General features: G+C 30.3%; 43 protein-coding genes. 13 read left to right on the top strand and 30 right to left on the bottom strand.

The genetic code is table 11. The features are described from left to right. Nucleotides 1-179: 179 nt before the first annotated feature. Nucleotides 180-1,577: an MATE family efflux transporter gene (locus KQI38_RS05220; RefSeq protein ID WP_246565615.1), complete on the top strand. Its 1,398-nt coding sequence runs from the start codon at nt 180-182 to the stop codon at nt 1,575-1,577. Here KQI38_RS05220 and KQI38_RS05225 read toward each other — a convergent pair. From KQI38_RS05225 to KQI38_RS05235, 3 genes are all read right to left on the bottom strand, one after another. Beyond that, complete coding sequence (locus KQI38_RS05225) at nt 1,574-2,206, bottom strand: NUDIX hydrolase (protein ID WP_216556642.1); 633 nt, start codon at nt 2,204-2,206, stop codon at nt 1,574-1,576. The genes KQI38_RS05220 and KQI38_RS05225 overlap by 4 nt on opposite strands. 99 nt (nt 2,207-2,305) lie before the next feature. Then, complete coding sequence (locus KQI38_RS05230; RefSeq protein WP_094904027.1) at nt 2,306-2,827, bottom strand: peroxiredoxin; 522 nt, start codon at nt 2,825-2,827, stop codon at nt 2,306-2,308. A gap of 144 nt (nt 2,828-2,971) precedes the next feature. Further along, nucleotides 2,972-3,199: a hypothetical protein gene (locus tag KQI38_RS05235; RefSeq protein WP_216556644.1), complete on the bottom strand. Its 228-nt coding sequence runs from the start codon at nt 3,197-3,199 to the stop codon at nt 2,972-2,974. A 224-nt stretch (nt 3,200-3,423) separates the two neighbouring features. On the opposite strand from KQI38_RS05235, the gene KQI38_RS05240 reads away from it, so the two are divergent. The 3 genes from KQI38_RS05240 (at nt 3,424) to KQI38_RS05250 (ending at nt 4,908) form a co-directional block, all read left to right on the top strand. After that, nucleotides 3,424-3,972 carry a sigma-70 family RNA polymerase sigma factor gene (locus KQI38_RS05240; RefSeq protein ID WP_216556646.1) on the top strand — a complete coding sequence of 183 codons (549 nt, stop codon included), beginning with the start codon at nt 3,424-3,426 and terminating at the stop codon, nt 3,970-3,972. Beyond that, entirely contained in the window at nt 3,954-4,175 is a 222-nt protein-coding gene (locus KQI38_RS05245) for a BhlA/UviB family holin-like peptide (protein ID WP_094904504.1), read from the top strand. The genes KQI38_RS05240 and KQI38_RS05245 overlap by 19 nt, the downstream gene beginning before the upstream one ends. A gap of 148 nt (nt 4,176-4,323) precedes the next feature. After that, a complete protein-coding gene (locus tag KQI38_RS05250) occupies nt 4,324-4,908 on the top strand; it encodes an N-acetylmuramoyl-L-alanine amidase family protein (RefSeq protein ID WP_216556647.1) in 585 nt (194 codons plus the stop codon). A 65-nt stretch (nt 4,909-4,973) separates the two neighbouring features. On the opposite strand, the gene KQI38_RS05255 is transcribed toward KQI38_RS05250, so the two are convergent. The 6 genes from KQI38_RS05255 to KQI38_RS05280 form a co-directional block, all read right to left on the bottom strand. Continuing rightward, the gene (locus tag KQI38_RS05255) at nt 4,974-5,471 is read right to left on the bottom strand and encodes a hypothetical protein (protein WP_094904506.1); all 498 of its coding nucleotides are present in this window, start codon (nt 5,469-5,471) and stop codon (nt 4,974-4,976) included. 138 nt (nt 5,472-5,609) lie between these two features. Next, on the bottom strand, nt 5,610-6,815 hold the full coding sequence (locus KQI38_RS05260; RefSeq protein WP_216556649.1) for a patatin-like phospholipase family protein: 1,206 nt from the start codon (nt 6,813-6,815) through the stop codon (nt 5,610-5,612). 19 nt (nt 6,816-6,834) lie between these two features. After that, nucleotides 6,835-7,905 carry a CapA family protein gene (locus tag KQI38_RS05265; RefSeq protein WP_216556651.1) on the bottom strand — a complete coding sequence of 357 codons (1,071 nt, stop codon included), beginning with the start codon at nt 7,903-7,905 and terminating at the stop codon, nt 6,835-6,837. Between the two features lie 308 nt (nt 7,906-8,213). Next, nucleotides 8,214-8,669, bottom strand: coding sequence for a large-conductance mechanosensitive channel protein MscL (mscL, locus tag KQI38_RS05270; protein WP_216556654.1), 456 nt, complete (start codon nt 8,667-8,669; stop codon nt 8,214-8,216). An 84-nt stretch (nt 8,670-8,753) separates the two neighbouring features. Continuing rightward, nucleotides 8,754-10,031 carry an L-cysteine desulfidase family protein gene (locus KQI38_RS05275; RefSeq protein ID WP_216556656.1) on the bottom strand — a complete coding sequence of 426 codons (1,278 nt, stop codon included), beginning with the start codon at nt 10,029-10,031 and terminating at the stop codon, nt 8,754-8,756. 285 nt (nt 10,032-10,316) lie between these two features. Beyond that, nucleotides 10,317-12,086 carry a sigma 54-interacting transcriptional regulator gene (locus KQI38_RS05280; RefSeq protein WP_216556658.1) on the bottom strand — a complete coding sequence of 590 codons (1,770 nt, stop codon included), beginning with the start codon at nt 12,084-12,086 and terminating at the stop codon, nt 10,317-10,319. A 145-nt stretch (nt 12,087-12,231) separates the two neighbouring features. On the opposite strand from KQI38_RS05280, the gene KQI38_RS05285 reads away from it, so the two are divergent. Beyond that, a complete protein-coding gene (locus KQI38_RS05285) occupies nt 12,232-12,660 on the top strand; it encodes a deoxycytidylate deaminase (RefSeq protein WP_094903702.1) in 429 nt (142 codons plus the stop codon). A gap of 41 nt (nt 12,661-12,701) precedes the next feature. Here the strand turns inward: KQI38_RS05285 and KQI38_RS05290 are convergent, their stop codons facing one another. Next, the gene (locus tag KQI38_RS05290) at nt 12,702-13,310 is read right to left on the bottom strand and encodes a ribonuclease H1 domain-containing protein (RefSeq protein ID WP_216556660.1); all 609 of its coding nucleotides are present in this window, start codon (nt 13,308-13,310) and stop codon (nt 12,702-12,704) included. A 172-nt stretch (nt 13,311-13,482) separates the two neighbouring features. Between KQI38_RS05290 and rocF the strand changes: the two genes are divergently transcribed. The 6 genes from rocF to KQI38_RS05320 all read left to right on the top strand — a co-directional run bounded on the left by rocF (nt 13,483) and on the right by KQI38_RS05320 (nt 19,996). After that, a complete protein-coding gene (gene rocF, locus KQI38_RS05295) occupies nt 13,483-14,388 on the top strand; it encodes an arginase (protein ID WP_216556662.1) in 906 nt (301 codons plus the stop codon). 116 nt (nt 14,389-14,504) lie between these two features. Further along, a complete protein-coding gene (locus KQI38_RS05300; RefSeq protein WP_216556664.1) occupies nt 14,505-15,650 on the top strand; it encodes a sensor histidine kinase in 1,146 nt (381 codons plus the stop codon). Nucleotides 15,651-15,879: 229 nt separating this feature from the next. Beyond that, nucleotides 15,880-16,527: a response regulator transcription factor gene (locus KQI38_RS05305; RefSeq protein WP_216556666.1), complete on the top strand. Its 648-nt coding sequence runs from the start codon at nt 15,880-15,882 to the stop codon at nt 16,525-16,527. Between the two features lie 238 nt (nt 16,528-16,765). Continuing rightward, entirely contained in the window at nt 16,766-17,704 is a 939-nt protein-coding gene (locus tag KQI38_RS05310) for an ABC transporter ATP-binding protein (protein WP_216556668.1), read from the top strand. 10 nt (nt 17,705-17,714) lie between these two features. Next, nucleotides 17,715-18,893 carry an ABC transporter permease gene (locus KQI38_RS05315; protein ID WP_216556669.1) on the top strand — a complete coding sequence of 393 codons (1,179 nt, stop codon included), beginning with the start codon at nt 17,715-17,717 and terminating at the stop codon, nt 18,891-18,893. Next, a complete protein-coding gene (locus KQI38_RS05320; protein ID WP_216556671.1) occupies nt 18,890-19,996 on the top strand; it encodes an ABC transporter permease in 1,107 nt (368 codons plus the stop codon). The genes KQI38_RS05315 and KQI38_RS05320 overlap by 4 nt, the downstream gene beginning before the upstream one ends. Nucleotides 19,997-20,038: 42 nt before the next feature. Here KQI38_RS05320 and KQI38_RS05325 read toward each other — a convergent pair whose 3' ends face one another. Continuing rightward, nucleotides 20,039-20,623, bottom strand: coding sequence for a TlpA family protein disulfide reductase (locus tag KQI38_RS05325; protein WP_216556673.1), 585 nt, complete (start codon nt 20,621-20,623; stop codon nt 20,039-20,041). 13 nt (nt 20,624-20,636) lie between these two features. Then, nucleotides 20,637-21,332, bottom strand: a complete 696-nt coding sequence (locus KQI38_RS05330; RefSeq protein WP_216556675.1) for a cytochrome c biogenesis CcdA family protein — start codon at nt 21,330-21,332, stop codon at nt 20,637-20,639. A 195-nt stretch (nt 21,333-21,527) separates the two neighbouring features. On the opposite strand from KQI38_RS05330, the gene KQI38_RS05335 reads away from it, so the two are divergent. Then, complete coding sequence (locus tag KQI38_RS05335; RefSeq protein WP_216556677.1) at nt 21,528-22,655, top strand: M20/M25/M40 family metallo-hydrolase; 1,128 nt, start codon at nt 21,528-21,530, stop codon at nt 22,653-22,655. 34 nt (nt 22,656-22,689) lie between these two features. Then, on the top strand, nt 22,690-23,712 hold the full coding sequence (locus KQI38_RS05340) for an alpha-hydroxy-acid oxidizing protein (protein WP_216556679.1): 1,023 nt from the start codon (nt 22,690-22,692) through the stop codon (nt 23,710-23,712). 37 nt (nt 23,713-23,749) lie between these two features. Here KQI38_RS05340 and KQI38_RS05345 read toward each other — a convergent pair whose 3' ends face one another. The 18 genes from KQI38_RS05345 to KQI38_RS05430 form a co-directional block, all read right to left on the bottom strand. Continuing rightward, complete coding sequence (locus KQI38_RS05345) at nt 23,750-25,495, bottom strand: hypothetical protein (protein ID WP_216556681.1); 1,746 nt, start codon at nt 25,493-25,495, stop codon at nt 23,750-23,752. Between the two features lie 14 nt (nt 25,496-25,509). Beyond that, complete coding sequence (locus tag KQI38_RS05350) at nt 25,510-27,576, bottom strand: efflux RND transporter permease subunit (RefSeq protein ID WP_216556683.1); 2,067 nt, start codon at nt 27,574-27,576, stop codon at nt 25,510-25,512. Nucleotides 27,577-27,667: 91 nt separating this feature from the next. Continuing rightward, the gene (locus KQI38_RS05355; RefSeq protein ID WP_216556685.1) at nt 27,668-28,273 is read right to left on the bottom strand and encodes a TetR/AcrR family transcriptional regulator; all 606 of its coding nucleotides are present in this window, start codon (nt 28,271-28,273) and stop codon (nt 27,668-27,670) included. Nucleotides 28,274-28,503: 230 nt separating this feature from the next. Further along, nucleotides 28,504-28,995, bottom strand: a complete 492-nt coding sequence (locus KQI38_RS05360; RefSeq protein WP_094903672.1) for a phosphatidylglycerophosphatase A — start codon at nt 28,993-28,995, stop codon at nt 28,504-28,506. 46 nt (nt 28,996-29,041) lie between these two features. Then, nucleotides 29,042-29,698, bottom strand: a complete 657-nt coding sequence (locus tag KQI38_RS05365) for a class A sortase (protein ID WP_094903670.1) — start codon at nt 29,696-29,698, stop codon at nt 29,042-29,044. Nucleotides 29,699-29,918: 220 nt separating this feature from the next. Beyond that, nucleotides 29,919-31,007, bottom strand: a complete 1,089-nt coding sequence (gene ychF / locus KQI38_RS05370; RefSeq protein ID WP_216556687.1) for a redox-regulated ATPase YchF — start codon at nt 31,005-31,007, stop codon at nt 29,919-29,921. Nucleotides 31,008-31,060: 53 nt separating this feature from the next. Next, complete coding sequence (locus KQI38_RS05375; RefSeq protein ID WP_216556689.1) at nt 31,061-31,948, bottom strand: cell division protein FtsX; 888 nt, start codon at nt 31,946-31,948, stop codon at nt 31,061-31,063. Next, nucleotides 31,949-32,623 (bottom strand): cell division ATP-binding protein FtsE, encoded by a 675-nt coding sequence (locus KQI38_RS05380; protein WP_216556691.1) that lies wholly within the window; start codon nt 32,621-32,623, stop codon nt 31,949-31,951. It lies immediately after the preceding gene. Between the two features lie 17 nt (nt 32,624-32,640). Beyond that, complete coding sequence (locus KQI38_RS05385; RefSeq protein ID WP_216556693.1) at nt 32,641-33,756, bottom strand: coiled-coil domain-containing protein; 1,116 nt, start codon at nt 33,754-33,756, stop codon at nt 32,641-32,643. Nucleotides 33,757-33,889: 133 nt separating this feature from the next. After that, the gene (locus tag KQI38_RS05390) at nt 33,890-34,303 is read right to left on the bottom strand and encodes a hypothetical protein (RefSeq protein WP_256311305.1); all 414 of its coding nucleotides are present in this window, start codon (nt 34,301-34,303) and stop codon (nt 33,890-33,892) included. A 253-nt stretch (nt 34,304-34,556) separates the two neighbouring features. Next, nucleotides 34,557-36,689, bottom strand: coding sequence for an adenosylcobalamin-dependent ribonucleoside-diphosphate reductase (locus KQI38_RS05395; RefSeq protein ID WP_216556695.1), 2,133 nt, complete (start codon nt 36,687-36,689; stop codon nt 34,557-34,559). 141 nt (nt 36,690-36,830) lie between these two features. After that, nucleotides 36,831-38,297 carry a DUF445 family protein gene (locus tag KQI38_RS05400; RefSeq protein WP_216556697.1) on the bottom strand — a complete coding sequence of 489 codons (1,467 nt, stop codon included), beginning with the start codon at nt 38,295-38,297 and terminating at the stop codon, nt 36,831-36,833. An 81-nt stretch (nt 38,298-38,378) separates the two neighbouring features. Then, nucleotides 38,379-40,256, bottom strand: a complete 1,878-nt coding sequence (htpG, locus tag KQI38_RS05405) for a molecular chaperone HtpG (protein WP_216556699.1) — start codon at nt 40,254-40,256, stop codon at nt 38,379-38,381. 130 nt (nt 40,257-40,386) lie between these two features. Continuing rightward, nucleotides 40,387-41,517, bottom strand: a complete 1,131-nt coding sequence (locus tag KQI38_RS05410) for a zinc-dependent alcohol dehydrogenase (protein WP_216556701.1) — start codon at nt 41,515-41,517, stop codon at nt 40,387-40,389. A 104-nt stretch (nt 41,518-41,621) separates the two neighbouring features. Next, complete coding sequence (locus KQI38_RS05415; RefSeq protein WP_216556703.1) at nt 41,622-42,149, bottom strand: hemerythrin domain-containing protein; 528 nt, start codon at nt 42,147-42,149, stop codon at nt 41,622-41,624. A 140-nt stretch (nt 42,150-42,289) separates the two neighbouring features. Then, nucleotides 42,290-42,967: a hypothetical protein gene (locus tag KQI38_RS05420; RefSeq protein ID WP_216556705.1), complete on the bottom strand. Its 678-nt coding sequence runs from the start codon at nt 42,965-42,967 to the stop codon at nt 42,290-42,292. A 75-nt stretch (nt 42,968-43,042) separates the two neighbouring features. Beyond that, nucleotides 43,043-43,609 carry a TetR/AcrR family transcriptional regulator gene (locus KQI38_RS05425; protein ID WP_216556707.1) on the bottom strand — a complete coding sequence of 189 codons (567 nt, stop codon included), beginning with the start codon at nt 43,607-43,609 and terminating at the stop codon, nt 43,043-43,045. A gap of 104 nt (nt 43,610-43,713) precedes the next feature. Next, the gene (locus KQI38_RS05430; RefSeq protein WP_216556709.1) at nt 43,714-44,505 is read right to left on the bottom strand and encodes a metallophosphoesterase; all 792 of its coding nucleotides are present in this window, start codon (nt 44,503-44,505) and stop codon (nt 43,714-43,716) included. Between the last annotated feature and the right edge of the window lie 309 nt (nt 44,506-44,814).

The raw sequence follows: 44,814 nt of genomic DNA on the forward strand, positions 1-44,814 counted from the left end.
CTCCTTCGATTAAGTTTGGTTGGTCAGACCTAACTTTATTATATCAAAGGAGGTTTCTTATTTTCTGTTCACCGCTGAAAGCTCTTTGGAACCACCCGCTTAGCGGGTGGTATTCATAAACAATAATAGTTAGCCTTCTCAAAAGAGAAGGCTAACTATTTTATTATGTAGGTGAGAAAATGAATAGAGAAAACGAAAGAAGAAAATTATTAGGTGAAGAACCCATTGGAAAATTACTAGTTAAATTTTCCCTACCTGCTATCACAGGAATGATAGTAAATGCATTATACAATATAGTAGATAGAATCTTTATAGGTAAAGGTGTAGGTGAACTTGCTATTGGAGGCTTATTTATTAGCTCACCTATTTCTTTGATTATCATGGCTTTTGGTATGTTAATAGGTATAGGAGGAAATACATTAGTATCTATCAAATTAGGTCAGGATCGTAAGGAAGAAGCCGAAAAAGTTACTGGAAATTCATTTGTTCTTTTGATACTAATATCCTTATGTATATCTGTTTTTGGTCTTATTTTTTTAAAACCTTTATTAAATGTTTTTGGTGCTTCTCCTTCAAACTATCAATATGCTTATGATTATATGAAGATAATATTAATCGGAGCACCACTTCAAGCTATTGGTTTTGGAATGAATAACTTTATTCGTGGTGAAGGCAGTCCAACTATTGCAATGAAAACCATGTTAATAGGTGCCATTTCAAATACTATATTAGATCCCATATTTATCTTTTGGTTTAATATGGGTGTAGAAGGTGCTGCCCTTGCAACTATTATTTCTCAAGGTTTATCAGCTCTATGGGTTATGAGATATTTCTTTGGCGGAAAGAGTATGTTGAACATTAAAAAGGAATATCTAAAATTAAAACTAGAAATTGCAAAAGATATAGTATTAATAGGCCTTGGACCTTTTAGTATGCAAATAGCTGGCAGTATGGTAACTGTTCTATTAAACAATAGCCTAAAGAATTATGGCGGTGATTTGGCTAACTCAAGTATGGCTGTTATAAATAGCGTAGCTATGATGGTAATGATGCCTGTATTTGGTATCAACCAAGGTTCTCAGCCTATTATTGGATTTAACTATGGAGCTCAAAAATATGATAGAGTAAAAGAAACTCTAAAATATGCTACCATAGCTGCAACTGCAATAACTACCATGGGATTCTTATTAACTCAACTATTTCCTGCTCAGTTATATCAACTTTTCATCAGTAAAGAAGGAAATATCACAGAAATATTAAAAATCGGTATTCCAGGAATGAGAATATATCTAGCTATGTTTCCTATAGTAGGCTTTCAAGTTGTAAGCTCCAATTATTTTCAAGCCACAGGCAGACCGAAACACGCCATGCTACTTAGCTTATCAAGACAGGTGTTAGTTCTTATTCCTGCATTGATAATCTTACCTAAAATCTATGGTTTGACAGGTGTTTGGTTAGCTGGACCTATTTCAGATCTTATAGCGTCTATAATCACTGTATATTTTGTAATTAAAAGTGTGAAAAACCTTGTTGATGAAAAGGATCCAAAATTTAACAATATAATAGAAGAAAATTAGGACCTAATAAATTTAGGTCCTTTAATTATATCTATAAGATTTTTAGTCATTCTCGCTGTAAATCCCCAAATAATATAATCCTTATAGTGATAAAACATAACAGAGTGTTTTCCGCTTCTCCAGTTATAATCTCTTCCTTTAGGTATTAAATTATAAGGGAATTCGTCATTTAATACTGTTTTTAGATCTAAATAATAAATATCCGGCTCATTTTCTAAGAAGAAGTCTAAGGGAACTGTGAATATATGATCCACTTCATGAGGATTGGGAACTATATTATCCACAATTAATCCAGAAATAGTGCCTAAAAAGCAATGAATAGTAATATTGGCATAGGAAACTAAATAATCTAATTCTCCAATTATGTTTATATTTTCTTCTTTTATGTTCAATTCTTCAATAGTTTCTCTTATGGCTGCCTCTTTAAAAGTTTCATTATCTTCCACTTCTCCCCCTGGGAAAGATATTTCACCAGGCTGATTATTTAGATTTTTAGATCTTAGTTCATATATTATTTCCAATCTATTATTGTTTTCAACTATTGGTATAAGTACTGAATAATTCCGTTTTATATCTATGGGTCTAGGAGTTCTGTTCCTAATTATTTCTCTAATTTCTTCTATATCCATCCTTTACACCTCTCTATCTAGTAAAATAAGTAACAAAATTGGTGCCTGGCACCAATTTTGTTACTTATTTAAAAAGGAGTCTTATTAGACTCCTTATCTTTAAAGTAAATTTTCCCCTTCTTCCCAATCTACTGGGCAAAGTCCACCAGTTTTTAGAGCTTTAAGTACTCTTAGCGTTTCATCAACTGATCTTCCTACATTTAAATCATGAACTACTGAATATCTAATGATTCCCTCTGGATCTATAATAAACAGCCCTCTTAAAGCAACACCCTCTTCTTCTATCAATATTCCATAATCACTAGCAACTTTCTTTGTCATATCAGAAGCCATAGGGAAGTTTACTTTACCTAAGCTTGAATTAATCCATGCCTTATGTGAATGCTCACTATCTACAGATACAGCTAATACTTCTGCATCTTCTTTTTTGAAGTCATCAATTCTCTTACTATATCCCGTAATCTCTGTAGGGCATACAAAAGTAAAATCTAATGGGTAAAAGAACATGACTAACCATTTTCCTTTATAGTCTGATAGACGAACTTCTCCAAAGTTACATCCATCTCCATCACAAGTGTTCATTCTAAAATCCGGTGCTTGTTTTCCTACTATTCTATCCATTATATACCTCCATATTTTATCTTTTAGTTTTTGATTTATTTATCAATCATTTTATTTATATCCAATTTTATATAAAATAAACATTAAATTGATAATTATTATCATTTAGATGTAAATCTTCTATTTTGAACAAAAAAGAGAGATTTACTCTCTCCTGCTAAACATTATATCTGCTATATCAAGCAAAACTTCATCCTTATTAAGAATTGGAAGTATATCTACTTTTTCTATTAGTTTATCTAGCTTACCTATATCTTCTTTCTCTCTTATTATATTTTTGTCCTCTACCTTAGATAATAGTTCTTCAAAGGTATATATTTTAAACCTTTCTACATTAAGATATTCCGCCTTTTTCTCTAATAGATATACCAAATTCCTAAGTATAACTTTTATTTCTTTCTATACAACAACTATCGTAACACCATAGATGCCATAACTTATATATAAGTCAGAGGAACTCTTTTTCACTCATTTCATTAATTCATATGATTGAATTAATAAGATTAGTTTTTAAAGCGTTTGGCTTTTGAATGTTTTTGGTTTACTTTAGATGTAACAATTCCGTTCCTATTTTTAAGGTTAGGGGGGAAAAGAAAATGAAATTAACTAATCTTTTAATTGAATGCAAACAGGGGGATAAAAATGCATTACTAGACATTATATTAGAATTCATGCCACTCATAAATAAATATAATAGAAAATATTTTAAAGAAGATATTAGTTCAGAACTTATAATTTCAATGATTGAAGGGCTCGAAAAAATGGATATAGCAAATAATATTTCAGATGGTCAATTTGTAAACTACATTTCAACAGTTATAAGAAATAAATATATAGATATTGTACGAAAAAATATACGTTTTAATACTGAGATGCTAACAGATAATATCACTCGTTATCAAACTTTGACCACAAACATTGAATCTATCGAGAGTAAATTGAACTTTTATTACTTAATTAAACCATTAACTAAAAATCAAAAATGGGTTCTTGAACAAATTTTTATTCATCAAAAAACAGAAGTGGAAGTAGCCAAGGATAAAGGTGTAACAAAACAAGCTATTCACAATACAAAGAAACAGGCTTTTAAAAGAATAAAAGAAAACTTGGAAAGGGAAAAAATAAGATGGAATCAGAAGTGTTAAAAATTGCTGCTACTCAAGGAATATGGGCGATGTTAAGTATAAGTTTAATTTTTTATATTTTAAGAAATCAAGAAAAAAGGGATACCGCTCAAGAGTCTAGAGAAATTAAATATCAAGAAATTATATTTGTCTTAACAGACAAGTTAAATGTTATTGATGATATAAAAGACGATATTGTAGAAATTAAGAACAAAATAATTTAAATTCGTAGTTTACTTTAATGAAATCTATTTCGTTTATATATTATGAGAAACATTTAGCTAGTTAAAATTCTCAAAAGTTAAGAAGTAAAATTATGTATTTTATATTCTTTAGCTGCCTGTATTAAAAATAATTTTAGGAGGGAACAAAATGAGTTTAAGAAGAAAAAAAATATTTATCGACCCGGGACATGGTGGAACTAGTGCTGAAGGGAGAAGATTGTGCAATGGCTCTTATAATGTTGGGACAAGTGGTAACTTATCTGGAGATGAAAAAGATTCTGTATTAACAATAGGACTTGAACTTAAAGGATTATTAGAATCTGAAGGTGCAATTGTAGAAATAAGTAGAACTAGAGATATTCCTGTCTGTCTTGGAGAACGTGCTAGATTAGCAAACAGATGGGGAGCAGATGTTTTTATTTCTCTACACCATAATGGAAGTGATAATTCAAGAGCAAATGGAATTTCAGCTCATTGGTATAAAAGAATAGACAAGCCACTAGCCGAAGAAATGGCTAAAAGCATCCCTGAATGGACTGGACTAAATACATGGGGATCTACTGGTGTAAGAGAAGATAATTTTCAGGTATTAAGAGAAACAGAAATGCCTGCTGTATTATTAGAATTAGGATTTATGACAAACCCTGATGATGATGAATTCATTTCCCACTTTGAAGGAAAATTAGACTTTGTAAATGGAATATTTAAAGGTTTAGAGAATTACTTTTATTAAAATTCAAATAAACAAATACAATAATTGAATAAAAATAGTAAATAGAGTTAAAAAGATTTTTAACTCTATTTACTATTTTCAATATATTCAACAACTTCTTGTATTTTTTTATTTGAATTTGTAGCTTCCAAGGAATATTCGCTAGGATAATAAATAATTAATATATCATCTTCTATTGTATACTTATAATAATCATTATTAAATACTTCTTGGATTTGTTCTAATCCTTTATTTAAACTTTTTTCATCTTTAAAACAATATATAAGTAAAGTATCATCTAACAATTCATATATATCAGGCTTTAATTCATTTAGATTAAAGGAATCATCAACTAATTTAGACGATTGCGGTTTTAAAAATAATTCAAATTTATCAAAGGCATAAGTGATATTTTTTAATCTATCTATCTTTTCATAGCCAATATTTTTTTCAACATCTTTAGTGACATGTTGTTTTGAGTTGCCAAAAGAATTAATAAAACTTTCAAAAGTTAAGCGACTTGTTAGCTTTAAACCCAATAAAACTAAAATAATTAACGATACAGTAATAAGCTTTTTTTTCACCCTATTTAACACCTCCTATCTTCTAAAAAATATTACTTATATATTTTTTATTGTGAATTTGTCCATAAGCAGGTTTAGAATTAATAATTTATTTTTTATTTCTTTGCAAACTATAGATTATTAATTGGGGAGAGAGATTTACTCTCTCCTACTAAACATTATATCTGCTATATCAAGCAAAACTTCATCCTTATTAAGAATTGGAAGTATATCTACTTTTTCTATTAGTTTATCTAACTTACCTGTCTCTTCTTTATCTCTTATTATATTTTTATCTTCTACTTCAGATAATAATTCTTCAAAAGTATATATTTTAAATCTTTCTATATTGAAATATTCTGCTTTTTTTTCTAATAGATATACTAGTAACTCCTCGTAACTACAAGATTTACCTACAGAAAGCATGGAACATATTTTAGGTATTATATGTTCTAGTAAAGATCTCCTATATGGAATTTCTGGAAGCTTTAATATTTCTTCCATCTTTCTTACTTCTTCTTCAGGTATACTGAGTAAAAAATTAAGATAATAATCCTTATCTTTTTCTGATACTATATAGTATCTATTCCCTTGAAGACCATTTAATGCCCTTAGTCCATCATAATATCCAAGTTCTATATTTGCCCTAGCCCTGTTGCTATCATATTCAAAGGATTTGCCTATACTATCAGATGGAGATATTACAATAGAGTTTGTGCCTTGTAAATCAAGTTTTTTTGTAAATCCCATGGCATGAGTTCTCACTAAAATTAAGTCCTTATACCCTCTATCTATGAGCATCTTAAAGGGAAGATTATCATAAAATCCTCCATCTAAATATAATTTACCTCCCAGTCTTTCAGATTTGAAAAAAGGCAGATAAGCACTTGCCATTAGATATTCTTTCAAATCTCCCTTCGGTATATCTTCTAAGTATACGTATAAAGGCTTAAATGGACTTAAATTTATGGTAACTATACCAAAATCCATACCAGACTTTCTAATCTTTTCCTCATCTATATACTCATCTAGTAGTTTTCTCAAAGGTGTTATATCAAATCCTTTAGTACTTATTATATTTTTTATTTTTTCTCGTAAAAAAGATAAGTCCTCTTTCACTAATTTTAATTGCATGATTTTATCTATTTCATCATCGTCTACATCAACAACCATAGAATAAGTAATTTCATTCCAAAGATCATAACACCTCTCATAATCATTTTGTACAATCATTGCTCCATTTAAAGCACCAATTGATGTTCCTGCAACTCCTTTTATCTCAATCCCCGATTCCATCAATGCTTTATAAACTCCCATATGATATGAACCTTTAGCTCCTCCGCCTTCTAATACTAGGCCATACATTTCCAATAACACCTCTTTACTACCGTTTTATTTTTATTATTCCATCTTTATCTATATTAGTCTTAAAATCTTTGGAAATTGTATTCATATATTTAATTTTCTCTTTTATCTCAACATCAGGTATAGGTCTTCCGCCTATTATTGTACAAGGTATAATCTGTATGCTATCTAAATCTTTATCTATGAGATTAATCTGACCAATTATAGTGTTTGAAGTTAGTTCATTTTTTGTGCCAAAAACAAAATTGCCTAAACTATAGAATATAGGCTTGCCATTGTAGATTTCAATGCCTTGTAATACATGGGGATGATGACCCATTACAACGTCTACACCTGCATCAACTAGTTTTTTAGCTAGTTCCATTTCTTGTTTTCTTGGGGTAGTACTAAGCTCTACTCCCCAGTGTATAGATAATATTAGAACATCTACATCTTTTTTCATTTCTTCCACTCTAGTCAATACTTCTTTTAAATGAGGATCATATGCACCTACTATGCCTGGTCTTTTATCTGTAGCATACCACTTTACATCAGGTACTACCCTAGTAAAAGATAACACTCCTACATTAATACCATTTCTTTCCACAATAGTACCTTCTATGGCCTCCTTTTTATTCTTGCCACCACCGGCCCTTTTTATTTCTGATTTATCTAAATGATTTAATGTATCTAGAAATCCATCATAACCATAATCTAAAGAATGATTGTTACCTAAGACAACTATATCTATGCCTGCATCTTCCATAGCTTTTAAATTCTTTGGATCAGATCTAAAATTAAATTGTTTATCAGGCCATGGAGTACCTCTAGTAGTAACGCTAGTCTCAAGGTTTCCTATAGTAATATCATCATTTTGAAAATAATCTTTTACCATTTCCCAAGGATACTCTACTCCATTTTTATTTATCCGTGCCCTCATACTGCCATCCATCAACATATCTCCCACTACAGATATAGTTGTTTTCTTTTTAATCTCTACATCTTTCTTTTCTACTATACTTATTTGTGCTCTTGGCCTTTCCTCAATCTTAAAAGGAAGTATATTTGAAAACATAGTCAAAACAAAAAATAGATATAATCCTCTATTCATTCAATCCCCCCATTTATTCAGTTCACAATTAACAATTCACTAGATGAACAAACCCTAAAGGACTACCAAATTATACCCTGCGGGGCAAATATCAGTAACTAAGTGATGAACACAAAATCAAAAACCATGATTTTTGTTCCCTACTTAAGTTAACAATTAAAAACCTTATAATCTTCTCAACATTAATTTGCTCCACAGTAAATAATGCTAGAGTTCATAAGATTATACTCAGTATGAGCAAATATATGTCATTCTGAGTATGATCGAAGAATCTTAATTTTTATCTTTTCATTGTTAGTTGTTCTTTGTTAATCGTTAATCACTAATTGTTCTTCGTTAATTATTGAAGTACAGTTTGGACATCTTGTTGCATCTATATGAATTTCTGTATAGCAGTATGGGCAAGCCTTTGTAGTAGGTACAGTTTCAACGACCTCTTCTTTTCTTTTTAATCTATTTAATTGTCTAATAACAATGAATATAGAAAAAGAAATAATTAAAAACTCAAGAATGGTATTAATAAATATTCCATAGTTTATAGTCGGAGCTCCTTGAGCTGCTGCCAATGATGGATAATAGTTCCCATCTAAGCTTATAAATAAATCTGTGAAATTTACATTTTTAATTAACAATCCAATTACTGGCATTATCATATCATTAACTAAAGATGTAACTATTTTACCAAAAGCTCCGCCTATGATTACCCCAACAGCTAAATCTATTACATTACCTTTTACTGCAAATTCTTTAAACTCTTTTAACATATCTTCTCCTCCTTTTATAATATTTAAATATACCCTTAAATATTATAATAAAAACTCTGATATTGTAAATCAGAGTTTTTATTATTAGATTATATTTATTATTACGTTATCTGTTTGCGAAAGTCCGTCTTTACATAAAACTCCTAATCCTTCTATAGTTTTCTCGATATTTGAACCTATTATACCAATATTTGGCTTGACTATTATATTTTCCAAGGCTAAATACGCAGCTAGTACAGCTTCACCGGCTGAAGTTGACAGTTTAAAAGAACAAGTTTCTTTGGCTCCATCGCATATCATACCCGTTAAATTTGATAGCATATTATTAGCAGCACCACTAATCTCCTGATCGTTTCCTCCTAACATCCAAGTGATACCTACGCTAGCGCCCACCCCTGCAGCTATGGCACATCCACACATGGCTGATAATTTTCCAGTATAAAGTTTTATATATTTGTTTACTACATGAGCAAAAAATACAGCCTTTAATAGCTTTTCTTCTTCAATGTTATTATCCTCGGCTACTGCAACTATCGGTAATACTACTCCCAGACCTTGATTTCCGCTTCCTGCACTTGTCATTATTGGGCAATTGCCACCACCCATTCTCATATCAGCAGATGCAGCCGTAAGAATTCTTGCTTTAGTAAATGCATCAATTTGCATTTTATTCTGCCCCTGTAATTTCTTTAAGGCAGCACCTAACTTTAATCCCTTATCTCCTTTTAATCCATCATAGGCAGCCTCTTTATTCATATTTATTCCATCTTTAATAAATAGAATTTCTTCTATAGAAAAACTTTCTACAATCTTTCTTATTTCTTCAAACGTCATTTCCCTTAAAGCCTCATATGAAAGGGCATCTTTTTCTTGTAAAACTCCTTTATATATTATCTTTCCATCTACTTTTACCATATCTATAAAATTATGACTATCTTTTAATATTACTTCTACTTTCTGTGATTTAGATATAAAGTGAATTTCTACATATACATCTGGACTTTTTTCTAGATATCCTACTGTGATTTTCCCTTCCTCTACTAATTTATGAGCCAAATCAATATAATGTCTATTAACATTTTTAAGTACCATTAATCCATCATCAGCATTTCCCGCAACTATTCCTAGGGCGGCTGCTAATTCTAGTCCCCATTCTTCTGTATTTGGTATTATTACAGATTTGCCATTTTTAAATATGTTTTTACTTACTAAAACTGCTATCTTCTCTATATGTGAATCTATATATTTTTTACCAAAAGAAGCAGCATAGGCTACAGCAACTGGTTCTGTACATCCTATGGCTGGCACTGTCTCTCTTTTTACCATATTCAATAGATATTTTTTCTTTTCTTCATTTATCATAAAATTAGCACCTCTCTTTTAAAGCCCATTTAAAGTCAAGTTTACATCAGGTAAAAATAAGACTTTCCTATGGTTATAGAATAATCATTGCAAACTTTGTGCCAATCCTATGAATCAAATAAAAAACTCCTATAATTAGCTATAGGACCAGGTTTTAGATCTTTTTGTAGTTTATCCAATATATATTTCATTCGCATTGTTGCGAATAATTTTTAGATATATCAACTAAATATAGTGAAATATTCTTGGTTTACATCAATTTGCAATAATGCGAATAAATTTGCATTATTGCAAATTAAATTTTGTTAGTTTTCTATATAAAGTTGACAGATTAATATCTAGTATTTCAGCTATTAACTCCTTATCTTTAGTAGAATAACCATATTCTTCAAGATACCTTGCTAATATTTCTTTTTCATAACTATCAACCATATCCTTCAAAGTTCTTTTATGATTAAATTTTATGTCTTTTTCATTATTACAGAAATATTCTTTTATATTAGCAGGTAAATCATCATATGAAATTTCCTTTTCCTGAACCACATTGACTAAGTATTCTATTGTATTTTCTAGTTCTCTAATATTACCAGGCCAAGGATATTTGTGGAAAGCGTTCTTTATTTCTTGAGAATAATATTTCTTTTCTTTTTCTAGCTTCATACAATTTTTATTAAGTAAACTTTCACTTAATAAATTAAGATCTTCCTGTCTTTCTCTTAATGGAGGTATATTTATAGGTATTACATTTAATCTATAATATAAATCTTCCCTAAATTCTCCGCTTAAAACCATTCCTTCTAAGTTCCTATTGGTAGCTGCTATTAGCCTAAAGCTAATACTTATCAATTCCTTTCCTCCTACCCTAATAAATGCTTGTTCTTGCAATACTCTTAGCAGCTTAGGCTGGAGATGAATAGGTAAATCTCCTATTTCATCTAAAAATAAAGTACCTCCATTGGCTAATTCAAATTTACCCATTTTTCCTTCCCGTTTTGCTCCTGTAAATGCTCCTTCCTCATATCCAAATAATTCAGATTCTAAAAGATTATCTGGAATAGAAGCACAATTTATAGCTATGAAAGGAGCCTTATTTCTATCACTTTCATAATGAATAGCTCTAGCAAAGAGTTCTTTACCTGTACCACTTTCACCCTTTAGTAATACAGAAGATTCACTAGGAGCAATATTCTTTGCTATTGATTTAACCTCCAACATCTTGGGACTATCTCCCAATATATCTTTAAATGTTACTTTTCTTTCCCCTTCTATCAGTCTATAAGCACTTCTTACCATATCAAAAGTCTTCTGAATTTCTAAAATGCTACTAACTTTCTTTCCTTCTACCATCACAGGAATATTTCTTATAATAAAACTCTTTTTCTTATTACCTATTTTGATCTTTTTCTCTATAGAAAAGTCTTCTTCTCCCTTTTCCTTTAAATATGGAAATATCTTATCTATACTACTATCTATTAACTTATTTTTATCTTTCATAAGATAGCTTTCAATACTGGAATTAACAAACTTTATATTTCCGTCCTCATCAGTACATATAAGCCCTTTATCTAAGCTATCTATTATCATTCTTGTTTCTTCATGTTGAATAGTAATATTCTTTATAGTTTCATAATAATTAATATTTCCAACTATTAAATCTGATAGCCTACTTAAGAAAATTAAAAGATTTTCTTTTTGTTCTTGTATCTTCTTTTTTTGCTCATTCTTAAAAGCTATAAGTCCAATTACTCCTATTAACTTATTTTTATTTAATATAGGATATCCAAGGGTTGCCATTTCAGCACAACTCCCTTTTAGACTGCAATTAATACATTGCTTGCTTATATTTGGTTTATTTATTACTTGAGGTTTTTTAGTTTCAGCAACAACTTCAAAGGAACAGCTATTAGGAATTCTACTGCCTATAGAATCTCTATATTTTCCAGTAGCTGCAACTCTATACATATTTTCATCTATTATTGTTACATCTACGTTTAATACTGCTTCTATAGCCTCTGCTACCTCTTGAACAGAACTTTGTATCCTAAACAAACTCATTTTAACCACTCCCTTTCTACTATATACAGTATAATATATTTTTTGCTCTTTGTGGAAAAACAAATTCAATAAATTCTATTTTTATATGGTATAATATTAAATTAGAAAAATTGATGATAATTTATAAGGTTAGGAGGAGTAGAAAATGTCAGATAGAAAATCTTGGAAAGAGTATTTTATGGAGATTACTGAGTTAGTAGCAACTCGTTCTACTTGCGATAGAGCATTTGTAGGTTGTCTTCTAGTCAATGATGACAATAGAATAGTCTCTAGCGGTTACAATGGTTCTGTTTCTGGAAATCCCCACTGTGATGATGTAGGACACACTATGAGAGATGGTCATTGTATAGCAACTATTCATGCAGAAATAAATGCATTATTATATTGTGCTAAAGAGGGTATTTCTGTAAAAGGATGTACTGCTTATGTAACTCATTTCCCTTGTTTAAATTGTACCAAAGCATTGATACAATCTGGAATCAAACATATTTATTATAAGAATGATTATAGAATAGATGAGTATGCTATAGAATTACTTAATAAAAATGGAATTGGATTTGAAAAAATAGAATAAGTATCATTTTTGGTGCCAGGCACCAAAAATGATACTTATTGTTAAATAATTATAGCTTCTTTAGCTAGTTTATCTGCTTCTTCATTATATTCTATTCCTGAATGAGCCTTCACTTTTATAAATACTACATTTAATTTATCCTTTATAGAATCGTAGAATTCTTTATAGAACCTAGTCCCATCTTTGTTTGTCTTCCAGCTACCCTTAGCCCATTGTTCTATTCCTGTATAATCAAAATGAAGATATAGAGTGTCTTTTCCCTTTTCTATAGCCAAATCCATAGCTACCATAGCTCCTTTTATTTCTCCAGATACATTTCGCATCTCAGCTAACTCCTCATTATCTTCTCGACCACTATATGTTTCCTTACCATCAAGGGTGATAAATACAACTCCATAACTATATGTTGAGTTTCTTATATCAAAGCTTCCATCTACATAGGCTATTGCTTCATTTTCTTTTAACTGACTTTTATCTAATAATTTAATTTCTTCATTTCCACCATCTATAAAGGATAATGCTTCTTCATATGTTGAAAACTTTTTATATTCTGCTCCTGAATATCCCTTTACTTGTTCTTCACATTTCCCCCAAGTTTCATATATACCAGGAGTCTTTCCTTTCCTTACTGCATAGTAAAACTTCCCCATTATTCCACCTCTATTTATATAATAAAACAATTATATCATAAAAAGGATGTCCATAATCCTTAAACATCTATTAGAATGTCCAAATTTATGAATAATTAGGCTTTTTTATTAACACAGTATTACAAAAAATGATATAATATAATAGATAATATATCTGGGGAGGGATTTACTAATGGATATTAACTTAATTGGAGTACCATTAAAGTATGGTTGTGACAGAGATGGTGCTCAATTGGGACCTGCTACACTTAGGGAAAATGGAATTATAGATATTATTAAAAAGAATGGACACAATGTCCATGATATGGGTGATATATATATTCCTTATGTAGTATCTGAGGATAAATATAAGGATCATCCAAAAATGAAATACCTAAATACTGTGGCTGAAGTTAATAGTAATCTAGCTAATAACGTATACTGTTCTCTTAAGGGACAAAGTTTTCCATTTATTATAGGAGGCGATCATGCTTTAGGTGCAGGTAGTATTGCTGGTGCAAGTAAATTCTTTAAAAATATGGCTGTAATATGGATAGATGCCCACGGCGATATAAACACCTATGAAACTTCACCTTCCGGCAATATACATGGTATGCCATTAGCTGCTTCTATGAATGTGGGACATCCTGCTCTTACAAATATTTATTATGACGGAATAAAGGTAATTCCTCAAAATGTCTATATTCTTGGCGGCAGAGATATTGACTCAGGTGAGTTTGCTCTAGCTGATGAATTAAATCTCAATATGTATACTATGGATATAGTACGTGAAAGAGGTCTAGACAATGTGTTAGAAGAAATAGTTGAAAAAATTAAAGCTTCCAATGTAGATGGAGTTCATATAAGCTTTGATATAGATGTCCTTGATTCGTCCCTTGTGCCTGGTACTGGAACTCCTGTAGCTGGTGGATTTTCCATAGAGGAAGGCAAAGAAATATTCACCACTTTACTAGGTGAAAAATTCATTACTTCCATGGATTTTGTAGAATTAAATCCAAAAATTGATAATGAAGATAAGAGGACTACTAAAAACTGTATAGAAATGTTAGAACACATATTTAGTACGATGCACAATTAACAATTAACAATGAAAACATTAGAATAAAAAAATTTATAGAGCCATTTTCTAGTCTTTGGCATTTCAATCGTTATTTGTTCTTTGATAATTGTTAATTGTATAAAGGGAGATCTTTTATGGACAACGAAATCTTTTTAATTTCACGATACCTGACTACCTTTATAATAATATTAGGAATAACATTTACTGAGATTGATAAATTAAACTTCTTTGCTATTATATTAATCTTACTTTTTATTATAAATACTCAGTTACGTTATTTTTTATTCAGGGACTTATCTGTCCCTGTTTTTATATCTATAATATTTGATTTTATATTTGGATATATTTTATATAAAAATTATGGTGGTCTACTTTTACCTTATTTTATCATAGGAATAATAGATAGTTTCTTTCTTATAGAGAATTTTAGTAAATATATTCTTGGTTCTTTAGGACTTTTGATTTTCTTGTATGCAGGAAATGAACTTCCACTATATGAATTATTATCCTATATAACTACTATCATAACCTTGGGATTGATTTCTTCCATTATAAAAAAAGAGCAAAATCGAACATTAAAAGCAGAAGAATTATATCATAGGCTTAGAAAATCAGAAGATGAGTTGATTAAGAGTAATCAAGAATTAGAAGCTTATGCAGACTCAATTAAAGAATTATCTATTCTTAAAGAACGAAATAGAATATCTAGAGAAATACATGATAGTGTAGGCCATAGTCTATCTACCATTATAATTCAGTTGGGAGCCATTGAAAAGATTGCTCATGATAATGGGGAAGCTGCTTCCCTAATGGCATCAAACCTACGTGATTTTACCAAGAACGGTCTTGAAGAAATCAGAAAGGCTCTAAGAGAGCTTAAGCCTAAGGAATTTAAAGAATATGAGACATTATTAGCTATTGAAGGATTAATTAAAGATTTCAGCAAATTAACTGGAATTGATGTAAAGCTTGGATTTTCTAAAAATAAATGGCAGCTTAATGAAGAGACATCTTTAGTTTTATATAGAGTAGTTCAAGAATTTTTATCTAATTCTGCTAGACATGGAAAAGCCACTAAGATTAGTATATTCATGCATTTTAGTATCAATGATTTAATTGTTACTATGCAAGATAATGGAATTGGAATAAATGAAATAACCCCCGGACTAGGACTAACTAGTATATCTGAGAGGGTGGGTGAACTTGGAGGAAATCTAAGTTATGAAAGCAAAGAAGGTAAGGGATTTTTACTTAGAGTAGTGCTTAAATCAATGTACTAGGTGAACAAACCCTAAAGGACTACCGAATTATACCCTGCGGGCAAATATCAGTAGCTAAGCGATGTACACAAAATTGAAAACCATAATTTTGGTCCCCTGCTTAAATGCACAATTATGAAAGTCATAATATGGAATCAAAAGACTACAAAAACCTGCCCTAGCAATTGTGAATTAAAAAAATTGTGAATTGTGAACTGTACATTGTGAATTGAAGGATTGGTGGTGTATTATGGATAAAATTAGGATTGCAATAATTGATGATGAAAAATTAATACGAGAGGGATTAAAAATTATCCTTTCAACCTACAGTGATATAGATGTTGTTGCAATGGGTGAAAGTGGGTATGATGCATTAGATCTGTGTACACTAAATGAAATTGATTTAGTTTTAATGGATATCAGAATGCCTATGTGTGACGGTGTACTAGGTACACAACTAATCAAGGACAAATTTCCAAATACTAAAGTCCTTATACTTACTACCTTTAAAGATATTGAATATATACAGGAAGCTCTTAAAAAAGGTGCCTCTGGCTATCTTCTAAAGGATAGCTCCTATGACCTTATTTATGAAGGCATCAAGGCTGCTGCCATGGGTAATATCGTCATCCACCCTGATGTTGCGACTAATATCTTGAACCTTACTCCTATGGAAGCTGATTTAAATGAAATTTGTGAAAGATATGATCTAAACCATAAAGAACTTGATATTATAAAATACATCGCTGACGGTCTATCAAATAAAGAAATTGGAGAAAAACTTTTCCTTTCTGAAGGAACTATAAAAAATAATGTAAGTACAATTTTATCAAAGCTTGAACTTCGTGATCGTACCCAAATAGTAGTTTTTGCATTCAAGAATAATCTTACTAAGTAGTGACTAAAGTCACTACTTTTTCATTACCTAGGGCAATGTAAATTATTGATTGACTTTAATATAATAAAAATAAATACAGTGAAAAGATAAAACCAGTGAATAGTGAAAAATGAAAAGTGAATAGCTTTTGGTAAGGCTTTCAGGTCTTTTAATCTCTTCAACTATTAACTATTCACTATTAGTTATTCACTATCTTTTATCTATTCACTATTTACTAAATCAAGGGGGGAATAAAGCAATGAATATCATAGAAGTAAAAAATATCAGCAAAAAATTTGAGGATAAACTTGTATTAGATAATATTTCTTTCTCTGTGGAAACGGGAGACATCTTTGGTCTAATTGGGCCAAATGGTGCTGGAAAATCTACACTAATCAATATAATGACTGGTCTATTGGATGCTAATAAAGGTAGTATCACCATTGGTGGCTTTGATATAAAAAAAGAATCCATCAAAGCAAAAGAATTTTTAGGACTTGTCCCACAGGAGTTGGCTTTAATGGAAACAGTGTCAGCTCATGATAATCTTGAATTTTTCGGTAGTCTTTATGGACTTAAGGGAAAGCTTTTGAAGGAAAGAATCAATTATGCTCTAGATATTACAGGATTAACTGAGAAAAGAAAAGATAAAGTAAAGAAATTCTCGGGTGGTATGAAAAGAAGGTTAAACCTTGCCGCAGCTATAATGCACGAACCAAAGATACTAATCCTCGATGAACCCACAGTAGGCATTGATCCTCAATCAAGAAATCATATCTTTGAATTTATTAAAGGAATTAATAAAGAAAAAAATACTACTATCCTCTATACTTCTCACTATATGGAAGAGGTAGAATATCTTTGTAACAACATCTTTATAATAGATGAAGGCAAAGAAATTGCCTATGGTTCTAAAAAGACAGTTAAGTCTATGATTAGCAATAATAACAAAGTCAATTTAAGAATTGATAACATTAATAAAGATTTAATCAATAATATTAAGCTAATCAGTGGTGTAGTAGACTGCGAAAACTCCCATGATGAAATCAATCTACTAGTTGAAGGAAATAGTTTCAAACTTGAGCCATTACTAAAAGTCCTTGAGAGTAATAAATCCGCAATCAAAAGTATAAATGTTGATGAACCTAATTTAGAGGAAGTCTTCTTGGCCTTAACTGGAAAAAAACTAAGGGATTAGAGGTGATATGATGAAACTATTAGCTTATTTAAAGTTATCCTTAAAAGGATTAATAAAGGAATTTCCAGCCTTTTTATTATCCTATGCCGTTTATCCAATAGTACTTTCGTTAGTAATGGGCTATGTACAAAAAGATATGTTCACTCCAGTAGTAAATGACCCTATCTTTTCTATCATAGTAGTGGATGAAGATAATACTAAAGAATCTCAAAACTTGGTATCATTTTTAAATAGTGAAGACATTTCTAAAATATTAACTATAAAATCAAATGATAGTGAAAAATTCGACTACACCCTTAGGATTCTAAAAGGTTATGAGGATAGTCTTCTTGGTAATAGCCCTTCTTCAATAAAGGTGGAAGCAGAGGAAAACTCATCCACCACCATGGGCAATGTATTAGTTAATATAGTGGATAAATATAATAAGGAAATAAGCCAAGATTTAATTATCCGAAATAACATAGAGAATAACTCATTATCAAAAGAAGAAAAGAGTAAACTAGTCGGAGAAATCAATGCAATATTAACTAATGCATATTCAACGGATTCTATTAAGACTAATATTCATAATGTACGAAAAAGCTTAAATTCCTATGAATATTTTTCTATATCCTTTCTGAACTATGCTTTTATTGTATTCGTTATGGCAGTTATTGCTTCTGATGCATTAGAAAAGGAAAATGGACTGTATAATAGAATTATGTCTACTTCCATAACAAAATTTCAATATTTTAATTATGGTGTTATGTCAAACTATTTAATGATGGTAGTTGTTAATTTAATCTATGTAGGTGCATATAAGATAAGCGGATTATCTTTTAAAGGCTCTTTACCTATTCTACTATTAATCGTCTTAGTACAAAGCTTTATGATAACAGTAATAGGCACTCTAATATCCACCATATTCAAGAAAAAATATGGTTTACCCTTAGTACAGGTATTCTTAATTTTCCAATTAATACTTGGTGGAATGATAGGTCCTTTAGATAAATTGGGTAGTAATGCGATATTTACGTTTTTCGCTAAATATAAACCAGATATTTTAATTAGCAATACCTATAGAAACTATATAATCCATAATAATCTATCATCTATATCTAATTATCTATTGATCATGGTAGTTATATCTATGGTATTGTATTTAATCAATATCTTAGCTATCCAGATGAAATGGGGTGTAAGTAAATGAATCTAATTCAGTTAATTATTGTAAATATTAAAAGAATGTTAAAGGATCCTTTAAAGGTTGGACTTATGCTTATAATGCCTATTGCCGTTATTTTATTTGTTAATTTTCTTGAAGGTGGAGATAGTCATCAATCTAGTAAATTATCAAATGTTACTGTAGCTTATAATATTGAAGATGAGGGTGATCTATGGGAAACTATATATAGTTCTCCTTCTAAATCACAATGGATTTTCCAAAATGAAAAGGATAAAGCCTTAGAGTTACTAGAAAGCAATGAGGTAGCAGTAGTTTATAATATTCCATCAAATTTTACTGAAAAAATTAATAACTATGAGAAACCAATTATAGAATCCTATAAAAGAGAAGAAGGAAATATAACTATTCCATTGGAAATGGATATTAATAATAAGATAAATGAATTTATCAAGGAAAAGTTACTCATAGATAAGGGTATTATTTCGAACAAAGAGGATTTATATATCCTTAAAACTGAAACCCTATTTGAAAGAAATCAGAAAATAGTAACGGGAGATTTGCATACGGCCACTATGCTACTAATATATTTTATCATACTTGGCGCATCTCCTATCGTTACAGAATTAATGGAATTTAAGAAAAAAAATATTATATCAAGATCTATTACAACACCTAACAAAAGCAGTGTAATTTTAGGAAGCATAGCCCTCTCCCTATTATTCTTTCAAGTTGCAGCAAATATCTTAGTTGTATTATTAGGTGCAAAAGTAACCGGATACAATATAGTTAATCTTCCTATTATTTTCATAAATTTCATATTAGCTAGCTTATTTTCCATTACTTTATCTTTAGCCATGACTAGGATATTTAATAACGAAGGCTCAGCTTCTATGGTCACAGCTTTGGTTGCTATATTAACTTTATTTCTATCTATGTTTGCCCAGGATGGAATATATCAAAATATCCCTGAATTTATAAAAAACCTAGGTAAGTTCACTCCACAATACTGGATGTTTGATAGTCTAGAAAAATCAGTAATATTTCCTAATGTGCTCATAGTACTTCTAATAGTTTTAGCATTATTTACAGCTGGTAGTTATAGACTAAAAGATTTTGTAAGAAAGTAAAAGATATGGAGCATATCATTGTGTGATATGCTCCATATCTTTCTATTCCTCTTCTCTAATACTTTCTAAAACCGAAGTCATTTGTTCATATGTCATAGCTCCTGGTACTCCTCCTAATAAAATACCTTCTTCATCTACAAAATAGGATGTAGGAAAACCACTTACTAAATATGTCTTAGTGATTTCTCCATCTTCATCTAATACTACTTCAAAATCATATTTACCATTATCAATATATTCTTTAACTACATCTTGCTTTTCCATTACATTTACTGCTAATACAACTAAATCATCATTTTCATCATCTAGCTTTTGAAGATCTGGCATTTCCTTATCACACCAAGTACACCAAGTTGCCCAGAAATTTATTAAAACTATTTTTCCTCTATAGTCTGATAAGGAAACTTCTTCTCCATCTAAGTTTTTGAGAGTAAAATCTGGAGACTCCTTACCAACTGCTATATCAAATTCTTCTTCTACTTCTCCAACTGTTTCTGTGTTTTCCTCAGTCACTATATCCTCTGGAGATTGTTCTTCTATATTTTCATTAGATTTCTCTGGTGAAGATTTGCTGCAACCTGCACCTACAATTGCTAATACTAGAATCATTAATAAAATTTTTTTCATAGTTCCTCTCCCTCTACAATAAAAATCGACTTATATCTATTATCTTATTAAAGAATACAAGTAATCCAAAGATTATCATAATAAGACCACTAATTATAGGCATATATTTGAAAAACTTATCTGCTTTATTCATAAATCTAGTAAATGAATTTATAAATAAAGCTGTTAATATAAATGGTACTGCCATCCCTATTGAATATACCAATAATAGGTAAACTCCCTTTGAAATAGTGGCTGTTCCACCTGCATACATAAGTATAGATGCCAACACAGGTCCAAAGCAAGGTGTCCAACCAGCAGCAAATGCCATTCCCATTAGAATTGAACTAAACCAGTTAGTAATTTTTTTAGGTGCTTTAGTTCTTCTTTCGAAATTTAGAAATTTAAGCTTCAAAATCCCCATCATATTTAAACCAAATAAAATTATGATTCCACCGCTAATCTTTGAAAAGACTTCTTTATTTCTTATGAATAGCTTACCCAAAAAACTAGCAGAAGTGCCCATTATCATAAAGATAATTGTAAATCCTATTACAAATCCAATTGTTCTTGTTAGAGCAAATAGTCTCTTTTTTTCAAGTTCTTCTTCCATATTAACACCAGTAATATACATTATATAAGCTGGTATCAATGGAAGTATACATGGTGAAAAAAAAGATAAAAATCCAGCTCCAAAAGCTATTGGTATTGAAACATTCCCTAAATCCATAAAACCCTCTCCTAATATTTAATATCTATTTTAATATATTCATTTAGCATTTTTCTAATACTTTTACCCAGTTTTCTTTTTAAAAAACAGCCTAACCATATACCCCTATACCCTATTATGCACTATTTTTCGTTTGAAATCAATAACTAATTATAGTATGATTTATTTATTGAATTAACTTAAGGAGGCATATAAATGAATAAGGAGAGTATTATTTCTAAGTTTTTAGACTACGTAAGGATATCAAGCCCTAGTTACAGAGAAGGACATTTTGCTGAAATACTAAAAAAAGATATGAAAAAAATAGGCTTCGAAGTCGTGGTTGACGATGCTGGAAACAAGGCAGGTTCTGATACTGGCAATATTATAGGGTATTTAAGTGGAAATAAAGATATAGAACCTATTATGTTTTGTGCCCATATGGATACTGTGACTCCATGTGAAAATATTGAACCCATTGTTGAAAATGGAATAATAAAATCTAAAGGAAATACTATTCTTTCTGCAGATGATAAGGCGGGAATAATTGCTATATTGGAAGGTATTAAACATATAAAAGAAAATAATATACCCCATGGCGATATAGAAGTTGTCTTTACAATTTGCGAAGAAGTTGGGCTATATGGCTCCAAATATTTAGATTACTCTAAAATAAAATCTAAAATGGCATTTGTCCTAGATGCTAGTGGAGATATTGGAGGAGTAAATGTACAAGGCCCTGCCCAAGCACAAATTCATGCTAAGTTTCATGGTAAAGCCGCTCATGCAGGTTTAAATCCTGAAAAGGGCATAAACGCTATACAAGTTGCATCACGAGCAATCGATAGAATGGCTTTACTTAGGATAGATGAAGAAACTACAGCAAATATAGGTATTATTAAAGGAGGTTCAGCCACAAATATTGTAGCTGATTATGCTGAAGTAGAATTTGAAGCCCGTAGTTTAAATGAAGAAAAGTTGAACAAACAAGTTAATCATATGGTAGAAGCTATGGAGCAAGCCGCTAAAGAGTTTAACTCAAAGGTGGATATTAAAGTTGACAACTCCTATCCTACATTCAAGTTAGATAATAATGAACCTATATTAAAAATAATAGAAAATGCAATGAAAAAAGTAAATATTCCTTATATGCCAAAGCCTACAGGTGGTGGATCTGATACAAATATTTTCAATGGAAATGGACTTAAGGCAGCTACCCTCGGAATCGGTATGTTTGGTGCCCATAGTGTAGATGAATATATAGCTGAAGATGATATTGTTAAAACAGCAGAGTTAGTTGCAACAATAATTGAAAATGTATATATTCAAAAGCATAATAATTGATTATGTACAATAAGAATAAATAGAGGTGAAAGAGATGGATTTAAAAGAAGTAAGGAATATAGCAAGAGAGAAGTTGAAGGGATACTGTAGAGTATGTCCCATATGTAATGGTGTAGCTTGTGCAGGGGAAGTTCCTGGTATGGGTGGCCATTTAACGGGTTCCTCTTTCAAATCTAATGTTGAAGACTTAACTAAAGTAAAAATAAGGCTAAAAACTATTCATAATGCAAAAAATCCCGATTTAAAATTTAATTTTTTCGGTACACAACTAGAAATACCAATAATTAGCGCTCCAATTACTGGTACAGCTTTTAATATGGGTAGTGCATTAACGGAAGAACAATATATAAGCAGTGTAATAAATGGTAGTATAGATGCTGGTACTATTGCTATGATTGGCGACTCAGCTAATCCTGCTTTTTATGAAATTGGATTAGAAATTCTGAAAAAAGTAAATGGTAAAGGCGTCGGTATACTCAAACCTAAAAAAAATAATCTTGTTATAGACTCTGTGAAGAAAGCCGAAAATATAAATGCCATTGCTGCTGGAATGGATATTGATGGTGCAGGATTAATTACAATGGCTTTACAGGGCGCTCCTGTTAGCCCAAAACCTGTGGATGAACTAAGGGAAATTACTTCTTCTACTAACCTCCCTTTCATTTTAAAAGGTATAATGACAAAGGAAGAGGCAATTCTAGCAGTGGAAGCTGGAGCTAAGGCTATAGTCGTATCAAATCATGGTGGAAGAGTACTAGACCATACGGAATCTACTGCAAAAGCACTTCCTGAAATAGTTGAAGCTGTTAAAGGAAAAATAATGATTCTCGTTGATGGTGGAATTCGTTCAGGAATAGACGTCTTCAAAATGATTGCTCTGGGAGCAGATGCAGTTCTAATAGGAAGACCAGTAATCTTTGGTGCCTATGGAGGTAGTAGTGAAGGAGTTTCATTGATAATTGAAAATATGAAGAATCAACTTCTTCAAACTATGATATTAACTGGTGCTAAGGATTTAGCATCTATAAACAAATCTATGATTTCTATAGAATGGTAATCAAAAATAAGCTCCAATCGGAGCTTATTTTTTAATCCTATTTTTTACCAATGAACCTGCTAAATAAATCTAAAAACCTTTGGATGATAGTTTTATTGTTTTCACCATTGATTTCTACTTTTACTTTTTCACCCTCTATCTTAATAGTCGGTGTTTGCATAATAAATTGACAACTTGAATTTTCCTTATTTTTTTCATCTATAAATGAAGTATATGATTTGTCATCTTTAGCTTCATCCATAGTAAAATTCTCCAAGCCCTCTACAATTTTTTTAAATCCACTGTCATTTAATTCTTTTAAACCATCGGTCAATTCCTCTTGCCCTTCTACCATCTCAGTAATATCTTCTGGAATTTTCTTCGCATTTACATTTATTTCATTTCCACCATTAATAGCTACATCAAATCCTTGATTTAAAGATGTAAGCCCTTCTATTAACTGATTATGACTTAAATACATATTATTAATCTCTTCAGGTAATTCCTTTATTTCATCCTTTAGCTGATTAAATCCTAAGGCTAAATTATTTAATCCTTTATTATATTCATTATACCCATAAAGTAATTTCTCTGAGTTTTCACCAATTGTATCCATACCTATTTTAGATTGATTTAGACCTTGGCTAAGTTCATCTATAGCCTTAGATTCATTAATAACTCCTTCTGCAAGAGCTTTTACTCTAGGGTCATCACTAGAAATTAGACTTTGGGCTAATTGAACTAAATTGCTATGACCATTATTTATTTCTCCTAAACCCCTATTGAGATTTTCTAAGCCCCCATTGATCTCTTTTATTCCATCATTTAACCCTGAAATGCCAGTTTCTATATTTCCACTTTCTAAATTTAATTTATTTATTCCACCGTTAACTTCCTCTACTCCTTTTACTACACCAGAAATATTTTCATTTAATGTACCTAATCCTAAATTAAATTGAGAAAATCCATTAATAAGAGTTTTTAAATTATTACCTATCTCTTTTAACCCATTGTAAAATTTTGATATTCCTCCACTTAAGGACACAAGTCCATCTTTTAATGCTTTCATGCCTTTACTTAGTTTTGTAGAACCATCTTCCAATTCTTTTGTTCCGTTATGCATTGCTTTAATTCCATCTGCAAATTCATCAAATTCTCCTGAAAGAGATATTTTGGCACTTGTGGAGGAGATTAATATTGGATTTAGCTCTATATTTTTACCTTCCGCCTTAATTGTAAAACTTTCATCTCCTAGGGAAAGATGTGTAAATACCACATTCATAGTTTTTCCTACTACAGAAGTAACTCCTTTTTGAGCTTCAATCCTTGTAAAAATATCTAAATCCAAAGGTACTTGAATTTGGGTAGTTAGACTCTTACTATTTTTAACATTTATCTTGATTTCTAAATCTCCCGACTTACCTGCTAAATCCTTCCCCTCTATCTTTGCTCCATCTATAAAATATTGAATTTCCAATTCCAGAGGAATTTTCTTTTCAAGTTTTCCCTCATAATATATATCTTTCTCACTTAATACCTTTGTATCCCATTTTATTGTTCCATTATCTATTATAGGATTAACACCTTCTGTTAGGACTCTTACATCCTCTAAATTTCCATAGTCCATATAATATTCATCTTTACTTTCTCCTGAAATATGAGTTACTGTCTTAATATTTCTAGTGTTACCATCGTGATCTAAATTTACATATACTGTTTCATGTCTGACAACTTCTGTAATACCAGTAATTGAAAATGAAAATATAATTGTAAAAATTAAAATAAAGCTAACAACTTTTTTCACTTTTTTCCCCTCCATCAATTATTTATTTCCCTAGATAATCTTGAAGTAGTCTTTTTGATTAAACTATTAAATATAATTAGCAATGAAGGTAAGACTACAAGCACTAATATAAAGCTTATAATAGCTCCCCTTCCTATGAGTAATGTCAATTCTGCAGTATTTTTCATACTAGTGATTAGATAAACACTTAATGTTCCAGTAAATAATATTAGTGCTGATGTAAGTATTGGTCTTCCTGTATCTTTTATTGTCTTTATGGCAGCTTCTTTTTTATCCAACTGTTCAATATTTTCCAAGTATCTTGCGGTGTAAAGAATTGCATAGTCAACTGTAGCTCCTAATTGTATAGCCCCTATTATAATAAAACTAATAAAGTTTAAGCTTATACCTTGCATGTAAGGTATCGCCAGATTTATCCAAATCCCTAATTGAATAACAGATACCAATATAATAGGTATGATTAAGGATTTAAAAGCCAAAAGTATTATTATTCCTATTACTATAGTAGATATAATGGTTATATTTCTAAAATCCTGAGATGTAATCTTTTCTAGATCTGCATAAATCATTGATTCACCTGTAAGATACCATTCATCATATTCATTAAATAGAATACTTTTAATATTATTTAGTGTCTCCTTTGTAGATGCTCCTTCCATCGGAAGATTTAAATTTATATTTATTAAGGAATAATTTTCGCCTTGAAAGTTTTCGGTAACTTCTAGAGGTAAAAATTCCTCAGGTACTTCTATATCTACCATCCCATATAAACCTTTTATATCAACTACTCCGTTAACTGTCTCAAGTTTTCTTATCAACTCAGATTCTTTTAATTTATCTCCTTTGGGAATCATTAATGCTAATTGATTTTTATTTAAAAACAATTTGTCTATTTCTGTATTTGCAACATTTGATTTAAATGTCTTAGGAATCACTTTTTCATTAGCATAATAATATTTTACCTGTGATTGAGCCAGTGATGAGGGTATTGCTATTAAGATAGCTAATATTAAAAACACATAATGATATTTAACTATAATGTGTGAGGATTTTGCAAATCTAGGTAGATATATCTTATGTTGGTATTTTTCAATCCATTTATCAGATAGTAACACTAATATTGGTAACAAAGTAATAACTGAAATTAAACTAAATAATACTCCCTTAGCTAAAACTAGACCTATATCCTTTCCTATACCATATTTCATGACAATTAGTGCTAAAAAACCACCTACAGTTGTTAATGAAGAGGAAAGTACAGAAGTAAATGTTTTCCCAATGGCAGCTACCATGGCCCTATCATTATTTTCATGGTATTTCTTTTCTTCTATATATCTATGGATTAGGAATATAGAGTAATCCATGGAAACTGCCAATTGAATAATACTTGCTATAGAATCTGTATTAAAAGATACATTTGGAAATATTATGTTAGTTCCTTTATTTAATATAATTGCCACGCCTATGGCTATAAAAAATAGTATTGGTTCAATAAAAGACTCCATAGATAAAAACAAGACTATGAAAATTATTACAAATGCGATTACAGAGTAGTATAAAATCTCTTTAGATGTGATTTTTTGCAGATCATGGGAAATTGATGCAGGGCCACCTATTATTCCAAAGTCATCTATATAAAGATGTATCTTTTCAACAGCATCTACAGTTTCCCTAGAGTCATTAGAGTTGGAAAACTGCACTTGCATTAAGTTAGCATTTCCATTCAAAAATTCTTTTTTAATACTTTCATCCATAAATTCTTCTGGTTTTAAAATATCTTCTGCTGACCCCAACCAGATTATATTTTCTATCCCTTGGATAGATTTAAGATCCTTCGCTATTTTATCTAAATCCTGAAAGGTTTTATCCTTTATCAATATATAACCTATACCTGAAATTCCAAATTCTTTTTCTAGTAGACCTTTACCTTTTATAGAATTTATTTCTTTTGGTAAATATGTGCTTAAGTCATAATTAATATCTACAAATTGGCTAGTAATAATAGATAATATAATCATTAGTATATAGGTAAAAATTATAGCTTTCTTATGACTTACTATAAAATTTCCAAAACTCTCCACACAAATCCCCCCATAAAAAAATGTATTTAAACAATTGTTTAAAACAATTGTTTAAATACATTTTAATACTCACATACTAAAAAATCAATATCTATTTATCTAAAATAGATGTTACTAGATTTTTAATATATTTCATTCTTTCTTCTTCTAAACTAAAATCTATGAAAATCCCCTTCATCCCTGATATCATTGGTAATACTTGAAATATAATAGGTCCCAATACACCTGAGAATAATTGAATATATTTATAATTAAGAATATCTATATCTTCTATTCCTGTAATCTTAGATATAATATCTTGTATCTTATCTTTTAATTCCACATCTCTAAAAAATTTGTTTATTATTTCAGGGTTATATTCTTTATCCTGCAAGATTAGACTGGATACCACAGTTATAAGTGCAGGCCATTTAAACATAAATTCCATTAAGTGATTTGCCCAAATAATCAGCTTATCTTCCAAAGTTGTGCTAGGATCATTTATGATTTCATTTTGTATATCATATAACATACTAGAATAGTGCTTCTCTACTGCTTTCATCAAATTATCTTTACTTTTAAAATGATAGTTAATAGCAGCTACATTTACTCCAGCTAAATTTGCTATCTCTCTTGTAGTCATATCTCCCTTGACTGGAAATAATTCTATTGCAGCTAAAAGTATCTTTTCTTCTGTATTCAAATCATTTTCTCTCATTAGATCACTCCTAAAATATCATACAATTTTACATCTCTATTTATAATATAGCAGACACCTTAGTTATATCCTAGATACAAAATTGTATAGATTCCTTATTATGTATTTCTATCTATAAGTTAAACAAATATAAATACTTTGTCAATATATCTCTGTATTTTCAATGATAGGTAGAAATCTAAAATAAAAGAGATTTTTGATATCCTTCACTCAAAAATCTCTTTTATCTATTAATCTTTCCTAGAGTGAGCTATTCTACTAGCCGTTGCAGCTGCAATGGCAGCAACTAAATCATCTAAGAATGTATGAACTGCTATACCCTTCATTCCATCTATTTTCTTTATAATACCGATTTTCTCCTTATCTAAATATCCATAGTTTGTTAATCCTATAGTACCATAAACATTTACTATGGATAATGGAATAATCTCATCTATACCATATAACCCTTCATCGGACTCAACTATAGTTTGTAATGGTTCTGGTAATAGTTTCTTTTCTGCAATTTCATCTAAGGCTATTCCCGTTAAAATGGCATGGATTATTTCTCTTTTTGTAAGGACAGCCTTAATATTTTCTATACAAACCTCTAGTGTAAGATCAGGATAATACTTTCCCTGAAGGAATAAAACTAACTCTCCTATATCTTCTAAGGTTACCCCCCTTCTTTCAAGCATTTCTATAGTCATTTCGTGTAGCTCTTCCATATTATATTTTCCCATCTATATCCCTTCTTTCTTTTATTCTATTTCCTAATTTAATTATGATTTAATCCTCCACTGGATATTCATCTACTAATTCTCCTAAAGCAAAAAATCTTTTCCCCGTCTTTGACGAATAATAACAGGTCATAAGGGATATAATTGGTCTCCCTTGTTCCTCGGATCTTTTATTATCCAACATCTCCATAGCAGTATCTGGTACTACAACGGTATTATATATCTTATATTCATAAATAGTTTTTTTATCCGTTATATACACAGTAGTTCCAACTTCTATATCCATTAAAGAACCAAATAATAAATCCTTTTGTTTCATTCTATGACCTGCAAGGGGATAATTTCCTTCACCCATTTTCTGCTCAGGAACCATAGTAGTAGCCCCTGCTAATAGATTGGCATTGGTTACACCCTTTAATACTGGTAAGTTTATATCTAATTCTGGGATAATTAACTGACCTATCATAGATTTATTGTCAAAGTTAATTGACCCAATAATTGTAGATGTAATTCCAACATCTTCTATAGCTTCATAGTCAAATTCTGCATCAGTCTCTATATTCTCAGTTATTTCCTCATGGGTAATAGTATTTACTATTTCAGATTTCTTTTTAATATTATGCTTAATTATTTGATTTTTAATAGTAGGAGTTAAGATCAAAGCAATTCCTATTATTATCAATACTATAGATATAAACTTCTTCATTCCTAACCCTCCAAGAATAATACAAGAAATAAAAGAATTGTTATTAATTTTACTGCTTCTTTATATAGTTATTTAAAAAAAGTAATGATAAACATTATATTATGAATTGGCTAATATATACCCAAAAACTAGTCAAATATTTAGTAATTTTCATCTATAGTAATAAAAGATAAAACTCGAACAGAATAAACTATTCAAGTTTTATATCTATAGAAAATATCTAAACATTAAACCTAAATTCAATTATATCTCCATCATCAACAATATATTCCTTCCCTTCCAAGGTAACTAGACCCTTCTCTTTGGCCTTTACCATAGAACCATACTCTTTCAAGTCAACAAATTTACATACCTCTGCTCTTATAAATCCCTTTTCTATATCTGAATGTATCTTTCCAGCTGCTTCCTTTGCTTTAGTATCCTTTCTAATGGTCCAAGCCCTTACTTCATCTTTCCCTGCCGTAAGGAAAGAAATAAGTCCAAGATAATCATAGGCCGTTTTAGCTAATATATCTATACCTGATTCTATAATGCCTAAATCTTCTATAAACATTTCCCTATCTTCTGGATCTAGTTCTGATATCTCTAATTCTGTTTTGATGGAAAGTTCAATTAAAGGGGTATTTACAGATTTAGCAAAATCTATTAAACTCTGTCTCCCAGAATAATTCTTTTCCATTAATTGATTTTCATCTATATTGGCTACTAATATCATAGGTTTTTCTGATAGAAATGAAAATGTCTTTAAGATGTCCTTTTCTTCATCTGAGAGATCTATATTGTGTAGTAGTAGACCATTCTCTAATCCTTCTCTACATTTTTTAAGTACTTCTAGTTCTGCTAAATTCTCCTTAGTCACCTTCTTAGATGTTTCTATACGTTCAATTCGATTCTCTATAATGCCTAAATCAGCAAATAACAACTCAAGATTTATGGTCTCTATATCTCTCATAGGATCTATACTACCTTCAGCATGGATTACATTATCATTATCAAATACTCTCAGTACATGAACTAAAAGATCTGCCTTTCTAATATTATCTAGAAATTGATTACCTACACCTTGACCTGTACTTGATCCCTTTACTAGACCTGGTACATCAATTACCTCTATTGTTGCATAGGTTGTTTTTCTAGATTGGTACATATTAGATAAGAAATCAATCCTTTCATCAGGTATCTTTGCGATACCTAAATGAGCCTCAACTTTCCCTTGAGAAAAACCTGTTATTTCAATGTCTGAACCTGTTAAAAGATTAAACAAACTAGTTTTACCTACTGTTGGTAATCCAATTAAACCTATTTTCATATTAGTACAGGATTTTATCCTGCTTTTCAACTCCTTCCTTATAATTATATTAATTAACTAGCCTTAGCAGAGGATAGTCCAAATAAGCTACCTATAATGCCCAGAATACAACTCAATGACATGGTTAAAATAGTCAAGGAAGTTACTATTGCATCCTTAGGTGGCAATGGAATAAATGGAAGAGATCCTCCCATCTGGCTATATCCATAGTGTATTATCAAGGCTCCTAGACTTGAAGCTAATATCCCTCCACCTACAGTTAAAAATAATCCTTCCAATAAAAATGGAAAACCTATAAAACTATCTGGAGCTCCTAATAATTTCAATGTATTAATTTGTTCTCTATTGTTATATATACCCTGTCTGATTATATGCGATACTACTACTAAAGTGGATATTCCTACAGCAGTTATAACTAATACTCCTAAAACTGTAAGTATTGTAATAATTTTTTGTAGACGATCTATTACCTCTTTGTTATCTCTGATATGCTGTATCCCATCTAACAAGTCTAATCTCTCTAAAACGAAATCTATCTCTTCTATCTGAATCTTAACCTCAATAAAAGAACTAAAGGGATTCTCTTCAAATAACTCTAATATGCGAGCTTCCTTACCCAGTATTTCAGTCATTCTATTATAAGATTCTTCTTCATTGACTAAATTCGCTTCTCTTACTCCATGTATCCTTCCTATACTTTGAATCAAATCATTAATCTCACTATCTCCTATACTTTCATCAAAATAGACATTTATCTCTGCTTCCTTCTGCAAAACTTCAATAACTTCATTACTTATCCACCATCCAGAAAAAATCATTGAAAGAATAAAGAAAATTAATCCTATACTAAAAATAGAAAAAATATTTGAGAGAAAATCTACACGAAATATGGTATTAGACTCTTTTATGAAATAACCTAAATTATAGAAAAAATTCTTCATTTAAGCTTCACCTCTACTTTCTAGTCTAATATTACCATTTTCTACTTTAATAAATTTTCCTTCTGTCAAATCTTCTATTAGATGTGTAGCATGGGTAGTTATGATTACAGATGTATCCTTGTTCTTAAATGAAGTTAAAAGCTCTAATATATTGAGTGCATTATCTATATCTAAATTACCTGTAGGTTCATCAGCGAGTATTATTGCCGGCTTCCTAGCTACTGCCCTAGCTATAGCCACCCTTTGAGTTTCTCCCCAGGAAAGATGCTCCACTAGAGAAAGCCTTTTGTGTTCAAGCCCTACTTTTATTAATGCATTATTTGATTCTTCTTTTATCTGTTTAGGCGGAATACCTAGAAATCTCATACCCATCATAACATTTTCTAAAGCAGTTCTTCCCTTTATTAACTTAAATTCTTGAAAAATTGGCCCTATAATCCTTCTAAGCTTTCTAATATTTGCTGACTGTTCTTTGCTCATAGGAAGATCTAGTACTTTTAATTCTCCTGTGGTAGGATATTCTATTCCCATGAAAAGTTTTAGAAGGCTTGTTTTCCCTGATCCACTAGGCCCTGTAATATATACAATATCTCCAGATTCAATCTTAATATTTACATCCTTTAATCCTACTGTTCCATCACTATATACTAGAGAAATATTCTTAGCTTCTATCATAAAATCTCCCCCATATTTTAAAATAGCTTTACAGTAACTAATAATTCCATATATCCATCCATAATTTCAACAGACCTTAAAACATTTTTACCTATCAACGGCTCAAGGTTTAAAATAAAATATCCTTCTTCAAATAAATCCTCTATAGTTCCTTTTTCTAGGGGCATACCATAGAAACTACCTTTCTCTGCCTCAAATTTTATAATTTGATCCTCTATAATAACAAATTTGCCCTCAAGAGTAAGGTTTTTTTCTGGTGCCTTCATCTCTATTTTTCCTGAAGAAAATTTAAATTCCATCTGAGGCAGTCCCTTATGAGCTGCAATTATATCGTTAAATGTCTTTTCTTCTATAATCCCCTTTACTCCTCGTAATGTAAGAGTTTCCTTCACTGCGTCTTGAGGAAAATTACTCTCCTCAATAATTTTAGCAAATTCCTTCGTGAAATCTGAAAATATTATCTTAAGCTCATTCATAATCATAGAAATATATTGTAAACGTTCTAGATATAATTCTTTATCTTCTGTAAGAGAATCTAGATATTCTTCTTGAGCCTTTATTAGTTCCTGTTTTTTTACTAGGGTTTCTCTTAATGCCCTTTGCTTATCTTCTAATAATTTAAGCTTTTCAGCCAAATTAGATTTTTCAAGTATTAAGCTCTCTTTAGATTCCTCTATTTTATCTAAAAGATTTCCTGTATTTCTAGCTAAATCTCTAACTATGTTTATTCTTCTAATAAAATCTGTTAAATTATCTGAATTAAGTATTATATCTAAGAAAGATGCTGGTCCCATTCTTTGATAACTCTTTAAAATGTTTTCCAATGCATTTAGATTGTGTTTATAGTTAATTTCTTCTTTCTCAATCTTTTCTCCTAACCCCTCTATGCCTATCTTCATTGTATCTATCTCTTGGCTTATCCTTTTATTCTCTCTTTCCATCTCCTCTATCTCTTGAAATTTTATGAAAAGATCTTCAAGAATTTGTTTTTCTTCTTCAGAAATATTATCTAATCTCTCCCTGATTTCAGAAATATTATTTTCATTATCAGCTAATAAAGTTGAAGAAGTAAATATCAATATAACAGCTATAAATAGAGACAATAAAATAAATATATGTTTCTCTTCTCTCAAGCCAATCCCCCCTGAATCATATTCAGACTTTGACTCAAATTATATCATCAATTAAAAAAGAGTTAAAGAACTATTCCTCTTTAACTCTTAATTTTAATCAATTTCTATATTCAAAATGGGTTTACTTATCTACTTAAAAAAGCCTCTTAACATCTTTTGTATGCAAATACTTATCAACTGCAAATATTATTGCTAAGGATATTACTCCCAAAAGTATGTCCATAGTATTGGAGCTGCTGATCAGCATCTTTCTTGCAATTGCATATAGTATTACTTCAAGAACATTTCCTGCAGAATGAGTGATTAGCATAAGTGCAAGTTCTAAGCCAACTACTAATAATAGTATATGAGTTAGTAATCCCTGTAAAATCTCATAGGATGCACTAGCCTCTGTGACAAAAACAGTGTAAATAAGGACAACAATATCCTTTCCACTTATAAGAACCGTAATCATAATAAAAGCTGCCAATAAGATCTCTATCCACAGAATAAAGCTTTTCATCCATTTCTCTATCTTTTTTAATGGTCCTCCTGATTCACCGTGCACTTAATCAACTCCTTGTACTTTTTTATATTATATCCTATTCTGACAAAATTTTCACTAAAAAATAAAAATTTTTCTATTGAAGTATAAAAAACTTAAGGAAGTTTTTTTAGAAACTCATAAACAGAAAAGTCTCATTAAATTCAAAATTCTTTTTATGAATCACATAACTAGTATAAACTTATTTCTATTTAATATGATTTCCCATGAATTATAAATACGACAGGGAGGCATATGCCTCCCTGTCGTATTTAGATTAAAATGAGCATGGACTATATCCACAATCTTGACACTCTGCACATCCACCACTATGCATCATAGTACCTCCACACATTGGGCAAGTCTCTGGATTTTCTTTTATTTGTTCAGCTGCTAACTTATTTAACTCATTTTTCAATTCATCTATTTTATCTAGTCGACTTTCTTTTGGCTTATCTGTAATAAGGATACCAGACCTTGCACAACCGTCACGATAGATAGTAACTCCCTTTAGTCCTCTTTCCCAAGCGTATATATATAGTTCTTCAACTTCTTCAACTGTAAACTCATTAGGCACATTAACTGTAGATGAGATACTAGCATCAATGTATTGCTGCCATGCTGCTTGAACATCAATTCTATCTTTATAATTTAAGTTTGAAGTTGTAATAAAGAAATCTGGTAAATCTTCCTCTTTAGATATATGATTTCTATCCATATAATCCTTAACAATAGGTGTAAACACCTTATAATATGTGTCAATATTATGAAGTGATTCTGACTTTCTAGTATAGGATACTTGGAATATTGGTTCTACTCCATTGCTACAGCCTATTAAAGTTGAAATACTTCCAGTAGGTGGTATAGTTAACAACTGGCTATTTCTAAGTCCATATTCTTTAATTAATTCCAATACATCTTCGGTTGCATTTTCTAAAAGGAAAGGTGAGTCGAGTACTGCTTCCCTCTTATATCTTGGAAATGGACCGTATTCTTTAGCCATTAAAGCCGATTGCCTTAAAGCTTCATTAATCATAGTATGCCCTACCTTATGGATTAAAGAGATAGATTCTTCACTTCCATATTTTATTCCTAATTTAATAAACATATCTGCTAATCCCATAATTCCAAGGCCAATTTGCCTTAGTTCTCTTGACATTTCCCTTTGTTCTTCTAAAGGATGTAGTTCCATATTTTCATCTAATACTTCATTTAAATAAATAACACCATCCCTTACCATTTGGCCAAATTTTTCATATTCAAAATATGCATACTTAGTAAATGGATTTTTTACAAATTCAGCTAAATTGATAGATGATAAGTTACAACTACCAAAAGCTGGAAGAGTCTCTTCAGCACATGGGTTAACTCCTGCAAATTCAAAATCCTTATCCTCACTCATTAGATGCCAAGAGTTGATCTTATCTTGGAACAATATTCCTGGTTCAGCCATATTCCAGTTGTTTCTAGATAATTTCTTAAATAATTCTCTAGCATTGACAATCTTTTTAATTTCTTCTCCAGTTGCTTCAACCTTAAAATATAGATCATATTCTTCATTATTTTTCACTGCATTCATAAATTTATCATCTATATTAACAGATATATTTGCATAGTTCACTTTAGATAAATCATTTTTTACATCAATAAAATCTTCTATGTCAGGGTGATTACAATCCATATTGAGCATTAAAGCACCACGTCTACCTCTCATACCAATTAATCCTGTAACCATAGAAAACAAATCCATGAAGGAAACAGCACCAGTTGTAGTATTTGCAGCATTATTTACTCTAGAGCCCTTTGGTCTTAGTTTAGAAATAGTAAGTCCTACACCACCACCATAGGAATAAGTTCTTGCTAAGTATTTTGCAGTATCAAATATGGATTCAATGTTATCCTCAACTTTTGGCATTACGTAACAATTTGATAAAGTAATTTTCCTACCAAACTTATCTAGTCCTCTCCCTGCTAAGATACGGCCTGCTGGCATAAATTTTTTATCCTTTATAGCTTTTTTAATAGCATTATTACCACCACTGACTCTAGTCAAGAATCCATCAAAGGATTCATTCTCAAAGCGATACTTTTTTTCATAAATATCTCTCTGAAGATCTGACATTACCCATCCTTGTTCTCTTAATTTAGCTCTCTCTTCTCTATAAATAATATAAAGTCTAGCTACATCAGGACGTGACTTCATAAGTTCAACTTCTACAAAATCTTGAATCTTTTCTATATTTACTACTTCTAATTTACTAAAATCTATAAAAGCCTTATGGGCAATTTCTTGAGCCAGATCTTCATCGATACCTAAATCCGTTTCTCCCATAGCCTTCTTAATTGCATTTACAATTTTCTCTTCCTCAAATACAACTATATTGCCATTTCGCTTTTCAACATGTAACATAATGCTCCCCCTTTATAATGAATCCTTAATAGTTAAAAACAAATTACAGTCAACTATATATAGTGTTATATATGTTATTCGTATACTACATATACCCAATTTATCAAATATTAACTTGAAAATCAAGTATATTATATTATCTTAATATAACATCTGAATTAAAGGGGTCAATATACCTAGTATACCTCCTAAAAGTGCTCCTAACCAAGTAATAGCCTTTAGTTCCTTATTGGCAATATCTAAAATCAATTCCTCAGTAAAATCTACATCGAAGCTATTTACCTTATCTTCTACAATCTTTGATATATTAAATAACTCAATAATATGTGGCAATTCATGTATAGCAAATCCTTCAAATATAGTTCTAGCTATATTATAAATATTTGTAATCATATCCTTATTTATTTTTTCTGCCATAGAAGAAATAGGTTTGTCTAAAAATTGTTCTACTATAATTTGAGTAAAATTAAAGATACTCTCTTCTAATTTAGTTGAATTTAATATTATGTCTATATTAGTATTTAAGTAATTTATTATATTTTCCTTGTTATTTAATTCTGAAGCTTTTAGTTTATCCTGTATCAATTGTAACATAATATCATAATTTTTTTCATCAGAAATATAATTAATTAATACATCCGAAATTCTTGCTAGACCATCATGACCAATAGTTTCCATTAGTCTTGGTACCACCTCTGAAGCCTTGGATTCTAGTAGCTTATCTATTGAAGCCTTAACGAGCATAACTATATTTTTATTTGCATCTTCACTATTTATATATTTTTCAATCATATGAAATACTTTATCAGAAATTAACTCTGGACTAATAAAAGCAATAATTAATTTAGACATATTTTGAGAGACAAGCTCCGAAATGGAATCTTTAATTTTTCTTTGTATTTCAGGATCTTTGAAACTCGTCCTTATACTATATCCGATTTCATTTCCATTTTCATCAATATACTGATTTATAGCAGCTAATAACTCCTCTGGAATCAATTGTGATAGCATTCTTTCATCTTGAGCAAATTCATTTAGCTTTGAATCTAGGTGTCTGATTATTCCATTCTTTAGCTCTGAGGATTTTGATAATTCAATTAAAGATCCCCTCAACTTTTCATCTACTAATCCATAAATTTCTTCAGTATCAAAGCTATTTACTTTATCTTCAATAGCTTTAGATATTAAAGTTTTAAATTGTTCACTCCTGATATGAGAAATTATTATATTCTTTAAATTTTCTTTTATTTTCTTTATAAATCTATCATAATTTTCACCTAGCAAATTATCTAAAATCCCCTTCATAGATTGTTGGCTTTCTTTTAATTTGTTTAGTTTATCTTCTAACCACAATTTAATTTCTCTATCCGTTCTTTTATTAGCTAAAGCCTCAACTATAGTTTCTGGTGATAATAAATAGTTTCCTACTGTTTCCCCTATACTTTTAGCAATCCTCTCTCTCTCCTTCGGTATAAGGCCTGGAGTAAAGGGTATTTTTATATTCATTATTCTTTTCTCATGATGAGGTCTAAACAGCATCTTTATAGCAAGCCAATTTGTAAAATATCCTATGATTGCTCCAACTATAACTGGTACTAAAATTTTCATATTTTCTCCTTTCTAAAGCATTGAGATGAATGCATAGGCGGTTTTTTTGCTTTCCATGCAAAAAAACCGCCCCCTTTCACGCTACATAAGCTTACATATATTATTTGTAAATTCAATAGGGTCCTCTATAGGTAATCCTTCTATTAATAAGGCTTGATTATATAATAAGTTAGTATAAAGCTTTAGTTTATCCTTATCATTTTCAAAGGCAGATTTTAATGTGTCAAATACATGGTGATGTATATTAATTTCCAATATTTTATCAGCCTTTATACCCTGATTATCTGGCATTTGACTTAAGATTTTCTCCATTTCTATTGAAAGTTCCCCTTCGCTAGATAGGCAAACAGGATAATTTTTAAGTCTCTTAGAAGGTTTTATTTCCTTTATTTTATCTGATAAGCTTTCCTTCATAAATGAAAATAGCTCCTTATTTTCTTCTATTTCCTTTTCATTATCCTTATCCTTTTCATCAGCTTCTATACCTAAATCACCTGACGATACAGATTTAAATTCCTTTTCCTTATATTGCATTAGCATTTTAATTGCAAATTCATCTATATCATCTGTGAAATATAAAATTTCGTAGCCTTTATCCTTTACTAATTCAGTTTGTGGCAATTTATCAATTCTCTCTACAGATTCGCCAGCTGCATAATAGATATATTTTTGCTCTTCTGGCATTCTACTTACATATTCCTCTAAGGTAACCATTTTCTTTTCCTTTGACGAATAGAAAATAAGCAGGTCTTGTAATACTTCTTTGTGCATTCCAAAATCACTATAAACTCCGAATTTCAATTGTTTTCCAAATCCTTTAAAGAATTCCTCATATTTTTCTCTTTCATTCTTTAGGATTAAAGTTAATTCATCTTTAATTTTATCTTCTATCTTCTTTGCAATCAACTTTAATTGTCTATCATGCTGTAATATCTCTCTAGATATATTTAAGGATAAATCTTCTGAATCTACAATTCCTTTTACAAAGCTAAAATAATCTGGAAGTAAATCAGCACACTTATTCATTATAAGTACCCCATTGGAATATAACTCAAGTCCCTTTTCGTACTCTTTTGTGTAAAAATCATAAGGAGTTTGACTTGGTATAAATAATAAAGCATTATACCTTACGACACCATCTACAGATAGATGAATTGACTTTATAGGTTCATCAAATCCAAAATGCTTTTCTGAATAAAAATTCTTATAATCTTCTTCTGTTAATTCATTTTTATTTTTTCTCCATATTGGAACCATACTATTTATTACTTGCTCTTCTTCATATTGTTCATATTCATCTTCAGAGCCTTCCTTTAATCTGCTCTTTGTAACATCCATTTTAATTGGATATCTAATAAAGTCAGAATATTTTTTAATAATTCCCCTCAATCTATATTCTTCTAAAAATTCATCATAATTCTCGTCTTCTGTATTTTCCTTGATTGTAAGTATTATATCTGTCCCAACAGTATCTTTTTCTATAGGCTCTATTGTATATCCCTCAGCACCCTCAGACTCCCATTTATATCCTTCATTGGCTCCAAAGGTTTTACTTATAACTGTTACCTTGTCCGCTACCATGAATGCAGAATAAAATCCAACACCAAATTGGCCAATTATATCAAAGCCATCTTTCAATTCATTTTCATTTTTAAATGCAAAGGAACCACTATTTGCAATCACACCGAGATTCTCTTCTAATTCTTCCTTTGACATTCCAATTCCTGTATCTGATACGGTCAATGTGCGATTTTCTTTATCTGCTATAATCTTAATGTAATAATCATCTTTATTAAAGCTTATGCTCTCATCAGTCAAAGCTTTATAATAAATTTTATCAATAGCATCAGACGAATTGGAAATCAGCTCTCTTAAAAATATCTCTTTATGTGTGTAAATTGAATTTACCATCAAATCAAGCAAACGCTTTGACTCTGCTCTAAATTCCTTTCTTTCCATAGATATCTTCCCTTTCCTTTTTTATATTATAATTTTTTTAGCACTCTAAGTGTTAGAGTGCTAATAAGAAAAATGTACCATATTTATTTTTTTATGTCAAGAACAAGAAATATTAGTGATAGTTTTTATTTTAAGGTTTTAATACTACTTTAATACAATTATCAGCTTTTTTATCAAATATCTCATACCCATGTTTTCCTTCATCTAAGGATAATCTGTGAGTTATTATATCAGTAGCATCAAACTTTCCTTGATTAATAAGCTTAAGAATAGGTTCTACATAGGAATGTGCAGGACATTGCCCCATTTTTATAGTAATATTTCTTGAAAAGAAATCCCCTAAAGGAAACATATTATATCTAGCACCATATACCCCTACCATAGATATAGTTCCACCTTTTCTAACTGCTTGAGTAGATATTTCAATTGCAGATTTTGAGCCTCCTTGAAGTTTTAATGCAGTTTCCATCTTTTCAATAAACGACATCTTTCCATCCATTCCAACACAATCAATTACTACATCTGCTCCCCCATTTGTTAGTTCTTTTATATATTCTCCAGTATTATCATATTCTTCAAAATTTACTACTTCTACACCATTGTATCTTTTAGCATGCTCTAATCTATATCCAACTCTATCTACTGCTATTATTCGTTTAGCACCTTTAAATGCTGCCCATTTCATAGATAATAGTCCTACCGGTCCAGAACCTAGTACTACTACTGTGTCACCATTTTTTACTCCACCGTTTTCAACTCCCCAATAAGAAGTTGGTAATATATCCGTAAGAAATAGTACCTGCTCATCCGTTAGTTCTTCAGGTATAACCGTAGGACCTACATTTGCATAAGGTACTCTAAGATATTCTGCTTGACCTCCATCATACCCTCCATAGGTGTTGCTATATCCAAATATAGCTCCAGTTTCTCCATTATCATTGGAATTATCACATTGACTCCATAAATCATGCTCACAATACCAGCAATGCCCACACGCTATTGGAAAAGGAACAATAACTCTATCACCCTTTTTAACCTTATTCACACCTTTACCCACTTCTTCTACGATACCCATGGTTTCATGCCCCAAAATAAATCCCTTTGGCATATTAGGTACCATTCCATGAACTAAGTGCAAATCAGATCCACATATAGCTGTTGATGTTACCTTAACTATAATATCATCCTCATTTTGTATCTTTGGATCATCAACCTTTGCTACCCTCACATCATTTATTCCCTCATATACTATTGCCCTCATGAAATCCCTCCAATTAAGTTATAGGATTATCTTTTCCAAGTAAGGTATGAATATGCAATGATAGCCGAAAGTAGAAAAATAGAAAATAGTAGGAAATTATCCTACTATCCCTTATTAGCTTCTTTTTTCAATCTATAAAACATTATATTATTTTCTATATCTATATGCTGTAATAAGCTTATCTCTAATTCCTTCAGTCTATCGTAAGTATTTACATAAGTAGGACATCCTGTAGGTGGAACTAAATAGTCATTTGTAATCTCTCGAATTTTCTTAACTAGCCCTTCTAATTCTTTATTATCCTTCTCAACGTTCTCAATTTCCTCTACTATATTTTCTAACAGCTTTTGTGAAGGTTCCTTTTCATAGTCAATTATCATATAAAATAACTTTCTTTCTTCTTTAATGATATGAGATTCTAATACTGTCTTTAATCCTCCAAATAATCTATGAACCTTTTCAAGAACATCTCCAGAATCGTCAAAATGAACTTTAAATATTGTATATACCAATTTTTCTAATTCTGGTAATTCCTTTTTTAATGGAGTATGATGCTTCTTGAGGATATACTCTATTATCTGAGAGTATTTCTCAGTATTCAAATCTATTTCTTGGCTATGGAAATTTGTCACGGATATCTCTCCTTCTAATTTTTATTATAATCTTATTAATTATTTTATTTATTATTTGTTTGTTTTTTAGTGATACCCTATTATGACCTAGTTAATCCAACTATTTTTTGTAGTAGTTAGAAGATATAACGTCTTATTTCTTATAAAGCTTTCTTTTTTTCATTGAACCTAAATTCTTTATAACCCATCAATACTACCCAAACATAGGCAAGAGTTTTTGGTATCATTAAGATTCCAATCCATGGAATTGTATTAGCCCATAGCACTACAGGTATATATAAAACGAAAGATAATACAATCGCCAGCCACATGAATTTAAAATTATTGTCATCACACTTCTTTGCTTCAGAATAAAAAATAGAGATAATAATAGCACCCATAATAGCAAATGGAATATTTCTATATATTCCCCATGAAACAGGTGCATTATAGTTTAACCAATCATTCTGAGGAAAAACACATAATCCTATTCGTATAATACTCAAAGCATAAATTGAAAATGTAAGTCCCTTATTCCCCCTAATTCTGTAACGCTGTCTCCATATATGATATAAAATTACATAAAAGATGGTCATTGTAATAGATGTTATAAATTTTCCTATCCCAAGTGCAACAGCGTTGGCTTCTAATCCTGTTGTTAGTAAAGCGTATGACCGAGGTATTAAATGAAATGAATCTCCTGCCCCTAGTACAACAGCCATAATACCAAATAACTTAAATTGCTTGTTGTTTCCACCCTTTAATATCATTATCATTCCTATTGTAATAACCCCTACTAAATAAACTGCATCAAATAAAGTTTCCATAATTGCCTGCATAATAATCACTCCTTAATTATATTGATGAACATTGTTCATTGATGTTCAAATTAAAAATCATACTGTAGTATGATTTTAATCTGACATTATTTTTTTTAGAATTGCTATAAAAAAACTTATATCTTCCTCTTCTTTTCTAAGCATAATAAGCATATTTTCAAAAATAAATTCTGCTGTTTTTTCTTTTGAGATTGCTTCTGACCATGAATACTGTCTTAATCCATTATCCATATCCATTAATATTTTAATCTTAGAATAGATTTTCTCAAAATATTCATTTTCCCTTTGTTTTCCAAGTATCTTTTCCTGTGTCTTTAGCAAAGCAAGCTGTTCTAGCCAGTTTTCTTTAAATTTGAGAAGATAATGATATAAAGTGCTATAAATCTTCTCTAAATTATCATAGAAGTTATTGTAAGAGAGATCTTGCCAATCAACATTCGCAAAAGCACCTTCCCAAAAATCTTCAATAATAGCTACTAGCAGATCTCCTTTTGAAGGAAAATAGTTATATACTGTACCTATGGCTATTCCACTATTCTTAGCAACAGCACGAATATTTATATTTGAAATACCTTCCTTCATAGCAATATCTTTAGCTTCTGATAAAATAATCTCTCTATAATTTTTATTATAGTTTTCCATGTCTTATTTCACCTCGTGAACATCGTTCACGTCCATAATATAACAATAATTCCTTATTGTCAAGCTTTATTTTTCAAGTACAACAAATTGAACCTCTTATATATTTATTGACCTTGTATATCTATAACTACTATTTCTGGTGGATTGAATATTCTAGGTAATCTTGGATTAAATGATACCCCTCTACTTACAATGTGAGTATAACTTTCCTGCTCATACACTCCTCCAGCATATTTGGGAAAAAATCCTTGATTTAGTGCAAAAAGTCCATTTAATATAAATGGAATACGTACCTGTCCACCATGAGAGTGCCCCGAAAGTACCATATCAAAAGGTAAAAAGTTATAAAAATCAACAGCTTCTGGTCTATGAGATAATAACACCTTATATCCTGATACATCTTCTATATTAGAAAATGATTTATATATTTCTTCATTCCAATTAGACTGGGGTCTTTCATATTTGATTATATCTGGATCATCTACACCTGCCATAACTAACTCAACTCCGTTAATATCTACTTTCCTATAATCATTCTCTAATACAATTATATTAAAGGATTTGAAAACTTCCTTAATATAATCTACTTCATCTGTCCAAATTTCATGATTGCCTGTAACATAAAAGACAGGTGCAATATCACCAGCTAGAGCAATTATGTTGGGATTTTGCTTTTTTATTTTATTTATAATCTTACTTTGATTTTTACCATATACATGACTATGTAAATCTGATATAAGCACAATTCTTATAGAATGACTATCTAATATCTTATCGGTTCTTATCTTATAGTTCTTCACAATAAGTCCATTATAAAAAGCTGATAAAATAAAAATTATAAGTAGAACTTTCCTATTCGTTATAATAAATTTAGATTTTCGTTTTTCTTTAATCATATGTCCCCCAATATATATTTTAGTAAATCACAACTAAATTTTATATATATTATACCTAATTCAAGTGTTGAGTAAGTTACATATATGTTACAATGAAATTATAAATATAAATACTAAAATTACTATAAAGAAATCATGACCACCCGTAAAACGGGTGGTTTGCTCTAGCCCTATAAGGGCATGGTACTTGCTGTGTCTCAAGACACATTGAAAGGTCTGCCAACCGCTTTATTTTCTCAAGCAACCCCTAAAGGGGTTCTTCTTATATTTAGTTTTTTATTTTTTCCCCAGTAAAAGGGTCTACAAATT

Source organism: Tissierella carlieri, assembly GCF_018917285.1.
Taxonomy (GTDB): Bacteria; Bacillota; Clostridia; order Tissierellales; family Tissierellaceae; genus Tissierella; species Tissierella carlieri.

Coding starts and splice junctions, on each gene's coding strand:
- KQI38_RS05335 (WP_216556677.1), top strand. CDS start 21,528: ATGAATAAGGAGAGTATTATTTCTAAGTTTTTAGACTACGTAAGGATA.
- KQI38_RS05260 (WP_216556649.1), bottom strand. CDS start 6,815: ATGTATGGCCTAGTATTAGAAGGCGGAGGAGCTAAAGGTTCATATCAT.
- KQI38_RS05380 (WP_216556691.1), bottom strand. CDS start 32,623: ATGATAGAAGCTAAGAATATTTCTCTAGTATATAGTGATGGAACAGTA.
- KQI38_RS05365 (WP_094903670.1), bottom strand. CDS start 29,698: ATGAAGAAGTTTATATCTATAGTATTGATAATAATAGGAATTGCTTTG.
- KQI38_RS05285 (WP_094903702.1), top strand. CDS start 12,232: ATGTCAGATAGAAAATCTTGGAAAGAGTATTTTATGGAGATTACTGAG.
- rocF (WP_216556662.1), top strand. CDS start 13,483: ATGGATATTAACTTAATTGGAGTACCATTAAAGTATGGTTGTGACAGA.
- KQI38_RS05300 (WP_216556664.1), top strand. CDS start 14,505: ATGGACAACGAAATCTTTTTAATTTCACGATACCTGACTACCTTTATA.
- KQI38_RS05340 (WP_216556679.1), top strand. CDS start 22,690: ATGGATTTAAAAGAAGTAAGGAATATAGCAAGAGAGAAGTTGAAGGGA.
- KQI38_RS05275 (WP_216556656.1), bottom strand. CDS start 10,031: ATGATAAATGAAGAAAAGAAAAAATATCTATTGAATATGGTAAAAAGA.
- KQI38_RS05265 (WP_216556651.1), bottom strand. CDS start 7,905: ATGAATAGAGGATTATATCTATTTTTTGTTTTGACTATGTTTTCAAAT.
- KQI38_RS05420 (WP_216556705.1), bottom strand. CDS start 42,967: ATGCAGGCAATTATGGAAACTTTATTTGATGCAGTTTATTTAGTAGGG.
- KQI38_RS05375 (WP_216556689.1), bottom strand. CDS start 31,948: ATGAAGAATTTTTTCTATAATTTAGGTTATTTCATAAAAGAGTCTAAT.
- KQI38_RS05310 (WP_216556668.1), top strand. CDS start 16,766: ATGAATATCATAGAAGTAAAAAATATCAGCAAAAAATTTGAGGATAAA.
- htpG (WP_216556699.1), bottom strand. CDS start 40,256: ATGGAAAGAAAGGAATTTAGAGCAGAGTCAAAGCGTTTGCTTGATTTG.
- KQI38_RS05225 (WP_216556642.1), bottom strand. CDS start 2,206: ATGGATATAGAAGAAATTAGAGAAATAATTAGGAACAGAACTCCTAGA.
- KQI38_RS05220 (WP_246565615.1), top strand. CDS start 180: ATGAATAGAGAAAACGAAAGAAGAAAATTATTAGGTGAAGAACCCATT.
- KQI38_RS05240 (WP_216556646.1), top strand. CDS start 3,424: ATGAAATTAACTAATCTTTTAATTGAATGCAAACAGGGGGATAAAAAT.
- KQI38_RS05315 (WP_216556669.1), top strand. CDS start 17,715: ATGAAACTATTAGCTTATTTAAAGTTATCCTTAAAAGGATTAATAAAG.
- KQI38_RS05325 (WP_216556673.1), bottom strand. CDS start 20,623: ATGAAAAAAATTTTATTAATGATTCTAGTATTAGCAATTGTAGGTGCA.
- KQI38_RS05280 (WP_216556658.1), bottom strand. CDS start 12,086: ATGAGTTTGTTTAGGATACAAAGTTCTGTTCAAGAGGTAGCAGAGGCT.
- KQI38_RS05250 (WP_216556647.1), top strand. CDS start 4,324: ATGAGTTTAAGAAGAAAAAAAATATTTATCGACCCGGGACATGGTGGA.
- KQI38_RS05400 (WP_216556697.1), bottom strand. CDS start 38,297: ATGAAAATTTTAGTACCAGTTATAGTTGGAGCAATCATAGGATATTTT.
- ychF (WP_216556687.1), bottom strand. CDS start 31,007: ATGAAAATAGGTTTAATTGGATTACCAACAGTAGGTAAAACTAGTTTG.
- KQI38_RS05305 (WP_216556666.1), top strand. CDS start 15,880: ATGGATAAAATTAGGATTGCAATAATTGATGATGAAAAATTAATACGA.
- KQI38_RS05320 (WP_216556671.1), top strand. CDS start 18,890: ATGAATCTAATTCAGTTAATTATTGTAAATATTAAAAGAATGTTAAAG.
- KQI38_RS05410 (WP_216556701.1), bottom strand. CDS start 41,517: ATGAGGGCAATAGTATATGAGGGAATAAATGATGTGAGGGTAGCAAAG.
- KQI38_RS05330 (WP_216556675.1), bottom strand. CDS start 21,332: ATGGATTTAGGGAATGTTTCAATACCAATAGCTTTTGGAGCTGGATTT.
- mscL (WP_216556654.1), bottom strand. CDS start 8,669: ATGTTAAAAGAGTTTAAAGAATTTGCAGTAAAAGGTAATGTAATAGAT.
- KQI38_RS05430 (WP_216556709.1), bottom strand. CDS start 44,505: ATGATTAAAGAAAAACGAAAATCTAAATTTATTATAACGAATAGGAAA.
- KQI38_RS05425 (WP_216556707.1), bottom strand. CDS start 43,609: ATGGAAAACTATAATAAAAATTATAGAGAGATTATTTTATCAGAAGCT.
- KQI38_RS05290 (WP_216556660.1), bottom strand. CDS start 13,310: ATGGGGAAGTTTTACTATGCAGTAAGGAAAGGAAAGACTCCTGGTATA.
- KQI38_RS05360 (WP_094903672.1), bottom strand. CDS start 28,995: ATGGGAAAATATAATATGGAAGAGCTACACGAAATGACTATAGAAATG.
- KQI38_RS05355 (WP_216556685.1), bottom strand. CDS start 28,273: ATGAGAGAAAATGATTTGAATACAGAAGAAAAGATACTTTTAGCTGCA.
- KQI38_RS05395 (WP_216556695.1), bottom strand. CDS start 36,689: ATGTTACATGTTGAAAAGCGAAATGGCAATATAGTTGTATTTGAGGAA.
- KQI38_RS05230 (WP_094904027.1), bottom strand. CDS start 2,827: ATGGATAGAATAGTAGGAAAACAAGCACCGGATTTTAGAATGAACACT.
- KQI38_RS05245 (WP_094904504.1), top strand. CDS start 3,954: ATGGAATCAGAAGTGTTAAAAATTGCTGCTACTCAAGGAATATGGGCG.